This is a genomic window from Heyndrickxia sp. FSL K6-6286 (assembly GCF_038630395.1).
Taxonomy (GTDB): Bacteria; Bacillota; Bacilli; order Bacillales; family Bacillaceae_C; genus Heyndrickxia; species Heyndrickxia oleronia.
Genome location: NZ_CP152029.1, coordinates 3,577,042 through 3,634,712, shown reverse-complemented (window position 1 = coordinate 3,634,712; position 57,671 = coordinate 3,577,042). Strand labels below are relative to the sequence as shown.

General features: G+C 34.5%; 58 protein-coding genes (2 of these 58 only partly in view). 35 read left to right on the top strand and 23 right to left on the bottom strand.

Annotation, left to right across the window (positions count from 1 at the left end):
• The 4 genes in view from opp3C to MHI39_RS18245 are tightly spaced (at most 21 nt apart) and all read left to right on the top strand, a layout consistent with a single transcriptional unit that may run on beyond the window.
• On the top strand, nucleotides 1-680 hold the 3' portion of the coding sequence (gene opp3C / locus MHI39_RS18260; RefSeq protein ID WP_342539883.1) for an oligopeptide ABC transporter permease. Its footprint begins 394 nt before the window's first position; only the last 680 of its 1,074 coding nucleotides appear in the window; its start codon lies beyond the left edge, outside the window; the stop codon is at nucleotides 678-680.
• Between the two features lie 14 nt (nucleotides 681-694).
• Nucleotides 695-1,714 carry an ABC transporter ATP-binding protein gene (locus tag MHI39_RS18255; RefSeq protein ID WP_058005043.1) on the top strand — a complete coding sequence of 340 codons (1,020 nt, stop codon included), beginning with the start codon at nucleotides 695-697 and terminating at the stop codon, nucleotides 1,712-1,714.
• Nucleotides 1,711-2,688, top strand: coding sequence for an oligopeptide/dipeptide ABC transporter ATP-binding protein (locus tag MHI39_RS18250; RefSeq protein ID WP_071977266.1), 978 nt, complete (start codon nucleotides 1,711-1,713; stop codon nucleotides 2,686-2,688). Before MHI39_RS18255 ends, MHI39_RS18250 begins: the two co-directional genes overlap by 4 nt.
• 21 nt (nucleotides 2,689-2,709) lie before the next feature.
• Nucleotides 2,710-3,501, top strand: coding sequence for a serine hydrolase (locus MHI39_RS18245; RefSeq protein ID WP_251346481.1), 792 nt, complete (start codon nucleotides 2,710-2,712; stop codon nucleotides 3,499-3,501).
• A 23-nt stretch (nucleotides 3,502-3,524) separates the two neighbouring features.
• On the opposite strand, the gene MHI39_RS18240 is transcribed toward MHI39_RS18245, so the two are convergent.
• Entirely contained in the window at nucleotides 3,525-4,901 is a 1,377-nt protein-coding gene (locus MHI39_RS18240) for an aldehyde dehydrogenase (RefSeq protein WP_071977265.1), read from the bottom strand.
• A gap of 415 nt (nucleotides 4,902-5,316) precedes the next feature.
• Entirely contained in the window at nucleotides 5,317-6,765 is a 1,449-nt protein-coding gene (locus MHI39_RS18235) for a SulP family inorganic anion transporter (RefSeq protein WP_180212783.1), read from the bottom strand.
• A gap of 271 nt (nucleotides 6,766-7,036) precedes the next feature.
• Between MHI39_RS18235 and MHI39_RS18230 the strand changes: the two genes are divergently transcribed.
• The 3 genes from MHI39_RS18230 to MHI39_RS18220 all read left to right on the top strand — a co-directional run bounded on the left by MHI39_RS18230 (nucleotide 7,037) and on the right by MHI39_RS18220 (nucleotide 8,260).
• A complete protein-coding gene (locus MHI39_RS18230) occupies nucleotides 7,037-7,672 on the top strand; it encodes an SGNH/GDSL hydrolase family protein (protein WP_180212784.1) in 636 nt (211 codons plus the stop codon).
• A gap of 107 nt (nucleotides 7,673-7,779) precedes the next feature.
• Nucleotides 7,780-7,854 carry a YjcZ family sporulation protein gene (locus MHI39_RS18225; protein WP_161809547.1) on the top strand — a complete coding sequence of 25 codons (75 nt, stop codon included), beginning with the start codon at nucleotides 7,780-7,782 and terminating at the stop codon, nucleotides 7,852-7,854.
• 148 nt (nucleotides 7,855-8,002) lie between these two features.
• Nucleotides 8,003-8,260, top strand: a complete 258-nt coding sequence (locus MHI39_RS18220; RefSeq protein WP_071977261.1) for a hypothetical protein — start codon at nucleotides 8,003-8,005, stop codon at nucleotides 8,258-8,260.
• Nucleotides 8,261-8,353: 93 nt separating this feature from the next.
• On the opposite strand, the gene MHI39_RS18215 is transcribed toward MHI39_RS18220, so the two are convergent.
• Nucleotides 8,354-9,463, bottom strand: a complete 1,110-nt coding sequence (locus tag MHI39_RS18215; RefSeq protein WP_071977260.1) for a histidine kinase N-terminal domain-containing protein — start codon at nucleotides 9,461-9,463, stop codon at nucleotides 8,354-8,356.
• Nucleotides 9,464-9,758: 295 nt separating this feature from the next.
• Between MHI39_RS18215 and MHI39_RS18210 the strand changes: the two genes are divergently transcribed.
• The 3 genes from MHI39_RS18210 (at nucleotide 9,759) to fumC (ending at nucleotide 15,042) form a co-directional block, all read left to right on the top strand.
• The gene (locus tag MHI39_RS18210; RefSeq protein WP_342539882.1) at nucleotides 9,759-11,867 is read left to right on the top strand and encodes a PBP1A family penicillin-binding protein; all 2,109 of its coding nucleotides are present in this window, start codon (nucleotides 9,759-9,761) and stop codon (nucleotides 11,865-11,867) included.
• Nucleotides 11,868-12,109: 242 nt separating this feature from the next.
• Nucleotides 12,110-13,384: an MFS transporter gene (locus MHI39_RS18205; protein WP_342539881.1), complete on the top strand. Its 1,275-nt coding sequence runs from the start codon at nucleotides 12,110-12,112 to the stop codon at nucleotides 13,382-13,384.
• Between the two features lie 284 nt (nucleotides 13,385-13,668).
• On the top strand, nucleotides 13,669-15,042 hold the full coding sequence (fumC, locus tag MHI39_RS18200; protein ID WP_342539880.1) for a class II fumarate hydratase: 1,374 nt from the start codon (nucleotides 13,669-13,671) through the stop codon (nucleotides 15,040-15,042).
• Between the two features lie 110 nt (nucleotides 15,043-15,152).
• On the opposite strand, the gene MHI39_RS18195 is transcribed toward fumC, so the two are convergent.
• Complete coding sequence (locus tag MHI39_RS18195) at nucleotides 15,153-15,362, bottom strand: alpha/beta-type small acid-soluble spore protein (RefSeq protein ID WP_058006840.1); 210 nt, start codon at nucleotides 15,360-15,362, stop codon at nucleotides 15,153-15,155.
• A gap of 433 nt (nucleotides 15,363-15,795) precedes the next feature.
• On the opposite strand from MHI39_RS18195, the gene MHI39_RS18190 reads away from it, so the two are divergent.
• Nucleotides 15,796-16,041, top strand: a complete 246-nt coding sequence (locus tag MHI39_RS18190) for a hypothetical protein (RefSeq protein WP_278891561.1) — start codon at nucleotides 15,796-15,798, stop codon at nucleotides 16,039-16,041.
• Nucleotides 16,042-16,191: 150 nt separating this feature from the next.
• On the opposite strand, the gene ugpC is transcribed toward MHI39_RS18190, so the two are convergent.
• From ugpC to MHI39_RS18150, 8 genes are all read right to left on the bottom strand, one after another.
• Complete coding sequence (gene ugpC / locus MHI39_RS18185; protein WP_058006839.1) at nucleotides 16,192-17,292, bottom strand: sn-glycerol-3-phosphate ABC transporter ATP-binding protein UgpC; 1,101 nt, start codon at nucleotides 17,290-17,292, stop codon at nucleotides 16,192-16,194.
• A gap of 109 nt (nucleotides 17,293-17,401) precedes the next feature.
• On the bottom strand, nucleotides 17,402-18,310 hold the full coding sequence (locus MHI39_RS18180; protein ID WP_278891528.1) for a helix-turn-helix domain-containing protein: 909 nt from the start codon (nucleotides 18,308-18,310) through the stop codon (nucleotides 17,402-17,404).
• A 97-nt stretch (nucleotides 18,311-18,407) separates the two neighbouring features.
• Nucleotides 18,408-18,599: a hypothetical protein gene (locus tag MHI39_RS18175; protein ID WP_278891530.1), complete on the bottom strand. Its 192-nt coding sequence runs from the start codon at nucleotides 18,597-18,599 to the stop codon at nucleotides 18,408-18,410.
• A gap of 96 nt (nucleotides 18,600-18,695) precedes the next feature.
• Nucleotides 18,696-18,914, bottom strand: coding sequence for a DUF5342 family protein (locus MHI39_RS18170; RefSeq protein WP_058006836.1), 219 nt, complete (start codon nucleotides 18,912-18,914; stop codon nucleotides 18,696-18,698).
• 44 nt (nucleotides 18,915-18,958) lie between these two features.
• Nucleotides 18,959-20,155 carry a YheC/YheD family protein gene (locus MHI39_RS18165; RefSeq protein WP_278891532.1) on the bottom strand — a complete coding sequence of 399 codons (1,197 nt, stop codon included), beginning with the start codon at nucleotides 20,153-20,155 and terminating at the stop codon, nucleotides 18,959-18,961.
• Entirely contained in the window at nucleotides 20,152-21,501 is a 1,350-nt protein-coding gene (locus tag MHI39_RS18160) for a YheC/YheD family protein (RefSeq protein ID WP_342539879.1), read from the bottom strand. Before MHI39_RS18160 ends, MHI39_RS18165 begins: the two co-directional genes overlap by 4 nt.
• Before the next feature lie 57 nt (nucleotides 21,502-21,558).
• Nucleotides 21,559-22,641: a YheC/YheD family protein gene (locus MHI39_RS18155; RefSeq protein WP_342539878.1), complete on the bottom strand. Its 1,083-nt coding sequence runs from the start codon at nucleotides 22,639-22,641 to the stop codon at nucleotides 21,559-21,561.
• Nucleotides 22,604-23,992: a YheC/YheD family protein gene (locus tag MHI39_RS18150; RefSeq protein ID WP_342539877.1), complete on the bottom strand. Its 1,389-nt coding sequence runs from the start codon at nucleotides 23,990-23,992 to the stop codon at nucleotides 22,604-22,606. Before MHI39_RS18150 ends, MHI39_RS18155 begins: the two co-directional genes overlap by 38 nt.
• Nucleotides 23,993-24,172: 180 nt before the next feature.
• Here MHI39_RS18150 and MHI39_RS18145 point away from each other — a divergent pair, with 180 nt between their 5' ends.
• Complete coding sequence (locus MHI39_RS18145) at nucleotides 24,173-24,526, top strand: YlbF family regulator (protein WP_058006830.1); 354 nt, start codon at nucleotides 24,173-24,175, stop codon at nucleotides 24,524-24,526.
• A 675-nt stretch (nucleotides 24,527-25,201) separates the two neighbouring features.
• Nucleotides 25,202-26,068, top strand: coding sequence for a Cof-type HAD-IIB family hydrolase (locus MHI39_RS18140; RefSeq protein WP_058004725.1), 867 nt, complete (start codon nucleotides 25,202-25,204; stop codon nucleotides 26,066-26,068).
• A gap of 264 nt (nucleotides 26,069-26,332) precedes the next feature.
• Here MHI39_RS18140 and MHI39_RS18135 read toward each other — a convergent pair whose 3' ends face one another.
• Nucleotides 26,333-26,767 (bottom strand): Rrf2 family transcriptional regulator, encoded by a 435-nt coding sequence (locus MHI39_RS18135; RefSeq protein ID WP_278891537.1) that lies wholly within the window; start codon nucleotides 26,765-26,767, stop codon nucleotides 26,333-26,335.
• Between the two features lie 182 nt (nucleotides 26,768-26,949).
• On the opposite strand from MHI39_RS18135, the gene MHI39_RS18130 reads away from it, so the two are divergent.
• Nucleotides 26,950-27,588 carry an NAD(P)-dependent oxidoreductase gene (locus MHI39_RS18130; protein ID WP_280618256.1) on the top strand — a complete coding sequence of 213 codons (639 nt, stop codon included), beginning with the start codon at nucleotides 26,950-26,952 and terminating at the stop codon, nucleotides 27,586-27,588.
• A 321-nt stretch (nucleotides 27,589-27,909) separates the two neighbouring features.
• A complete protein-coding gene (locus MHI39_RS18125) occupies nucleotides 27,910-28,695 on the top strand; it encodes an enoyl-CoA hydratase (RefSeq protein WP_342539876.1) in 786 nt (261 codons plus the stop codon).
• A 141-nt stretch (nucleotides 28,696-28,836) separates the two neighbouring features.
• On the opposite strand, the gene MHI39_RS18120 is transcribed toward MHI39_RS18125, so the two are convergent.
• Both MHI39_RS18120 and MHI39_RS18115 read right to left on the bottom strand, forming a co-directional pair.
• A complete protein-coding gene (locus MHI39_RS18120) occupies nucleotides 28,837-29,022 on the bottom strand; it encodes a YhzD family protein (RefSeq protein WP_212942506.1) in 186 nt (61 codons plus the stop codon).
• Between the two features lie 103 nt (nucleotides 29,023-29,125).
• The gene (locus MHI39_RS18115) at nucleotides 29,126-29,842 is read right to left on the bottom strand and encodes a TerC family protein (protein ID WP_058004730.1); all 717 of its coding nucleotides are present in this window, start codon (nucleotides 29,840-29,842) and stop codon (nucleotides 29,126-29,128) included.
• 208 nt (nucleotides 29,843-30,050) lie between these two features.
• On the opposite strand from MHI39_RS18115, the gene MHI39_RS18110 reads away from it, so the two are divergent.
• From MHI39_RS18110 to MHI39_RS18080, 7 genes are all read left to right on the top strand, one after another.
• Nucleotides 30,051-30,950 (top strand): ABC transporter ATP-binding protein, encoded by a 900-nt coding sequence (locus tag MHI39_RS18110; protein ID WP_212942503.1) that lies wholly within the window; start codon nucleotides 30,051-30,053, stop codon nucleotides 30,948-30,950.
• Nucleotides 30,943-32,196, top strand: coding sequence for an ABC transporter permease (locus MHI39_RS18105; RefSeq protein ID WP_212942501.1), 1,254 nt, complete (start codon nucleotides 30,943-30,945; stop codon nucleotides 32,194-32,196). Before MHI39_RS18110 ends, MHI39_RS18105 begins: the two co-directional genes overlap by 8 nt.
• Nucleotides 32,197-32,333: 137 nt before the next feature.
• Complete coding sequence (locus MHI39_RS18100) at nucleotides 32,334-33,563, top strand: metallophosphoesterase (RefSeq protein WP_341043327.1); 1,230 nt, start codon at nucleotides 32,334-32,336, stop codon at nucleotides 33,561-33,563.
• Between the two features lie 14 nt (nucleotides 33,564-33,577).
• Nucleotides 33,578-36,529, top strand: coding sequence for an AAA family ATPase (locus MHI39_RS18095; RefSeq protein WP_341043325.1), 2,952 nt, complete (start codon nucleotides 33,578-33,580; stop codon nucleotides 36,527-36,529).
• 110 nt (nucleotides 36,530-36,639) lie between these two features.
• Entirely contained in the window at nucleotides 36,640-37,584 is a 945-nt protein-coding gene (yhaM, locus tag MHI39_RS18090; protein ID WP_071976813.1) for a 3'-5' exoribonuclease YhaM, read from the top strand.
• Between the two features lie 120 nt (nucleotides 37,585-37,704).
• Nucleotides 37,705-37,890 carry a sporulation YhaL family protein gene (locus tag MHI39_RS18085; protein ID WP_058004736.1) on the top strand — a complete coding sequence of 62 codons (186 nt, stop codon included), beginning with the start codon at nucleotides 37,705-37,707 and terminating at the stop codon, nucleotides 37,888-37,890.
• Nucleotides 37,891-37,962: 72 nt separating this feature from the next.
• A protein-coding gene (locus MHI39_RS18080; protein ID WP_259547056.1) for an IS3 family transposase occupies nucleotides 37,963-39,311 on the top strand; the annotation gives its coding sequence in 2 pieces (ribosomal slippage) (nucleotides 37,963-38,407 and nucleotides 38,407-39,311; 1,350 coding nt in all).
• Nucleotides 39,312-39,363: 52 nt separating this feature from the next.
• On the opposite strand, the gene MHI39_RS18075 is transcribed toward MHI39_RS18080, so the two are convergent.
• Nucleotides 39,364-40,251 carry a peptidylprolyl isomerase gene (locus MHI39_RS18075; protein ID WP_058004737.1) on the bottom strand — a complete coding sequence of 296 codons (888 nt, stop codon included), beginning with the start codon at nucleotides 40,249-40,251 and terminating at the stop codon, nucleotides 39,364-39,366.
• A gap of 252 nt (nucleotides 40,252-40,503) precedes the next feature.
• Here MHI39_RS18075 and MHI39_RS18070 point away from each other — a divergent pair, with 252 nt between their 5' ends.
• Together MHI39_RS18070 and MHI39_RS18065 are read left to right on the top strand one after the other, a co-directional pair.
• Complete coding sequence (locus MHI39_RS18070; protein ID WP_058004738.1) at nucleotides 40,504-40,590, top strand: YjcZ family sporulation protein; 87 nt, start codon at nucleotides 40,504-40,506, stop codon at nucleotides 40,588-40,590.
• Nucleotides 40,591-40,722: 132 nt separating this feature from the next.
• On the top strand, nucleotides 40,723-40,812 hold the full coding sequence (locus MHI39_RS18065; protein ID WP_078110109.1) for a YjcZ family sporulation protein: 90 nt from the start codon (nucleotides 40,723-40,725) through the stop codon (nucleotides 40,810-40,812).
• Between the two features lie 209 nt (nucleotides 40,813-41,021).
• Here MHI39_RS18065 and MHI39_RS18060 read toward each other — a convergent pair whose 3' ends face one another.
• Complete coding sequence (locus tag MHI39_RS18060) at nucleotides 41,022-41,201, bottom strand: hypothetical protein (RefSeq protein WP_212942493.1); 180 nt, start codon at nucleotides 41,199-41,201, stop codon at nucleotides 41,022-41,024.
• Between the two features lie 321 nt (nucleotides 41,202-41,522).
• Here MHI39_RS18060 and MHI39_RS18055 point away from each other — a divergent pair, with 321 nt between their 5' ends.
• Nucleotides 41,523-41,855 carry a DUF1878 family protein gene (locus MHI39_RS18055; protein ID WP_058004740.1) on the top strand — a complete coding sequence of 111 codons (333 nt, stop codon included), beginning with the start codon at nucleotides 41,523-41,525 and terminating at the stop codon, nucleotides 41,853-41,855.
• A 28-nt stretch (nucleotides 41,856-41,883) separates the two neighbouring features.
• On the opposite strand, the gene MHI39_RS18050 is transcribed toward MHI39_RS18055, so the two are convergent.
• The 3 genes from MHI39_RS18050 to MHI39_RS18040 form a co-directional block, all read right to left on the bottom strand.
• The gene (locus tag MHI39_RS18050; RefSeq protein ID WP_058004741.1) at nucleotides 41,884-42,468 is read right to left on the bottom strand and encodes an HTH-type transcriptional regulator Hpr; all 585 of its coding nucleotides are present in this window, start codon (nucleotides 42,466-42,468) and stop codon (nucleotides 41,884-41,886) included.
• Nucleotides 42,469-42,579: 111 nt separating this feature from the next.
• Entirely contained in the window at nucleotides 42,580-42,942 is a 363-nt protein-coding gene (locus MHI39_RS18045) for a YtxH domain-containing protein (RefSeq protein ID WP_058004742.1), read from the bottom strand.
• Between the two features lie 519 nt (nucleotides 42,943-43,461).
• Nucleotides 43,462-43,884 (bottom strand): HIT family protein, encoded by a 423-nt coding sequence (locus MHI39_RS18040; protein ID WP_251338154.1) that lies wholly within the window; start codon nucleotides 43,882-43,884, stop codon nucleotides 43,462-43,464.
• A gap of 525 nt (nucleotides 43,885-44,409) precedes the next feature.
• Between MHI39_RS18040 and MHI39_RS18035 the strand changes: the two genes are divergently transcribed.
• The 3 genes from MHI39_RS18035 (at nucleotide 44,410) to MHI39_RS18025 (ending at nucleotide 47,270) form a co-directional block, all read left to right on the top strand.
• Nucleotides 44,410-45,156, top strand: a complete 747-nt coding sequence (locus MHI39_RS18035; protein WP_058004745.1) for an ABC transporter ATP-binding protein — start codon at nucleotides 44,410-44,412, stop codon at nucleotides 45,154-45,156.
• A complete protein-coding gene (locus MHI39_RS18030; RefSeq protein WP_278891552.1) occupies nucleotides 45,143-46,375 on the top strand; it encodes an ABC transporter permease in 1,233 nt (410 codons plus the stop codon). Before MHI39_RS18035 ends, MHI39_RS18030 begins: the two co-directional genes overlap by 14 nt.
• Before the next feature lie 148 nt (nucleotides 46,376-46,523).
• Nucleotides 46,524-47,270 (top strand): EcsC family protein, encoded by a 747-nt coding sequence (locus MHI39_RS18025; protein ID WP_278891553.1) that lies wholly within the window; start codon nucleotides 46,524-46,526, stop codon nucleotides 47,268-47,270.
• A gap of 12 nt (nucleotides 47,271-47,282) precedes the next feature.
• Here the strand turns inward: MHI39_RS18025 and MHI39_RS18020 are convergent, their stop codons facing one another.
• Both MHI39_RS18020 and MHI39_RS18015 read right to left on the bottom strand, forming a co-directional pair.
• The gene (locus tag MHI39_RS18020; protein WP_342539875.1) at nucleotides 47,283-48,488 is read right to left on the bottom strand and encodes a M20 family metallopeptidase; all 1,206 of its coding nucleotides are present in this window, start codon (nucleotides 48,486-48,488) and stop codon (nucleotides 47,283-47,285) included.
• Between the two features lie 184 nt (nucleotides 48,489-48,672).
• A complete protein-coding gene (locus MHI39_RS18015; protein ID WP_278891555.1) occupies nucleotides 48,673-50,067 on the bottom strand; it encodes a hypothetical protein in 1,395 nt (464 codons plus the stop codon).
• A 225-nt stretch (nucleotides 50,068-50,292) separates the two neighbouring features.
• On the opposite strand from MHI39_RS18015, the gene liaF reads away from it, so the two are divergent.
• From liaF to MHI39_RS18000, 3 genes are read left to right on the top strand one after another with little or no spacing between them, the layout of a single operon-like run.
• Nucleotides 50,293-51,078: a cell wall-active antibiotics response protein LiaF gene (gene liaF / locus MHI39_RS18010; protein ID WP_342539874.1), complete on the top strand. Its 786-nt coding sequence runs from the start codon at nucleotides 50,293-50,295 to the stop codon at nucleotides 51,076-51,078.
• An 18-nt stretch (nucleotides 51,079-51,096) separates the two neighbouring features.
• On the top strand, nucleotides 51,097-52,122 hold the full coding sequence (locus MHI39_RS18005) for a sensor histidine kinase (protein WP_342541460.1): 1,026 nt from the start codon (nucleotides 51,097-51,099) through the stop codon (nucleotides 52,120-52,122).
• A 33-nt stretch (nucleotides 52,123-52,155) separates the two neighbouring features.
• Nucleotides 52,156-52,797: a response regulator transcription factor gene (locus MHI39_RS18000; RefSeq protein ID WP_058004752.1), complete on the top strand. Its 642-nt coding sequence runs from the start codon at nucleotides 52,156-52,158 to the stop codon at nucleotides 52,795-52,797.
• Nucleotides 52,798-52,809: 12 nt separating this feature from the next.
• Here the strand turns inward: MHI39_RS18000 and MHI39_RS17995 are convergent, their stop codons facing one another.
• Nucleotides 52,810-53,334 (bottom strand): antibiotic biosynthesis monooxygenase, encoded by a 525-nt coding sequence (locus MHI39_RS17995; protein ID WP_278891557.1) that lies wholly within the window; start codon nucleotides 53,332-53,334, stop codon nucleotides 52,810-52,812.
• A 403-nt stretch (nucleotides 53,335-53,737) separates the two neighbouring features.
• Here MHI39_RS17995 and hemE point away from each other — a divergent pair, with 403 nt between their 5' ends.
• The 4 genes from hemE to MHI39_RS17975 form a co-directional block, all read left to right on the top strand.
• A complete protein-coding gene (gene hemE, locus MHI39_RS17990; protein WP_058004754.1) occupies nucleotides 53,738-54,784 on the top strand; it encodes a uroporphyrinogen decarboxylase in 1,047 nt (348 codons plus the stop codon).
• Between the two features lie 16 nt (nucleotides 54,785-54,800).
• On the top strand, nucleotides 54,801-55,727 hold the full coding sequence (gene hemH / locus MHI39_RS17985; protein WP_216384537.1) for a ferrochelatase: 927 nt from the start codon (nucleotides 54,801-54,803) through the stop codon (nucleotides 55,725-55,727).
• 193 nt (nucleotides 55,728-55,920) lie between these two features.
• On the top strand, nucleotides 55,921-57,321 hold the full coding sequence (gene hemY / locus MHI39_RS17980; protein ID WP_071976831.1) for a protoporphyrinogen oxidase: 1,401 nt from the start codon (nucleotides 55,921-55,923) through the stop codon (nucleotides 57,319-57,321).
• Nucleotides 57,322-57,631: 310 nt separating this feature from the next.
• Nucleotides 57,632-57,671, top strand: partial view of a TetR/AcrR family transcriptional regulator gene (locus MHI39_RS17975; protein WP_342539873.1) — the 5' end (the start) only. Its footprint extends 536 nt past the window's final position; 40 of the gene's 576 nt are visible here — the first part of the coding sequence; it begins with the start codon at nucleotides 57,632-57,634; its stop codon lies beyond the right edge, outside the window.

Sequence of the window (57,671 nt, the reverse complement as noted above, 5' to 3'; positions counted from 1 at the left end):
TAACCACCAATTACTGGTTTGGTACAGATGAATTCGGAAGAGATATTTGGACGAGAGTGTGGAAAGGAACACAAATCTCTCTTTTCATCGCCTTAGTTGCTGCCCTGCTTGATTTATGTATTGGTGTACTTTATGGAGGTATTTCCGCATTTTATGGAGGAAAAGTAGATAATGTCATGCAGAGGATTATTGAGGTTTTGGTAGGAATTCCAAACTTGATTATTATCATTTTATTTATTTTGATACTTGAACCAGGGATTACCTCAATTATTCTTGCGATGGTTATTACTGGGTGGGTTGGAATGGCTAGGGTCGTACGAGGACAAATTCTCCAACTTAAAAGTCAAGAATTTGTATTAGCCTCCAGAACCCTCGGGGCTTCAAATAGAAGATTAATAGGGAAGCATTTATTGCCAAATGTCATGGGGCCAATTATCGTCACATTAATGTTTACTATCCCAACGGCAATCTTTTTTGAAGCTTTCTTAAGTTTCATTGGGTTAGGACTTCAGGCACCATTGGCCTCATTAGGTGTATTAATAGACGATGGCTATAAAGCAATGCGTTTCTTCACCTATAAGCTCATTTTCCCATCTATTGTCATCAGTGCTGTTATGATTTGTTTTAATCTTCTAGGGGATGGCTTAAGAGATGCGCTTGATCCAAAGATGAGAAAATAAAGGAGTGATTTATCATGGTGGAAGAAATCCTATCTGTTGAAAATTTACACGTATCGTTTCGAAATCAAAGTGGTGAAGTAAATGCTGTAAGAGGAGTGAATTTTTCATTAAAAAAAGGTGAAACATTGGCAATAGTTGGTGAATCAGGCTCTGGAAAGTCTGTAACGGCGAAATCAATAATGAAACTTCTTCCTAAACATAATACTTATATTCCTGAAGGAAAAATTTATTACGATAATCAAGATTTACTCGCGTTACCGGTTAGACAAATTCAAAAAATCCGCGGTTCGGAAATTTCAATGGTATTTCAGGATCCGATGACCTCATTAAATCCAACGATGAAGATTGGAAAACAAATCATAGAGGGATTAAAGAAACATCAAGGATTAACCAATCGAGTGGCAAGACAAAAAGCTCTTGATATGTTGAAATTAGTTGGAATACCCAATCCAGAGGAACGACTAGATGCCTTTCCTCATCAGTTTTCAGGTGGAATGAGACAGCGTGTGGTAATTGCTATGGCTCTAGCGTGTAATCCCAAAATATTAATTGCGGATGAACCAACAACAGCATTAGACGTGACAATTCAGGCTCAAATTCTTGATTTAATGAAAAACCTTCAAGAAAAAACAGGTACCGCGATTATTATGATTACTCATGACTTAGGAGTGGTAGCTAATATGGCAGATCGTGTTGCTGTCATGTATGCTGGCGAAATTGTTGAAATGGGAACAGTAGATGAAATATTTTATAAGCCTAAGCACCCTTATACACTAGGATTATTGCAATCCATGCCAAAGCTTCACTCTAGTCGGAAGGTCCCTTTAATTCCAATACCTGGGTCACCACCAAATCTAGCGAAAAAACAACAAGGATGTCCCTTTGCATCGAGATGTCCTTATACGATGAAAGTATGTCATTATTTTGCACCAGAGAAACTCCAAATGACAGATGAGCATTCGGTTTCTTGCTGGCTTCATGATCAAAGGACACCAGTGGAAAATAAGCCTGTTGCGATTGGGGGAACAAGATGATGAATTATCGGGAGCCCTTAGTAGAAGTAGAAAATTTAACAAAATATTTTAAGGTTGGTAAAAAGCAAAAATTACGTGCAGTTGATGGCATTAGTTTTACGATTCATAAAGGTGAAACATTAGGGCTTGTCGGAGAGTCTGGTTGTGGAAAATCTACTGTTGGTAGAACATTGCTTCAACTATATCAACCTACATCAGGGGTAGTGAAGTTCGCAGGTAAAATACTGGAAAGTCAACAATCAAAAGCTGGAGAAAAGCAATATCACCAAGACGTTCAAATGATTTTTCAAGATCCTTATTCCTCATTAAATCCACGGATGACTGTATTAGAGATTATTTCCGAGGGATTATTGATCCATCAACCAAATATGAATAAAGAGGATCGCCGGACTAGGGTCACTGAATTATTAGAATTAGTAGGGTTAGACCGTAATCATGCGAATCGATATCCACATGAATTCAGTGGTGGTCAAAGGCAAAGGATTGGGATTGCACGAGCTTTAGCAGTTGAGCCAAAATTTATTGTTGCAGATGAACCAATAGCTGCTCTAGACGTTTCAATTCAAGCTCAAATTGTGAACTTATTAAAACAATTACAAGATGAAAGAGACTTGACCTATTTGTTTATCGCACATGATCTTTCGATGGTAAAGCATATTAGCGATCGAATTGCTGTCATGTATTTAGGTCAAATGATGGAACTAGCGGAAAGTGAAGAATTGTATGAGGAACCATTGCATCCATATACCGCGGCTCTTCTTTCGGCTATTCCATTACCTGATCCTGTGCTAGAAAGAAAACGGGAAAGGATTATATTAAAGGGAGATGTTCCAAATCCGATCAATCCACCGAGTGGTTGTCCTTTTCGAACACGCTGTCCTCAGGCAATGGGGGTATGTGCTGAGAAGACTCCTATTTGGCAGGAAGTAAAACCCAATCATTTTGTAGCTTGTCATTTATATAATGAACAATAGCCCCATGGAGGAGATGAACGATTGAATTCGAGTGAATGTTTCATTCAATCCGTTGAGGAAATCATTAATAGCACTCAGGCGAGAATTAGTATTGCGGTAGAAATCGATGAACAAAGAATCATTGAAAAAGACAGTGATAGAGAATATTTATCTGCCAGTTTAATTAAAATACCAATCATGATGGAGGCATATCGACAAAGTGAATTAGGGACGATTTGTTTAACAGATTTAATTGAAATAAAAGATTTTCAAAAAGTAGGTGGGTCAGGTGTTCTTCATTCTCTTACAGATGGTACTCAACTAAGCATAAAGGATTTAATAACCTTAATGATTATTGTATCTGACAATACGGCAACCAATATAATGATTGAATTACTGGGAAAAGATAATATTAATCAGTTTTGTAGGGATATTGGGGCCCATCATACTAAAGTAGAAAGAAAATTAATGGATGAGCAGGCGAAAGCCAAAGGTTATGAAAATATTACAACTGCATCTGACATGATTTGTCTATTAAAAGAATTAGATCAAAATGAAATTTTATCTAAAAATAGCACACTTGACATACTAAAATGTCTTTCAGCACAACAATTTCGTCATAAATTACCCGGTTTAATGGATCAGGACCTTATGAAAATAGCAAATAAAACAGGGGAAATGGAAGGAATCGAACATGATGTTGCCATCATTCATTACGGTGGAAAAAAAGCTTATATAGCTGTATTAATTGACCAGCTTGAACAGAATTTTTTAGGACAAGTTTCTATTACAAAAATAGGTGAATCCGTTTATGAATATCTTTTAAATCAATAATAATGAAGTAGTGCATTTCTGTACTACTTCATTATTTTCCTTACTAACTCTAGCCCCATTTTTACATTAGGATATCGTAGGGGGATGTCGAATCGTGTCGTTTGCTTCAGTACACTTTTTTCATGGGAAAATTCATCAAAGCTTTTTTTTCCATGGTATGCACCTGTTCCGCTTGCACCGACACCACCGAACGGAAGATGTGGGGTAGCAATTTGATATACGGTATCATTAATGCAACTACTTCCAAACGAAATTTCCTCAATAATTTTCTTACTAATCCTATTATTTTCAGTAAATAAATATAAAGCAAGTGGTTTAGGTCTCTCTGAAACTTGTTGAATCATTTCGTCAATGTCATGATAGGTGATGATGGGGAGAATGGGTCCAAAGATCTCTTCCTCCATTGTAGGGTCATTCCATTGGATGTTTTCGATCAATGTCGGTTCAATTTTTAGAGAATTCTCTCCCCATTTTCCCCCCATTCGAATCTTTCCTTTTGAGCGATTTACCATTTGAGTTAAACGGTTAAAATGATTGCTGTTTACAATTTTTGTGTAATTTGGATTATCTAGTATTTCATTTCCATATAGTTCGGTCATTGCTTTTTTCATTTCCTCGATAAATAAATCTTTGATGGATTCATGTATGAGTAAATAATCAGGTGCTACACATGTTTGTCCGGCATTTAAAAGCTTTCCCCATACAATTCGTTTAGCTGCTAATGGAAGCTTAGCATCATGGTGGACGATACAAGGGCTTTTTCCGCCTAGTTCTAGTGTAACAGGGGTTAAATGTTTAGCAGCTGCCTCCATTACCTTTTTTCCTACATGAATACTGCCTGTAAAGAATATATAATCCACATCCTCGTTGAGCAATAATTGGCTCGTATGGGCATCGCCTTCAATAACAGCGATATATTCTTGTGGAAAGTACTTACTTATTAGTTTATTTATTAAACTTGAGGTGGCAGGTGTTAATTCAGACGGCTTTAAAATTGCACAATTTCCGGCAGCAATTGCTCCAATAAGAGGTGCCAGTGCTAGATTGATAGGATAATTCCAAGGAGCAATAATTAGGGCTACACCATAGGGCTCTTTATAGACAAATCCTTTTGAACCAATATGTGTAAAGCTGGATTTAACCCGTGTAGGTTTAGTCCATTTTCGAATATTTTTTAATGTGAAAGTTATTTCAGAAAGAACAAAACCAATTTCTGTTGTATAGGATTCAAATTCAGACTTATTTAAATCCGTTTTTAAAGCTTCCATAATATCCTTCTCATTTTCTATAATCATTGATTTTAGTTTTCTTAATTGTTGAATTCTAAAATCAATATTTTTGGTTTGTCCATCCTTATGAAATTGCTTCTGCATTTGTATAATTGAATGGATTGGATTCATTTCATCACCAACCTCTCTTTCATAAATTAGTATCTCTTTCTATTCTATTCCCTCTACAATATAATAATCAAAGTTGTTTTTGTATAGTTTATTGTTTTGTAAAAGTCCAACTATTTGCTTTTAGATGAAATAAGGGATTCAGTGGTCTTAGCCATAGTTATTTGTTAAAACTTTATTTAAAGTAACAATGTTAGAGAAAAGCGTCTAATCAAAATAAAAAAAGAAACAGCTTCCTTGCTGTTTCTTATCAAATCTTTATATGAAAGGCTGTTGCTTTTTGTATAAGTACGACTCCTAATACAGGCTACAGATGTTCTCATGATATTTGCAGCTAAATAAAGGAGGGAAGGTCTTCAAATCACAACATGGGTGTGTGAAATGTGCCATTTAAAAACATGCTTGTATGAGGTTACCCTTATTTATTATGCACGGCTAATTTATCCATTAGAGCCGAACTTGGTTGATTTAGGCCAACAATTTTCACGTGTTTATTTTTCTCACGATATTTTAAGACAATTTTATCAATTGCACCGACTGCAGAATCATCCCATATATGAGTGTTTGTTAGATTAATAATGATTGATTCATAGGAATCATTATAATCAAAATTAGAAACAAATTCTGTGACAGAAGCGAAGAATAATTGTCCAGTTACGTAATATGTTTTAGTATTCGTCATTTGATTTACATTCGTTTCTACTTGAATTTTAGAGATTTTCGCTGCGAAAAATACTGCGCTCAAAATGACTCCACAAATCACACCAATAGAAAGATTATCTGTTGCGACGACAGTGATAACAGTTACTAACATAACAACAGTATCACTTTTAGGCATAATGTGTAATTTTTTTAATGAATTCCAATCAAATGTTCCAATCGATACCATAATCATTACTGCAACTAATGCAGCCATAGGAATTTGAACGAGTAATTTATTAAGGATCACAATTAAGATCATAAGGAAAATCCCAGCAACAAAAGTAGAAAGTCGGCCACGTCCACCAGATTTTACATTGATACCTGATTGACCAATCATGGCACATCCTGCCATCCCACCAAAAAAGCCTGATACAATATTAGCGATTCCTTGTCCTCTTGCCTCTTTATTCTTGTTACTATCCGTGTCCGTCATATCATCGACTATTTGAGCAGTTAACAAGGATTCCAATAATCCAACTAAAGCAATAGCTAATGAGGTTGGAAAGATAATTCTTAATGTCTCAAAATTGAAAGGGATATTCGGGATTAGGAACGTTGGCAATGTCTGTGTTAATTCTCCCATATCACCGACCGTTCTCACATTAACTCCAAAGGAAATGGAGATGATTGTAATGACAATTATCGCTACAAGTGGTGAAGGAATCGTTTTTGTCACCTTAGGAAATAAGTAAATGATTGCTAGTCCTCCAGCAACCATTGCATACATCACCCATGACTCACCTTTAAAATGGGTGATTTGCGCACTAAATATTAATATAGCTAAAGCATTAACAAACCCTATCATTACTGATCGGGGGATAAATTTCATTAACCGACCTATTTTACATACTCCTAGGATAATTTGAATGATACCAGTTAAAATCGTTGCCGCTAAAAGATACTGAAGTCCATGATCCCGAACTAATCCTCCCATCAATAGGGCAGTTGCTCCTGTAGCTGCGGATATCATTGCCGGTCTACCACCAACAAACGCAATAACCACAGCAATACAAAAAGATGCATACAAGCCGATCATAGGGTCAACACCTGCAATAATGGAAAATCCGATTGCTTCTGGAATAAGTGCGAGTCCTACAACAATCCCAGATAATATATCTCCACGAATGTTTCCAAACCATTCGTTTTTTATTGTGGATAAATTCAAATATTACACCTCGTTTTATAGATTCATAGTTGATACGCCTTCTAAATTATTTGACTTTCAACTCTCATGAAAGTCGTATCCGTTTTTAACTAAAAGATTATAACATGATTCATGGAGTAATGAAAGCTACCTTTATTATTCAATGATTGGTGGAGATAGGTATATAAGTAAAAGCATGACAAACGCCTATTTTCCATTAGGTTGGTACCTTGAATTAAAAGATGAATACATATAAATAAGGATTATTTAAAATATGGGGGAGAAGAAGGATATGAAATATCTCGCAATTGGTGACGGATTATGTGCGGGAAAAGGTACCTCTTTATTTACACCTAGTTTTGTGTACCAACACGCGCGGATGTCTGAGGAAGTACTTTCCGAAAGAATTCCTGTTATGACACGAGCTCATTCAAGTTATCGTTCAAATGACATTCTAGAATTATTAGATGATGAAAATAATATTCGTGAAATAAAAGAAAGTCAAATTATTGTACTATCAGCCGGACATAATGATTTTTTGGATGCATTTGAACGAGATGAGAATGAAAAAGGTGAAGATTTCTATCAAGCATACAGGAAAAGCAAAAGTAATTTAGATGATATTATTAATAAAATTTGCAAAGTGAAGAAGGAAGAGAACGATAAATACATGTTAGCGATTATTGGACCACATAATTCATTTGAACATCATGACCAAGCGGAAAAATGGATAAATAAATATAACAATTATATTCAATGTCGCGCCCATTCACCTTGCGTATATTCTGTTAATCTAGATCACCATTTTAAGGATCAAATTGAAACCTGGTGCACTAGAGATCGACATTATCCCAATTATTTAGGGCATGTGGAGATTGCTAAAAAACTTCATGAATATGGATATGAACATTTAAAGAGAGAAGCTTAATACGCAAATTATCGTTCACTACCTTATAAGGAGGTGAGAAGTCTATGTGGAACGCATGTGGTTGCGGATACCCAGCAGGTGGGTATGGCTACGGTGGCGGCTATGGGATTGGTCGCGGATTTGCCTTAATCGTAGTGTTATTCATCCTTCTTATTATTGTTGGGGCAGCTTTTATTTGTTAAATGATGCATAAGAATCGAGATGGGAATATGCCCATCTCTTTTTGTTTGAGGCTAAATTTCAAACGGATGCCCTGCATCATTGTCCCACTCCAATTATGAGAAATAACCATAAACTGTTGTGTAAGCATAATTGGAGGTGATCAATGTTATGCCGGCTTCATACTATGATATGTGTCGAAGAGGTGTGGGTAAAGCAGTAGAAATTCGTACGCATGATGGGAGAATCCATAGAGGGATCATTCATCGTGTAGATAATAGAATGGTGTATTTACGTCCACTTCCCCAAAGAAACTATGGTGGATATGGTTATCCGTGGGGATGGGGATGGGGCTGGGGTGGCTTCGGCTTTGGAGTTGCCTTAGGTGCTATTGCAGGTTTGGCTTTTCTTCCATTTTTCTTTTGGTAATCAATCAAAAAAGGCTCCTTACGTTGTAGGGAGTCTTTTCATTTGAAAATTATAAAAAGTAAAATATAATTATTCATTTGATACATTCTTTACCTACTTTAAAGGGAGAATAATGGTGAACACAGTCCATTCATCATTTGATTGACAAGTCAATGTTCCCCCATGTTTTTCAATGGTATTTTTCGAAACATATAAACCTAAGCCTGTACCAGTTTCTTTTGTTGTCACAAAGGGTTCGAAAATATTATCGACGAGACCTTCTGAAATTCTTGGTCCATTATTTGCTATGTCTAAAATGACTGATTGGGTAGTTTGATCTAATTCAATTTGAATAATAGGATTTTTAATATTCTTGAGAACATCGACAGCATTAAAAATAATATTGATTAGCACCTGTCTAATTGCATCTTTAAAACCATGAATGGTTAATTCATGTAAAAAATTTTTTTGAATTTCAACATTTACTTCAAGTATTCTTGGATAAAGGAAGGATAAGACCTCGTCAATTAGTTCGTTTAAGGAAAATGAAGTTTTTTCTAATTCAATGATTTCTTTTTTGGATAGCATTAGGAACTGTGAAATACTAAATTTAAGCTGTTCCAATTCATTTGCAATAATATCTAAATAGGGTAGAGTTGGATGTTCAGAACGTAATAATTGAACAAATCCATGAATAGATGTTAATGGATTACGAAATTCATGGACAAAGCTGGATGTCATTTGTCCTAATAATGTTAAACGTTCGTGATGTGTCGAGGTTATGTATTGGTTTTTTTCTTCGATAATTTGATCTTTAATATCTGTATAATGTGTAACAGCATAAAATAGAAATTTATCAAATACGTGACATATTCGGTCAAGAAAAGGAGGGAAATCACCTATATCTGAAAAATGTTGTAATAAATCCTTACATAATATCGTTTTACCAATATTGATTTTATATACAAATTCCCCCATGCCGATTTGTTCGATCATCCGATCTCTTGCAATTTTTTTGGCAAATGGCTCGATTAGGAGGTTCATTTCTTCATATGTTAAGATGATTGACTTATATAGAAGATCATACATTACGTCTCCATATAGAAATATAAAATCATTAATTGAATCTTTTCCAGTGATAATGGTTTGTTTTTCCCAAGACATTAGGAAAGGTTCTTTATTTTTCTCCAAAAATGATACAATATCATTTCTAAGCGGTATCATTGTTTCACCTCGATTTCATATAGGAATGAAGCTTGTTGTAAAATGATCCTTCACTTAAAATATATCAAAATATTTCAAAAATACCAAGATAATTTATTTCTTTTATTTCCATTTCATTGGGACTCCTGTTTGTGTATAGTTAACTTTTTGTCCTATTGTTTGATACAAATCTTACATGGCAATCAAAGGGAGCCTTTGATAATATATACATGGACGAAATTGAATAAATGAGTATAATTATTTAAAACATGCATAAAAGGTGTCTAGCACCAAAACAATGAAAGCAGGGAGTTTAATGGAAAGGTTACAGCGTTTACGTCAGGCTGTACGAAGATTTTGGAAGAAAACTCATATGAATCAAATCATCATATTAGCAGGGGCTGTTTTTCTATTAGCATTTCTAGGCTTCTTCTGGTATTTTGCTGCAACAGCAAATGTTGAATCGTTGAAAAAGGGCTTGGCACAATCAACGGTTATTTACGATAAAGATGGAGATATGGCTAGTAAAATATCTGCTAACCGAACAGAGGGTGTATCAATTGATAAAATGCCCGATCATTTAAAGAACGCGATTGTTGCAATTGAAGATCATCGATTTTATCAGCATAATGGTTTCGATGTGAAAGGGATGAGCAGTGCTTTCTTTAAAAATATTGTAGCTGGTAGGATTACAGCAGGTGGAAGTACGATTACGCAGCAGCTGACCAAGAACGCTTTACTATCTCCAGAGAGAACATACAAACGTAAGGTGGAAGAATTGTTTTTAGCTGTTGAAATTGAGAAAAAGTATACGAAAGATGAAATACTAGAAATGTATTTAAACCAAGTATTTTTTGGACATAGTGCTTGGGGAGTGCAAAATGCATCAAGAACTTATTTCGGTAAGGATGTTGAAGAGATTGATTTAAGTGAAGCTGCGACACTTGCTGGAATAGTAAATGCTCCGTCCGCTCTTGATCCATACAACCATATGGATCGAGCAATTAAACGACGAAACACTGTTTTAGGAGCTATGAAAAAGTATGGCATGATTTCTGATAAAGAATATGAAAACGCCAAGAAAGAGCAGCTAGTCTTGGAGGATCGAGGTCGCGATCCAATCAAAGGCAAATATCCTTATTATGTCGATGCTGTGCTTGATGAAGCCATTAAAACCTTTGGATTAACACAGGATGAAATCATGACAAGAGGATATCGTATATACACAGAAATGGATCAGAATATCCAATCCTCTCTAGAAAAAATATATGATAATGATCGGAATTTCCCTCAAGGAATGGGTGGCGAGCTTGTTCAAAGTGGTTCAATATTAATGGACCCAAAAACAGGGGGAATACGAGGTTTAGTTGGAGGAAGAGGGGAAAAAGTATTCCGTGGATTTAATCGCGCAACACACTTAAAACGATCCCCTGGTTCGACGATAAAACCATTGGTGGTTTATACTCCAGCATTGGAAGAAGGGTATAAACCTGATTCACTATTAAAAGATGAGAAAATGACATTTGGTAAGAATTATTCACCTGATAATTATAACGGACAATACCAAGGTGAAGTCACAATGTATAAAGCAATAGAGGACTCGATAAATATTCCTGCTGTTTGGCTATTGAATGAGATTGGTATTGATAAAGGGATAGATGCAGTAGAACGATTTGGTATTCCTTTGCAGAAAAATGATCGAAACTTAAGCATTGCACTTGGTGGACTTTCAACCGGTGTGTCACCGCAACAAATGGCGGAGGCTTATTCTGCATTTGCAAATGATGGAAAAAGGCTAGATAGTCATATTATCACTAAGATTGTTGGTCCAACTGGAAAAACGATTGTCGAAAGAAAGCAAAAAGAAACGAAAGTAACTAGTAAAAAAGTTGCCAAGGATATGACTTCAATGCTTTTAAATGTTGTCGAATCCGGAACGGGAAAAGGTGTGAATGTACCTGGCTATCAAATTGCTGGTAAGACAGGCTCTACCCAATTGAACAACCAAAATAGAAATGGTACAGCTGATCAGTGGTTTGTTGGATATACACCTAATCTAGTAGGTGCGGTATGGATGGGATATGATCGTACAGATGAAAATCATTACTTATCCGGATTAAGTTCACAAGGAGTGGTTCCAGTATTCCAAACGATTATGCAAGGAACGTTAAAGTACACGGAGCCAACAAAATTTGATGTGGATTCAATAAATACTCAAATTCAAAAGCAATATGAAAAAGACCATCCATTTAAAACGAAAGCAAAAGAATTTAATAAAAAACTAAAAGATAGTACTGAAAAGTTAAGAGATAAAGCGGAAAAAGGCCAAAAAAAGATGAAGGAAAAATTTAAAGAAGGAAAGGACAACTGGAAGGACCTTGAAGATAGGGTGAAAGAGAAAATTAAAGGTATGCAAGGCGATTAATTTTTAACCTGGATAAACATAAGGGACTGAACTCACGCAAAATACTGTATCTAAAGTTAGTTGAACTAGGATATTGTATTGGGAGATTAGTCCCTTTTCTATTTAGAGTACTGCTTTGATATCCTTCCATAGGTAAAGGGAAAATCAGACTTGGGACCGATAGAAAAACCAACATAAGATCCTGCCGAGAGCAAATATACACCTATATAATAAAGAAAATTAATCGAAAACGAGGGAAAAAAATGAAGAAAATAATTGAGATTTTTAAAAATCCTGTTTTTGTTAAATTATTCTTTGCTAATTTTACTTCACAAATGGGGAGTATTATCGGGATTACTGCATTTACCTTTTATCTTCTAGATCGATTCTCTGAGCAGCCAGCGTATGCTTCCATTGCAGAAATGATGTATTCCCTGCCTACTTTAGCAGTGTTTTTTCTTGTTGGTGTGTTAGCAGATAGAATGGATAGGCAAAAAATTGCTTATCATTGCGATACAATTAGTGCATCATTGTCAATCGTTCTCCTAGGTGCCATCTATATTGGATGGATGCCACTTATATTTGCAATATTATTCCTAAGAAGTGCAGTATCGAAATTTTTCTTTCCAGCCGAAAGTGGAATTTTACAGGGAGTGCTTTCCAAGGATGATTATGCTACATCTGCGGGGCTAAATCAGATGGTATCAAGTTTATTTATGTTATTCGGAGGGGCATTAGGAATTCTTGCATATCGGTTCACTGGTGTTTATGGTGCTGTTATTATCGATTCTCTTTCATTTGTCGTTAGTGGACTGTTAATGCGTGCTTGCAAGATACCTGAAGAGGTACGCCTTCCAAATGGAAATCATAAATGGAAGGATCTAAATATTGGCTTTGTATTCAATGATTTCAAAGTGGGAGCAGGATACATTCTTAAAAATAAATTATTGCGTTCGTTAATTGTCGGTTTTTTCTTATTTGGTGTAGTGAATGGCGGCTTTTCCGTCATGCCGATATTTATATTAAAATATAAACTCGCCCCACAAAGTTATGAAGAATTTTCAGTCATTCTCGGAGTGATTTTTGGAAGTGGTGTATTAATAGGAAGTGTGCTTTCTTCAATAATTATCCAAAAGATAAAGTTCTATCAGGCAATGATAACTGGATTATTAGTAACGGGATCATTTGTTGTACTATCAGGTTATGCTAGTAACATAACGATATTCTTTGTCTTAATTTTTATTTCAGCATTGACCCTACCGTTAGTCAATATTGCTATTGGTGGCTGGATGCCAAGTATTGTTGACAAAAAATATATGGGACGTGTCCAGGGGTGGATTAGTCCGTTAATGATGCTTTCTCAAACAATCACACTGGGATTCATCAGTGCATCCTTCCCGAAAATTCTATCTATTGAGGCGCTGTATTGTATAGTTGGAGGGGCTTTAATTATTGTTGCCATCTATTACATGATGGTATTACCGAAGCTTTCTAAACATAAAGTAGAGGGAGTAAATCAAACATCAGTTGCTCATTAAATCATCCAATATTAATAGAAGTACGTTAGCGATTCATTTAGAATCGCTTTTTTTACTTATGGAGTTTGCAGCTCTTTTCGCAGTGAAATGAAAGATGTAGCGGTTTTCAACTGATAGTTGTTAGTTAAACCTTTCCTTAAATAGTAATCATGCTTGAGAAAGGAGCCTATTAAGAAAGGTCGATAGACTGAGAAATTACATAAAAATTTTGTGATTATGAAATTTTTATAAGGATATGGGTATATAAGTAAAGAAGAAAGAAAAACAGATAGGAGTGAATACATATGGAATATCGGATAGAAAAAGATACCTTAGGGGAAATGAAAGTACCTGCTGATAAATATTGGGGAGCACAGACACAAAGAAGTAAGGAAAATTTTAAAATTGGTACCGAGAGAATGCCATTACAAGTGATTAGAGCGTTTGCTCAATTGAAAAAGGCTGCAGCCACTGTAAACCATGATTTGGGAATACTATCGGGTACTAAGAAAAAAGGAATTATAGCTGCATGTGATGAAGTCATAAATGGAGTATTCGATGATCATTTTCCACTTGTTGTTTGGCAAACCGGGAGTGGTACACAATCAAACATGAATATTAATGAGGTTTTAGCAAGAAGGGCAAATGAATTATTAACGACAGATGAGACGATTCACCCTAATGACGATATCAATATGTCTCAAAGCTCAAATGATACATTTCCAACTGCCATGCATATTGCTGCCTATCATGAAATTCAAAACTTGTTAATTCCGGCAATTAAACAATTAAAAGAAACGTTCGGCCAAAAGGAACAAGATTTTATGGAGATCATTAAAATTGGCCGAACACATTTACAGGATGCCACACCATTAACATTAGGACAAGAAATCAGTGGTTGGAGAGCAATGCTTGAAAAAAGTGAATACATGATAAAAGAAAGTAGTAAGCACTTATTAAATTTAGCGATCGGTGGAACAGCTGTCGGAACAGGGATTAATGCGGACCCTAGCTTTGGGGATAAAGTCGCAAAAGAATTACATGCTCAAACTGGATTTGAGTTCAAATCTTCCGATAATAAATTCCACGCTTTAACTAGTCATGATGAAATCGTCTATGTCCATGGTGCTTTAAAAGCCCTTGCTGCAGATTTAATGAAAATTGCCAATGATGTCAGGTGGCTGGCTAGTGGTCCAAGAAGTGGGATTGGGGAAATTAGAATACCTGCCAATGAACCTGGTAGTTCAATTATGCCTGGAAAGGTAAATCCAACCCAAAGTGAAGCTTTAACGATGGTTGCTGCTCAGGTATTTGGTAATGATACGACAATTGGATTTGCAGCAAGTCAGGGTAATTTTGAACTAAATGTTTTTAAACCTGTCATTATTTACAATTTTCTTCAATCCGTTCGACTATTAGCAGATGGCATGGTTTCATTTAATCATAATTGCGCGAAAGGGATCGAACCAAATCAAGAAGTCATTACCAAGAATGTTCATCAGTCATTAATGCTTGTCACCGCATTAAATCCACATATCGGTTATGAAAAGGCAGCTGAAATTGCAAAGCTTGCTTTTAAGGAAGGTTCCACCTTAAAGGAAGCGGCCATTAAAACGGGGTATGTAACAGAAAAACAATACGATGAATGGATCGATCCCCGGAAAATGGTGAATGTATAATTAGTTAGAAAGTAAGAAATAGGTAGTTCCTTATATCTGAAAAATACGAAAGGAGACACTACAGAGTGTCTCCTTTCTAGCCATTATATTCAGTTGAAATGTAAATACTATTATTGTTGAGAGAAGCCTCCGCCAAGTTGTTGTTCAGCCATTTGAACTAAGCGTTTTGTAATTTCTCCTCCTACAGATCCATTAGCGCGAGAAGTTGTGTCTGCACCAAGATTTACACCAAATTCTTGTGCAATTTCATACTTCATTTGATCAATTGCTTGTTGCGCTCCAGGAGCTACTAATTGATTAGAATTATTGTTGTTTGCCATGATTCTGTCATCTCCTCGTTGAATTTTTTTTGGTTGGGTTAGCTGGACTTGCACCAGCACACAATCAACATTGAACTGCTAACTGTGAACCATCTAGTGGAGTAACCCATTGATATTAAAGGTGTTTCTTGCTCTGTACTAAGTATTATGTTTTTTTTTTTATAAAATATACAAGTTTAATTTCAGGAATTTTTTCCCTTACTCATATTTTTGATGATCCATAAAGATCAGTAAGGATTGTAGAATTTTATTCTGATTTTTACTAATGAAAGCAAAGCAGATATAGCATTTTAAAGTTTGTTTTTCAGAACGTTAGTATGTTAGGTAATAATGTTTAAGAAAAGAGTCCTTTTAAAACAGCAAAAAAAGAATAGTGTACATGTTTTTATGGGAAACATAATTGAAGACAGTTTCGCATAGGGATGTGATTGGATTGAAATGGTGTGCCTTATGTAATGGTATGGGTGAAGCAATACTAGCTTGTCCAAATTGTGATAATAGCATGTTTGATCAAGGAAGAATTTATGATTTCTATGATGACTATAGTCCTTATATGGATATTGATGTAATTAAGCTTGCTGATGGAGATCCAGTAAGCACACAGAAAGATGAATGTGTTCATTTATTTAAATGCCCTAATTGTGGATTTGATGTTCAGAAGAAAATTACGATTACTTAAAATGAGCAATAAAAAAAGCAATCGATCGATTGCTTTTTTATTGGTAAGTTTTTAGTTGATCTCGCTTGATTCATCTCCAAAGCCTTGGTTTATCCTATTAGCTCTGTGAAAGTTGGAGTTTGAGCAAGGTGTTTATTCATTAAATTTAAATTATCCAATTCTTTCTTCAGATTCTGGATTAAAGAAATGTCCTTTATTCATATCAAAGGCAAGCTCAAGTTCATCCCCCGGACGGATATCAGAGCGAGAGTCTACTCTGGAAATAAATTCTTGATCACCAAGTTTGGAGTAAAGCATCGTCTCTGCTCCTGTTAGTTCAGAAACATCTATTTTTGTTGAAAATTTTGTGTCGGATGAAGCATTAATAAATAATGGTTCATCATGAATATCCTCAGGGCGAATACCAAAGATGATCTCTTTATTAATAAAACCGTTTTCTCTTAATATTTTCATTTTTCCTTCTGGAACAGCAAACTTTAATTGTTCATTAATAACGAAGTGACCATCAGTTAATTTGCCTTTGAAAAAGTTCATGGCAGGGGATCCGATAAAACCTGCTACGAAGACATTACGTGGATGATCATATACTTCTTTAGGTGTGCCAACTTGTTGGATCACTCCATCCTTCATCACAACGATGCGTGTTGCCATTGTCATAGCTTCTGTCTGGTCATGTGTGACATAGATGGTTGTTGGTTGTAAACGTTGATGAAGTTTGGCAATTTCAGCACGCATTTGAACACGTAATTTTGCATCTAAATTCGATAGTGGTTCATCCATTAAGAACACTTTAGGATCACGAACAATTGCACGACCTAATGCAACACGTTGTCTTTGTCCACCAGATAAAGCTTTTGGTTTACGCTTTAAATATTCTTCAAGTCCTAAGATTTTTGCAGCATCTTTCACACGCTTGTCAATCTCAGCTTTAGGAACTTTTCTTAATTTAAGACCAAAAGCCATATTATCATATACGGTCATATGGGGATATAGTGCGTAGTTTTGGAAAACCATGGCGATGTCACGGTCTTTTGGAGGAACATCATTCACTCGCTTACCATCAATGTAGAAATCACCTTTAGAGATTTCCTCAAGTCCAGCAATCATACGTAAAGTAGTCGATTTTCCACAACCGGAAGGGCCAACAAATACGATGAATTCCTTATCTTGAATATGAAGATTAAAGTCTGTTACTGCAGTCACCTTATTATCATAAATTTTGTAAACATGATCCAATACAATTTCTGCCATTGGTTATGCCTCCTTTAAATTCTCTTATTATTCATAATAAAGAAAGCCCTTTCAGACGACTATGGACATCCTGCACAAAAAAAATTCAAATTATTAGGCAAACTGCAAATTAATCAAAATATTCAAAGTCTAAACAAGCTAAATATACAATAACGGAGGTTGCAAATGATTTTAAGTCAAATCCCGTTTTTTCGGTAAATTTATCGATTCGATATTGCAGACTATTTCGGTGTAAAAAGAGCTGTTTTGCTGTTAAACTAGCATTTGTTTGATTTTCTAAATAAAGCTTAATTAGTCTTCTTAGTTCAGGATCATCCTGAAAAATGTCATAGATAGTTGAGAAACCTATCCTTCTAGTTTGACTAGGTATATTTTTTAAAAGATATAATGGAAAGACTTTTTCAAGAGTAAATACTCGATCTTTTCCCATTTCTTTTTTAGCAAAAGAATATAAAATTTGTTCAAATTGAAATAAAGATTTTAGTTCATTTGTGAGTGCTTTAAATTGACCGATAAAAAAATGGATCTTAAAATAAAAATCACTTTCCAAAGCATGAATCGACGTATAAAGTTCATCAAGTGTAAGGAAATAATTATGTTTTTTTTCAATAATGGCCCCATTATTTTGAGAGGTAAAGATAATAGTGATTTCATGGGGAAATAAGGCTTTGATCGCTTCCATCCAGTCTTCAGATTCAAAATCAGCTTTGTACTGTGTAATTGAAAATTGGATAATCCGATATTCAGAATTTGGTTCGTTAACGGGGTAGTCATTCCCCGTACCATATAAATATTCAAACCATTTTTTAGATGATTCATTCGTATTCAATTTCTGTATTTCATGATATTTAGGGAAAAGTGTTTTTAATAATTCCTTTTCAGCCTCCGATAATTCGGATAATGGGATTCCTATATATTGGTTATCAATCTCAACATAAAACCATATCAGTTTAGAATTGTTTGATGGTTTAGATGATATATGAGCATTGGGATATCGTTCATAGAGTTTATTGATCATCACTTTGTCCTTCTTTTTCATTTGATATATTTATTTTATTAGAATCAAAAGATTCTTTCAAAGAAAAAGAAGGTGATCGATAGTGATCACCTTCTATTTATTCTATTTCTTTTGGAGGATCTTCCGGGAAAAAGTCAACGGCTTCTTCAATATTTGTTGAGTCTGCACGCATATGGACAGAGCCTCCTGACATTCCTTCATTGACCATACGATCAACATCTAAATAAACTTGGTCTTTTCCTTCATAATGTGTATCTGGTAAAAATTCTGATTCCCTCTTTCTAGCCATGTGATCTCCTCCTAAAAATAAAAATGAAAAAATCATCATTCTTTTTAGTTTGAGCAGGCATGTGGTGGAAACATACATTCAATTTAATGGTAATGATTAACGGTTATCATAGACATGATAGAGCATTAATTCGTGGATTTGTCCTTTAATTTCTTCTTCAACACCTTCATCGAAAGTATATCGCTGTTGCCATTCAATTCGACCATCTGGATGGTAGATTCCCTCCATTTTTTCTTTATTAAAATAGAACGAAATATTCCAGCCAGGCAATTGTTCGTGCTTATATAGTGATTGAAATTGAAAATGCTGAATCATAGAAATTCCCCCGAATTTATAGTGTTTTCTCTATTATAGCTTAATTAAATTGAGGGTTCAGGGGAAAATATAGATTTTTCATAAAAGAGTTGAACTAATGCCTGTATTCTAGCTTCTTCAATTTCGGTTTCATCAAAACTCATAGGTTTTGCATTTACCTCAAATATCCATAGCTTTCCGCTGTCATCACGCCCAAGATCAATAGTGAATTCCAGGAAATCTCCAAATTCATTTGAAAGTGACTTTCCACATTCTTGAAGTATCCAATGAAAAACTTTTTCAAGTGATGCTTTACGAACCTGTTTATAAGGGATAATCGATCCACCTTTTGAAACATGTGTCGTAATTTGATTAATATTAGCTGTTCTTATTCCTACCCCAGTTAATTGATACTCTTTATTCGAATAATGGGAAAGTATTCGATAATCATATTTCTTATTTTCAATTTTGGCACTTTCGATATCTCTTTGTGCAATAAATGGATATTTTTGTAATGTGCTTTCCACATGGTCCCATAGATCTTGAAAAGAAGCAAACTGCTTTTTGGTTTCAGCTTTCTGATAAAAAAAGCTTCCATTTCCCTCTTTCTTCACTAAAAATATCCCATTTCCTTGTGAACGAATGGTTGGTTTTATATACGCTTTAGGATGCAGTGTTAAAAAATTTTGAAATTCCTCCTGCCCTTTTATTAAGCTAGTTTCGGGGAGTAAAGGTCGGAGATATGCATTTTTTTTAAACAATTGATACATGGAGAACTTATCGATAAAGGAAGGATTGAAAAAGAAACACTGTTGATTCATTGCTTCTAGTTTATGCTTTAAAAATTGCTCAGTCTTTTCTTCCGATCTAAGTGTTATTCGATTATAGATGATATTAGGAAAGGGAAATGTCGCTTGAACCCATTTCTTTTCCTCTATCACATAAAATGATCCATTGATGAAATTTTCCGCAATATCATCTAAAGTATAAACAAAAGAAAGTCCTCCAGCCGACTGTAGCTTTTTTTGTAAATTAACATATAAATCTTTATTTCCTGCAACATGGCCATTTTTAGTCTTACTGGTTAATACACCTATTAACGGGCCAACTCGTTGATTGGTTTTCAGTAATTTAAATTTGTACGTGAATTCATTTTTTTCGTTAGAAAGAGGGAGGAGCTCATCCTGTGCTCCCCAGAAAAATGGTGACTGTTCTTCATCATGGACAAAAGCATTTCTTTTTTTGTCAAAAAAAATATTCATATGGAAAGGTCCTCATGTATATGTTTTTTCGTTAAGAAAATGGCATAGCTAAGCGTGAGCTTTCTTGTCAATACATCGGAATCCTTTAGACCAGGATGTGAAAATATGGACCGACCAGGCTTGGAATTCGCTTCAAAAAGCCATACATTTCCATTGGTATCAATACCGAAATCAAAGCCGATCTCCCCAATAATTCCATCTAAATGCTTCTCAATTGCCACTGCTAAATCCATTGCTGCATGTTCTAATTTAGTTTTGTATTTTTTTTGATCTTCTTCTTTTGGGAAAATTTCTGTAAGTGTTTTTACTTCGCCGCCAGTCTTTACATGGGTGGTTGGACTTCCACTTCCCGCAATTTTTGCAGCAATTGCACTAATTTTCCAGGAACCATTCTCATCCTTATTGGCATGAACGCGAAAATCAACTGGACGTCGATGGTCGCGAATTAATTGAATCCCTTGTTGCACGAGCATCCTATCCAAGTTTTTGTTTGCAAATACATGATTAATTAGTGATTCTAAGGAAGAGAATTTTAATAAATGATTAACGGTATCATGGTATCTGCAATAGTAATGATTGGTTTTTCGATCATAAATAACCTGATGAACACCAAGCCCTAAGCTTCCATTAATAGGTTTAATATACACCTGCCCATATTTTGAGAGCATTCGTTCAACTTGATGGAAGGATGTAAATGGACTCGTTTCAGGTAAATACAAGAGTGCTTTCCGATCATTAAATAATCGTTCATATACATCTAATTTATTGAAAAATCCCGGATTATACCAAGGAATAAAAAAGTCCTTTTCAAGTCTTTCCTTTACTTTTTGTGTTGTCTTCAACTTTTCACTTCGTCTGTTTGGAAGACGATCATAGATGACATTAGGGAATGGAACGATCAATTGTATCCATTTCCCATTATGATAAAAATGTCCTTCAATCGATTGATTCTCCCAATTAATATGCTGTTCACCAAAGAGAAATGGAACAACACCAACAGATGAATGAAGAGATAATAGCTTTGAAAATAAGTTTGAGCGTCCCCCAATCGGCTTAACAGGAAAATTAGTAAAGCCCGATGTAAATATACCTACTAAAGGACCAAATATGAGGGAAGAATCTGATTGAAATATAGTTATTGAAGAGAGAAAAGTTGGGATCGTTAGTTGTTTGGCTAAACCAGTACTAATCGATAATGTATTCCGTCCATTAGGTTGTTTTTTGCCGGTAATTTCAGCCTTTTTTGAACCGAAAACCACTGCATTTGGTTCTATTGAAATGTTATTTGGATAATAATAAACTAGTTCTTCCTCTTCAAAAAATTCGATTTTATAGCGTTTAGGCATCTAAGGCACCTCGCTTAAATTTAATGGGTTCTTTTCGCAGTATTAGAAATAAGGATTTTAATTAGATATGGCATGATTGATTTGTGAGTGTAAAAAAGAACAATAGGAAAGAGGAGCTGAGTAAAGTGTATCTAAATTATTTGGCTCCGTTAATTGGATGATTTTTCTGCCAGGCTTTGAATTCATATCTAATATCCAAAGTGATTGATCATTGGCGATAATAATATCTATCCCTAGTTCAAAAAGAGGATGAAATTTTTCTTCTAGTTTAGCTGGTAAATGCTTTAATATATCATTAAGCTCCTGTTCGATGTATGAATGATTAAGCTTTGAATTCATCTCTTTCCATTTATGAAAGGGGAGTATATTGGCTCCTGCACTTAAATTTGTTAAGATCCCATTCTGTTTTCCACACCGAATGGCTCTTCCTATCTCATTCCATTTACCTTCTTCATCCTTTTGGATTAGTATTCTAAGATCAAATGGCTCTTTCATTTTATTGAGATTATTGATTCGTGGTTGCATGATAAAAATCTGCTTCGTCAATAAAGTTTCTAACCATGTGTCGAAGCTATCGTTACTTTCAAATAGCTTTTCTATCACTCTATTTTTCTTTGTTGTACGTACGTTAATGGATTTACCGATTTTTTTAAACGAATAAACAGCAAAACCATGAGCACCGTTAATAGGTTTTAATATAATTTCTTTGTGCATGTTTAATTCAGCTAACACTTGTTCAGCATTTGCAACTTTTTTTGTTAACGGTAAATAGGGAGAAATAGAGGGCTCTTTTTTTAATTCCTCATACAATTTCCACTTATTTGGTAGGCCATATCCTAAAAAGTTTATATTAGGTTGTGATTTTAACCAGGATACAACTGCTTGTGCTTCAGTCGATTTACGGTCCTCACCATAAAAACACCTATCATATAAATAATTAGGTATGGGGAAATTCTTTTCTTTCCATTTATTTTCCAAAGAATCAAATTGATAGCCTTTAATCATTAATGTTGAAGGATCAATAGAAAGTGGGGAAAATAAGTATAAGACGATGTTATATTTGTGAGCTTTTTTTGCCATTTCATTAAAATAAAGATGACTTTCAGATGGTGTCATCGTTAAAATTCCTAGATTGGTCATTCAAGTGACTCCTTTCTATCCATAATGCCTTGCAGTATTGAAATATCGCCTTTGTTGATGGGCGAAATCGTGGATTATTGCCATCCCTTAGCTTGGATGGTTTGGAATTTACTTCGATAAGCCAAGGCTTTCCATCCATATCTACACCTATATCTACACCAAGTTCTCCTATTAAACCGTTTGCCTCATTGCTAAGTGTGTTTACAGATTCAAGGGCTAACTCTCTCATTAAGTGAAGGATTTGTTCTGTTTTTTTAGGATTAAAGATAGATAACAATATACTTTCAGGACGGCTGATGAATCCACCTTGAGCAATATTTGATACAAAATGGTTTTCGGCAGATAACCGGGCAACCGTAGAGGTAACGGTCCATTGATGCTGGGAATTTTTATGACAGAGAATACGGAAGTCAATTTTTTGATTATTTATTTTGATAAAAGGGATGGTTTGTTGGATAATAAAATCTCTTTTTCCAATCCATTTTTTTAATAATTCACTAGCATCTTTTAGTGTTAAAAATGAATGCTGTAATTGATCAGAAAAGGATGTTTGTTCAATATAAAACTGGCCATCTTTAATAAAAAAGTGAATAATAAAACGACCTTGGCTTCCCATATTAGGCTTTATATAGACATCTGAGTGTGTGGATATCCATTTAAATAACATTGCTTCAGAAAAAATAACGGTATCTGGAAGGAAGGTTTGAAGATTTTTTTTCTTTCTTAAAATGTCGAATACGTGCCTTTTGGAAAGAAAGCTATCATTGAATAAAAGAATATGATTATCCTTCCATAATTGTTTTAGATTTTGAAAACCTAGCTTGTTTTCGATTAATCTGTTATGAATTCTATTGTAGATGATATTACACTTAGGCACTTCTCCCTCTACCCATTGCTCGCCATCAAAATGAAATCCACTTTGTGGAAATCTGGTTAAATTTGAAACATAAACCAAGCCTCCGTTTTGTTGGCTATATTCATGTAATTCTTGACAAAATGATCGAATTGTTGGAAATAGATTTTCCAGATTTGGTTTCTTTTTAATTTCAGTAATAATTGCGATAACTGGTCCTAATAGTAAAATTTGTTGATGACCTGTTGCTTGAAGTTTTAGAGGAAGAAATGGAATCTTTGCCTTTTGAACACATGCTTGATTGAAAAGAATCGTTTCTTTACTGTTCATGAGGTTTGATTTTTTTCGGTTTGCTATTATGGTTTCATTTCCAAGTTGGATTGTAATTTTATCCTTAAGAGGTATATTTAAGTTTGCTAGTAATTCATCTGAAATTTCAATGCTTGGATGTTCGTCAGTTAAAGATAATAATGGATGAATCATTACTTGATACATCATAAACAGACCCCGTTTACAAATGATTATCAATCATACAATTAGACTTTGAAGTTATCATATGAGAGAAATGCCCAGATGGTTCATATTACATTTTATATGTATCAAATTCGCATTGACTGCCATACTTTGGTATAGTGCAACTATAGTTTCTTTTTTTATGAATTCCAAGGAGGTATATTAATGGCAACAAATCTTTATGATTATGCATATGAATTAGAAAAGGCATTACGAAATGGTGCGGAATATAGACATTTAAAAGCAATGTATGAAGCTGTATTACAAGATGCTTCTGCTAAAAATTTATTTGATGGATTTAGGGAAATTCAGATGAGTTTACAAGAAAAACAAATGACAGGCCAAGATATTTCTGAAGAAGAGGTACAAAAAGCGCAAACTGTAGCTGCCCAAGTACAACAAAGTCCAAAAATTGTTCAGCTGATGGAAGCTGAGCAACGAATGAGCATGGCAATCAACGAATTAAATAAAATTATTATGAAACCTTTAGATGAACTATACGGTTCAATGCAGCGTTAATGTAGTTAAATAAAAACATAATCACTCACACGTGACAAGAAAGGAATTGGGTAATCCCAATTCTTTTTTTATTTACCGCCGATTCAGGGTAACCAAAGAGAGCGAAAGAACCCCGAAAAGGATTAAAACGCTGATTCTGGGTAACCAAGAGAGCGAAAGAACCCCGAAAAGGATTAAAACGCTGATTCTGGGTAATCAAAGAGAGCGAATGAATCCCCAAAAGTAGAAAACCGCCGATCCAGGGTAACCAAAGAGAGCGAATGAGTCCCCAAAAGTAGAAAACCGTCAATCCAGAGTAACCAAAGGGAACAAATGAAACCCCAAAAGTACAAAACTGCCGATCCAAGGTAACCAAAGAGAATAAATAAATCCCCAAAATAAGAGATCAACTCTTTTCACAGTAAATAAAGGTAAAGGGCCTTCACCTCCATTTTATTTACCTGAAAGTTATTATAAGAACTGAAGCGCGCTGATAGTAGGGTCTGTACAAAAGCAAATATATGTTACTAAAAAAATAAAGGAAGATCTTAAATTCAATTCTATTGCTATATATACGGCGCATCCCTTTTCTTTAAGCTTTTGTTCTATCTGATTTGTCCCATTCATAAAACTATAGAAAGGATAAAATGCATATTGAATCATTCTGGTTAGTCATCCGCTAAAGGGGGAACATCTATGATTTACAAAATGCTTGCTTTAAATATTGATGGTACCTTGTTGCAAGACAATGGTCGTTTAAATAAAGCAACAAAGGAAGCAATCGAATTAGCTATTGGAAAAGGGATCAAGGTAACTTTAGTAACTTCAAGAAATTTTTCGTCTGCTACTAGAATAGCTCGGGAATTGCATCTTGACACATGCCTTGTCACGCATCAAGGTTCGTTTGTAGCACGAGATAGGGATAAACCGATTTTGGTGAAGAGAATTAATGAAAATGTTACTCATGATTTAGTGCGTTTTTTAGAGGCTTTTAATTGTCAAATAAAATTAGTTCATGAACGATACACGATTGCAAATAAACAAAGAACCCCATCTAATCTTATGGGTAAATTTGTTATTCAACCAGTCAATCGTTTTTCTTATTCTGAAACATTTGTTGATTCCTTATTAGATAAACTTATTGAAACTCCGGTCTCACCACCTAAAATAGAAGTCCGGTTTATGAATGACATTGATATGATTGATGCCAAAAAAGCTATTCAAGAAATGTTTCATGAGGTGGATTGTATTGAAAATGATGAACACATATTAGAAATTGTCCCTAATGGAACTTCAAAACTGAAGGGAGTTTTGTATCTTTGCGATCGCCTCAATATTCAAAGAGATGAAGTCGTGATGATCGGATCAGGTAAAGATGACCTTCCACTTATTGAGTGGTCAGGTCTTGGGGTTGCGATGGGAAATGCATCTCCTCAATTGAAGCGGGCCGCTGATTGGATAACTCGTTCGAACAATGAGAATGGAGTATCCTATATGGTTAAAGAACATTTTCGCAAGCAGCAACCAATCGACTTTTTGAAAAAAATGAATGTAATAAAATAGTAAGAGAAGGTACTTGCAAGGCTTCAGCTCCATTCTCAATGAAATGAAGCGGGTTGGCGGTTTTTAACCCTAAATTTATTAGTTAAAACTTTATTTAAAATAGTAACTATGATTGAGTTTTCATCCGAAACTGGCAGTTAAACATTTTGATATGCTTCATCAGTTAAAGGTCTATTTTCTTAATTAACGGTGCGATTCAATATGAGAATCGTGCCTTTTCGATATATTGGCCACTATGAGAAAGAAGGAAGGTTAATTACTTTTTCACTTTTGCTTCTCCTTTTCAAGGATGTCCGTTACTACATCTCCTATTGATACACTTCCGAGTGCTTTTTCTAAAGCTGTTTGTGCTAATGTAAATAACGGCCCAATTGTGCTTTGAATATTTCGTCCGACAGGACAATCAGGATTTGGATTGTCATGAATACTAAACAATTCATCCTCTTTCACAACATTAACGGCTTGGTACACATCAAGCAAAGTTATAGTTGATAAGTCTCTCGCTAAAGAAGCACCAGCAATACCAGGTTGTACTTTTACTAAGCCCGCCTTTTTTAACATTCCCATAATTTTTCTTATTACCGCTGGATTCGTATTTACACTTCCAGCCAAAAATTCTGAAGTACTGACTCCATCTTTATTTATTTCAATTAAAGCTAGAATATGAATTCCTACGGAAAACCGACTACTAATAGACAAGTATTTCACCTTCCTTTAAAGCTCTATCTACATATTATACCTGTAATGAGCTCAGTTACAAGTGTATTAAGATGTTGAAATGCGAATATAAAACCCTTTTAAAAGTTGACAAAGGTTCATATTGTAACTAAAATGGTTACATGTAATCATTTTAGTTACAATTGAAAATAGGAGGACTTACAATGAATATAGGAATTATTGGTGCAAATGGTAAAGCTGGAAATCTAATATTAAAAGAGGCTGTAAATCGTGGTCATCAAGTAACAGCGATAATAAGAGATGCATCTAAACTAAAAGAAAAGGTTGATGCAGTCATTGAAAAAAGTATATTTGACCTTACATCAGATGATATTAAACCATTTGATGTGGTGGTTAATGCTTTCGGTGCCCCCCTTGGAGAAGAGCAAGCACACGTGGATGCTGGACGTGTTCTAATGGAAGCACTAAAAGGAATAAGCACTAGAGCAATCATTGTCGGTGGAGCAGGAAGTTTATTTGTAGATGAGAACAAAACCATTAGAGTAATGGACACACCTGATTTTCCTGATATCTTTATACCAACAGCGAAGGGGCAAGGACGTAACTTACAAGATTTACAGGAATCCTCGAATATTACGTGGACTTTTATTAGCCCTTCAGCAATGTTTGATTCAGAAGGAAAAAGAACCGGTTTTTATCAAGCTGGAAAAGATCATCTTCTTGTTAATTCGAAGGGTGAAAGCTATATCAGCTATGCTGACTATGCAATAGCTGTAGTGGATGAGATAGAAAATCCTCAACATATAAATGAACGATTTACTGTTGTGGGTGAAGCAGAATAAATTTCCTAATTATAGAACAAACAAAATACCGTTAGTTCAAAGCTAATGGTATTTTGTTATGTGGATGTCTAAAAAACTAAGTCTTTTTCTAGTTTATTTCTATTGTAACAGCGAAACCCTTAATAAAGAATTCAGTGATTCTTATGGAGTTTGCACTCTTTTCTAAATGAAATGAAAAGTGTAGTGGTCTACAGCAATAGTTATCAGGTGAAACTTTAATTAGTTAAAATTGAGAAAAGTGCCTTTTATTTTAGTTGTGAATGAATCATCATTCAGTTATTCTTAAAGATAGGAATAACTTTTATTCACGGAGGGGTAGAAATGGGATCATTAACTTACCAAACTATTGATGCAAATATTCAAGGAAATACGGCCTTTATCCAATTTAATCGGCCGACCTCATTAAACGCATTAAATACGGTTATGATTAAAGAACTAGTGGATTGCCTTAATGAAATGACATTAAATGAAGCCATCAAAATTGTTGTGTTGCAGGGGAAGGGAAAGGCATTTTCATCTGGGGGAGATATAAAAGAAATGTTCCAGCTCCAGGGCGAGGAAGAATTTTTCTTAGTAATGGATGATATTAATCAACTCATTACGACTTTGTATACTATGCCAAAACTAACGATTGCCGGGATTGAGGGAGCTGCGGCAGGGCTAGGTTTGAGTATTGCATTAGCAACAGATTATATTATTTCAGATTCAACGAGTAAGCTTGCTATGAATTTTATTGGAATTGGATTAGTTCCCGATGGTGGGGGACATTTTTTGCTTAAACGTAGGATGGGAGAACAGAAGGCAAAGAAGTTTATTTGGCAGGGAAAGGTATTGACAGCAGAGGTGGCATTGAAGGCTGAAATCATTGATGAAATAGCAAACGATGTAAATATGGCTATTGAAGACAAACTTCATCAATGGAAAACCAAGCCTCTTGAAGCGATGCTTCAAACTAAAAAAATCTATAACGAGCTACAATTACAGGAACTTATAAAAACGTTGGAATTAGAAAAACATTCACAATGGAAAATGAGGCACACGAAGGATCATTTTGAAGGAATACAAGCTTTTATAGAAAAGCGAAATCCGAAATTCATCGGTGAATGATGTTAAATTAAGCTCTTTTCTTAGTAAGAGGAATGGGGAGCCATCTTCATCCGGATATATAAATTAAAACTTTACAATATTTGAGAAAAGAGCCCAGAGAAAAACCCAAGAGGTTGTCTTTGCAACAACCTCTTGGGTTTATTAACGATGAAATAATATGAGTTTTCCATTTGGTGATGTACAGCGATGTGTTTTCTCTAACGCATTATTTTCACTTAGAAGCTGTTCCCCTTTTACCTTTGCTTCATGATCATTGGCTGCTTCAATGCTTTCATCTAAAATCTTTTCCCCATTTGCTTCAAAAGCAGTTAATTTGTAAATAGCCATGATTTAATTCCCCCATCCAATTTATTGGTTGTTTTGCTTGCTTATATAAAAGCCATAATGCTGGCTTTTTCACCTAATAAAGAATTCAATGGTTCTTATCAAGTTAATGTACGTGTTGGATATCCCTTTTTGCAGCTATTTTTCGATTAGCAGTATATCCAGCGACTAAAACGAGAATTGTAATGATTCCTGCTATAATATATGTGATTGGTCCATGAGAAATATTTAAAAGGTGAAGGAGCTTTTCTTCCTTCATTAACATTTCTCCTGCTGTCCAAGCAAGAATACCTGAACCTATATAAGCGATCCAAGCATATTTATTCATTGCTTTTACAATCATTTTCGAGCCGAAAATCATGACAGGAATACTAATCATGACCCCGATAGCTATTAATCCAATATGATTATCAGCTGCACCAGCTAGTGCAACCACATTATCTAAACTCATGACTGCATCAGCCAAGATAATGGTTCCAATTGCTTTTAATACTCCGCTTTGTGATTTTACATGAACATCTTCTTCATCCCCTACAAGAACCTTGAAGGCGATCCAAATAAGAAGAAGTCCTCCAATAATTTCTACGAATGGGATTTTTAATAGCTGTACAATGACGATCGCAAAAATAATACGTAATATTACTGCTCCACCAGTACCCCATACAATCGCTTTATTTTGTTGTTCTTTTGGTAGATTTCGCGTAGCCATGGCAATAACTACGGCATTATCCCCGGATAATACAATATCTATTGCAATAATTTTGAGTAACACTAGTAAAGAACTAGTTGAAAGTGCTAGTCCAATTGGAAAAATATTTTCCATTCTTTTTCCCATCTCCTGGTTTATATAAAGTCTCTTTTCATCCATCTACCATATTAATCTATTATTATATTAACATATATTTTTTATAGATAGACTAGAAAATGTTTGGATAAATAACTAGAAAAGTAAATGGAGTAGAATTTAATGGAACCTTTTAAGACTTTTTACGTATAAAAGATAAGTGGTTAGAAAAAGGAGGAAAACTAAGTTGACATTAAATTTAGATCAAGTAACAAAGAAATTTGGACAATTTGTTGCAGTTGATCATCTTTCTCTCGTTATTCCAGAAAAGGAAATGTTTGGTTTTTTAGGTGCGAATGGTGCAGGAAAAACAACAACCTTTCGAATGATTTTGGGGATTATGGACGCAACAGAAGGAGATATTACGTGGAACGGTAAAAAAATTGATTATTCCACTAGCCCCTTTATTGGTTATTTGCCTGAAGAAAGAGGACTATATCCAAAACTAAAGGTAAGAGACCAATTAATTTATCTTGCCCGCCTAAGAGGAATGGACAAAAATGAAGCTCTGAAAGAATTAAACTATTGGTTAGATCGGTTTAATGTTCCAGAATACATAGATAAAAAAGTAGAGGAATTATCTAAAGGAAATCAACAAAAAATCCAATTTATTGCCTCAGTTCTCCATAAACCTCAATTACTTATACTGGATGAGCCATTCAGTGGGTTGGATCCTGTAAATGTGGAAACATTAAAGTCTGCTGTTACCGATTTGAGGGATAATGGAGCAACCATCGTTTTTTCCAGCCATCGGATGGAGCATGTTGAAGAGCTATGTGAAAATCTTTGTATTATGCATCATGGAAAGCCAGTTGTTCACGGAAGTTTACGTGAAATAAAGAAATCATTTGGAAAGAAAAATGTCACGATTCATGCCGATTTTGATCTTATGTTTTTACAAGATATTCCCGGTGTTTTAAAAACGAAAAAAACTGCACAGGGAATGCATTTACAAATATCAAGTGAAGATACGGCGCAAACAATCTTGAATCAAATTAATGGAAAAGGCTTTGTGAGGAAATTTGAATTAGAGGAACCATCGTTAAATGATATTTTCATTGAAAAGGTAGGTGCTTCCTATGAATAAGTTTGGTGTCATGTTAGGTCATTCCTATGTTTCAAAATTAAAATCTAAATCATTTATTATTACATCAATTATTATGCTTATTGGTGTGTTAATTTTAGGAAATATGAACAGAATCATTGATTTATTCTCCGGTGGTGATTCAAAAGAAAAAATTGTCGTTCTCGATCAAACAGATTCAGTATTTCAATCTTTTCAAAAACAATTACAAGTAACAAATAAAGATATCGAACTTATTAAAGAAAGCAAAAGTGAGGCAGAGTTACAAAAAGCTGTGAATGCTGGTGAGTATGATGGATTAATCACGATATCAATGGATCAATCTAATTTGCCAGAGGCAACGTATAAAGCCCCTACACTTACAAATACTGAATTATCCAGTCAATTATCACAGGCCTTGCAAGCTGTGAAATCAGATATGGCTGCATCCCAATTAGATTTAACAGCTGATAAGCTGGCACTTCTAAATAGCCCAATTGTGTTTAAAGAAGTCAGTCTCGAAAATAATGCAAAATCTTCTGAAGAACTTGCCCAAGCTCGTGGACTCGTTTATATTCTTCTTTTCGTGATCTATTTTTCAGTCATTTTTTATGCAAGCAGTGTTGGGATGGAAGTAGCAACAGAAAAAGCATCTCGTGTAATGGAAATTCTTATTTCGAGTGCATCTCCTACACAACAAATGTTTGCCAAGATTATTGGGGCTGCCCTGCTTGGAATTACCCAAATGGCTGTCTTGCTTTTAGTCGCATATTTTACAATTAAACAGAACTTAAGTGAGTTAAAAGGCGGTTTCTTCGAGGTTTTTGGTTTTTCTGATATTAAAGTTTCAACAATCATCTACGCTATTGTATTTTTCCTATTAGGATATTTATTATATGCAACATTAGCAGCATTTTTAGGATCTCTTGTTAGTCGTATTGAAGACGCACAGCAAATGATGTTGCCAATGACCTTTTTAATTATGATTGGTTTCTTTATTGCTATGTCTGGATTAAACAATCCATCAGCGGGATTTGTTACAGTTACTTCCTATATCCCTTTCTTTACACCAATGCTTATGTTTTTGCGTGTAGGGATGTTAGACTTACCAATGTGGGTTGGCTTATCCGGGGTTGCTGTTCTGATCGTGTCGATAATTATTATGGCATCTATTGGAGCTCGAATCTATCGCGGTGGGGTTCTTATGTATGGAAAGTCTAATTCATTAAAAAATATAAAAAAAGCACTTCAGTTATCAAAAAATAAATAAAGAATTTGAATGGGCTATCCTCCTTTCTTGTTGGATAGCCCATTTTTACGTTTGTTTTTACAGCAATCCCCTTTAAAATCTTATAAAATCGTTTATAATTATCCTAAGAACATATATTCGTTTAGGAGGATGGTGAAATGAGCCAACTTCAATTTATCCATACAGCAGATCTCCATTTAGATAGTCCATTCATCGGATTACAATACTTACCCAAAACGATTCTTAATCGAATTCAGGAAAGTACGTTTGCATCTTTCATTAAAATTGTCGATAATGCAATATCTTTGAAGGTGGATTTCGTTTTAATAGCAGGTGACCTCTATGATGGAGAGGATCGAAGTATAAAAGCTCAAGCAAGACTTAGAAAGCAAATGATAAGGCTCGAGCAGGCGGGAATAGAAGTATTTATCCTTCATGGTAATCATGATCATCTAGGTGGAAATTGGACAACGATTGACATGCCAAGTAATGTTCATGTTTTTTCATCTAGTGTAGAGATGAAATCGTTTATTACTAAAAAAGGGCAAAGAGTCCATATATATGGATTCAGTTATCCGGAAAGACATGTAACAGAGAAAAGAATCAATGAATATAAAAAAATTGAACCTGCCGATTTTCATATCGGAATGCTTCACGGAAATGTTGACGGTGGGAGCTCAGATCATCAACCCTATGCACCTTTTACAATTGGTGAGTTACTTGAGAAGAAAATGGATTATTGGGCATTAGGGCATATTCATAAGCAGCAATTTCTCCACCAAGATCATCATCCTTATATTGTGTACCCAGGTAATATTCAAGGGCGGAATCGGAAGGAGAAAGGATCGAAAGGTTGTATAGTAGTAAATCTATCATCCCATGAAACCACTTTAAGTCATATAGAAACAGCAGATATTCTTTGGAGTGACATAAGTATTGATGCTTCAAAGATTCGAACGTTCTCTGATTTATATCTTTTATGCAGAAAAGAAATGAATCATCAACGTTCTTCATCACAGGGTGTACTTCTCGAAATGACCATTAAAAATATTGAAATGCTTGAGAAAGAAGCAATTGAAAAAATAAAGAATGGTGAATTATTGGAAGCTCTTCAAGATGGAGAGGAGTATGAGGAATCCTTTGTCTGGACAATTAGTGTAAATTGTCATGTAAAAGATCAACTAGTAATTGAACCAACCTTTAAAAATGAACTGGAACAAACTCTTGCAGAATTAACTCAAGAAGAATCATTTGAAAAGGCTTTAGAAGACTTGTATGGAAATCCATATAGCAGTCGCTATTTAGAAAAGATGACAGAACATGAAAAGAAAAATCTATTGCAAGAAGCCGAACAATTGGTTTTTGAATTGGTCCATTCCAATTCATAGAGGAGGAAATTCGCGTGAACATTAAGCAAATACATATATATGGTTTTGGAAAATTAACTGATTTTCGGTTGTCTCTTTCAAGTTCTCTTCAAGTTTTATATGGTGAAAATGAAGCAGGAAAGTCAACTTTAATGGCCTTTATTCATGCTATTTTATTTGGATTCCCTACAAAGCAGCAGTCAGAGCTTCGCTATGAACCGAAACGTGGTTCAAAATATGGTGGAAATCTACTATTGGAAACAGAGGATTACGGTGAGATATTGGTTGAAAGGGTTGGAGGGAAAGCAACTGGTAATGTAGTCGTAACATTATCTGATGGAACAACAAAAGGGGAAGAGTTTCTTAAGCAACTCCTTAAGAATATGGATAAATCGATGTTTAAGGGGATTTTTTCCTTTAATATTCATGGTCTTCAAGGAGTTAACCAATTAAAAGGAGAAGATATTGGTCATTATCTCCTCGCAGCAGGGACCATTGGAACAGATATTATTGTCAAGACGGAACAACAGTTGCAAAAAGAACTGGATCAATTATTTAAACCAAGTGGTCGAAAACCAGTACTCAATATGATGCTGCAAACAATAAAACATCAAGAGAAAGATCTGAAAAAAAGCATGCAGCATAATGAAACATATGAAAATTTGCAAAAAGAACTTCATACTTTGCTAGAGGAAATAGAGCATATGCAGGGTGAAGGAAAGAAATTCGAAAAACAGCTTCGAAAGCTAGAACGATTAAAACAGGATTGGCCATTCATCCAAGAAAGAAAGCAATTATTAAAAAGAATAGAAGAAATAAAGCAAAAACATTTTCCCATTGACGGGATTCATCGGATGGATAAATTGGATGAGCAACTCCGTATCACCAATAGCCAATTACAAGCACTTAAAGTTAAAAAAGCTGAATATGAAAAGGAGCTTCAGTTATTAGCTCCAAATCAATTAATTGTCCAAAATGAGTCGAGAATTCAATTGATTTTGGAAAAATGGCCACAAGTACTTCAATGGCAAGAAGAATTGATCAAACGAAAAGAAGAGCAAAGGAAATGGAATGAACAAATCTCCCTTTTAAGTAGGAATGTGTATTACCAAGAAGAAGATTTGAAACAACTTCCTTCCGTCGATCTCAGTATCGACATGAAAGATAAAATTAGAACAACAGTAAAAGATAATTATTATTTAAAATCCAAAAAGGATGAACTTGAACAGCATCTAGAAATAGAAAAAAATAAACAAACGGAATTGGAAATGCAATGTGATCGGATTGAATCCGAGCTTTTAAGTGAAGAAGAGTTTAGACGATTATCCGATCAACAACAAACATATAATCAGTTACAGAATGAATATCAACAAATTCAGGATCAATTAAAGTTAATCAGATTCTCAAAAGATCAAGGAAAAAAAGAAAGCAACTTGGCAACGATGCTATTTTATCTTTTATTTAGTGGTTTTTTTCTTTGGAGTCTTACAACCATGCATTACTTATCGATGGCAGGAGCGCTAATAGGGCTGATCGTCTTAAGTTATACTGCTTGGACAAATAAAAATAGGAAAAAACACAACCATGATAGCAGCGAACGACAGCTGTTAAAAAAAGCAGAAAAGATATTGGATGAAATGAACCAATTAGCAGATAGAAGGCCTAAATATGAAGAACAACAAAACCTTCGAAGTCAGTGGAAAGAACTTATTCTTCAAATAGAAAATCAACAATTTAGATTTACAGAAAAAATGGAAGCTTTGTCTGAATGGAATAAAAAGTGGAAAGATAATGAGCATCAATTAAATGGAATTAGACACCAGCTTCGGTTACATGATCGATTTTCCTCAGAGCAATTGCCAGATGCTTTTGATATCCTTTCCGAACTTGCAAAGATGATTCATAATCAAGCAAATAATGAAGCTCAGCTTAATTTGCTAATTCAAAAAGTTTCTAAATGGGAAAATGAGTTAAATGACTTAGTGCAAGCGCTTGGATTAGAGAATATAGCAAATGATGAAAAAATTATTCACTTAAAAAGTTTATTGAAAAACGAACAAGACCATCGTTTGTTGCATCGTGAAATGAAAAATAAAATGGATGAAATAGAACATGAATATATAAAATGGCTAAATGAATCAACCTCTTTAAAGGATGCACTAAATCAACTTTTGACTGATGCAGGAGCTGAGCATCAGGAAGAATTTAGAAAGAAAGGTAAGGAACACGAAGAGTATTTGGCATTAAAAAACAGCCTTCAAATGCTTAGTAAGCAAATAAACGAAGAAAGCTTAAAGGCTACCTCTGCATTCGAATCCTTTGATGTGATTGAAAATGAATTACTTCAGAATCAGGATCGGGTCGACACAATTATAAATCGGTTAGAAGTATTACGTAAACGACTGGCAGAAGTCAATTATGAAATTAATCTCCTAGAAGATGGGGGAGTCTACACCGAGAAATTACATGAATTTTATCATCTGAAGTCATTGTTTAATATGAAGGCGAAACAATGGGCAAAGCTTACATTAGCTAAACAAATGATTGCTAAAACGATGGAGCGGATGAAAAATGAACGGTTTCCGAAGGTATTAGAAACGGCTGAATACTATATCAATCAATTAACAGATGGACAATATATTCATTTCCACTTCAAAGAATCAGGTCAATTAAAGATTGAGAGGGCCGACCATATCATGTTTGATCCTGAGGAGCTTAGCCAAGCCACTACTGAGCAAGTATATATATCTTTACGATTAGCTTTAGTTCAGGTTTTACAAGATGAATATCCATTCCCAATGATTATTGATGATGGATTTGTTAATTTCGATAGGGATCGTACGAAAAGAATCATTCAAATTCTATTAGAAATGAGTAAGTCAACTCAAGTTCTCTTTTTTACTTGCCATGAACATATATTGGATTTATTTTCTGAGAATCAAATTTTCGTATTAAATGAGAAAGAGACATATTCCATGGTAAAATAAAAACAATGAAAGACTTCCAATGGAATGAAGCTTGGTAGCATATAAAAATTCAATTCTGCATTTATTAGATGAGATGATTTGATGCAGTAAGGAGAAATTGGGGGATTTAAATGACAAAAGGACTCATGAACTTTGATGTGGGTGAACAAATTGAGCTTTATTTATTAATTAAAAATAGCACAAAAGGGATTGCTAGTAATGGAAAACCTTTTTTATCTTTAAATCTTCAAGATCAAACAGGGGATATTGAAGCAAAGCTTTGGGATGTATCCGATTCAGATGCGCAAACATATAAATCTGAAACCATTGTAAAGGTTGCAGGCGATATTCAAAATTATCGTGGAAGACTACAGTTAAGAATTCGGCAAATTCGACCAGCCGGGGATCATGATGGGGTGCAAATCTCTGATTTTCTCGAATCTGCCCCAGCTAGTCAAGATGAGATGACAAGCAAGATTACTCAATATATTTTTGAAATGAATAACCCGAATATACAAAGAATAACAAGACATCTATTAAAAAAGTATAATAGTGATTTTCTTGTTTATCCTGCTGCCACGAAAAATCATCATGAGTTTGTTTCTGGATTAGCCTATCATGTAGTATCTATGCTTGATTTGGCAAAAGCAATTACAACCCTTTATCCATCCTTAGATCGAGATTTATTGTACGCGGGAATTCTTTTACACGATCTTGGTAAAGTAAAAGAGCTCTCAGGACCCATTTCAACCACCTATACGGTCGAAGGGAATTTATTGGGACATATTACGATTATGGTCAATGAAATTGCAAAAGCAGCAGAGGAACTAGGCATACAAGGTGAGGAAGTAATGGTATTACAACACCTTGTCCTAAGTCATCATGGAAAGCCAGAATGGGGAAGTGCAAAACCACCGATGATTAAAGAGGCTGAAATTCTTCATTATATTGATAATTTAGATGCGAAGATGAATATGTTAGATCGAACCCTTCGTCATGTAAAACCAGGTGAGTTTAGCGAGCGTGTTTTTGCTTTAGATAATCGTTCCTTCTATAAACCTACTTTTCATAAATAATGAATAAATAGATACACCTTTAACAAAACAATCGATAGTTATTTCATCTCCTTTGGTTCTTTTTTATTTTTTTCAAGCATACCTTGTAGAAAAGGACAATCTTTGAAAGGGGATTAGCACATGTCACTGCCAATATGGATTTATTTTGTTATCGCTGGAATCGCTGTTAGTGCTTTTATGGCAATTAAAACTTCAAGAGAAGATCGTCAACTTGAGCAAGAATGGATTGAAAAAGAAGGGGAAGAATATATAGAACGGATGGAAGAAGAGAAAGAGAGAAGAAAGCAAGTCAAAGAAGCAGGATAAAAAAGAACAAGGTGATTCTGAACTGCCCCCCAATTGTTAGACACAACTAACAATTGGAGGTGCAGTTTTTTTATGACGAAATATTCACTGGAAATTAAATTAAATGCTATTCAAGACTACCTTAAAGGTGTGGAATCTTTCAAAGATACAGCAAAACGCCATAATGTCAGTACAACGATGTTAAAAAAATGGGTAGCGAAGTATCGACAACATGGATTGGAAGCTTTTCGGGAAACATATACAAATTATTCGGTTGAGTTTAAAATGGACGTAATTCATTATATAAATGAAATGGGAGCGTCCATTAATGAAACCACCACAGTCTTTAACATTCCTGACTCTGGCACTGTGTGGAATTGGAAACGTTTATTTGAAACACAAGGGATAGACGCTCTACAACCGAAAAAGAAGGGGCGTCCATCCATGAAAAAGGAATCAAAGAAAACTCAACCAGTAGAAGGATCACCAGAAGCACTACTCGCTGAAATTGAACGTTTACGTATGGAGAACGCCTATTTAAAAAAGTTGAATGCCTTAGTTCAAGAAAAGGAAAGATTACAGTACAAGACAAAGCGAAAGTAATTTATGAACTAAGGCAGGAATTTAAAGTGAAAGATTTAGTAAAAGTGGCTGAAATTCCTCGCAGTACGTATTATTACTGGGTAAACCAAATGAATAAACCAGATAAATATAAAGAAGTGAAAGAAGTGATCCAACAGATTTTTGATGAACACCAAGGTCGATATGGCTATCGTCGTATCACCTTAGAATTGCGTAATCGTGGTATAAAACTAAACCATAAAACGGTGCACCGCTTAATGAATGAGATGGGGTTAAAATGTCTTATCCGCATGAAAAAGTATCGTTCATACCGTGGAAAAGTAGGAAAAATCGCCCCAAATATTTTAGAACGTGATTTTCAAGCAACAAAGCCAAATGAGAAGTGGGTAACCGATGTAACGGAATTTCATTTACATGGGGAAAAGCTATATTTGTCACCAGTCCTTGACCTTTATAACGGAGAAATTATTGCATATAATGTTGAAAAACGCCCAGTTTACGCACTTGTTTCAAAGATGTTGGACAAGGCTTTTAAGAGATTAGAAGATTGCGATACCCCTATTCTTCACTCTGATCAGGGCTGGCATTATCAGATGAAGAAGTATCAACATGCATTAAAAGAACATAGAATTACACAAAGCATGTCTCGTAAAGGGAATTGTTTAGATAACGCGGTGATAGAGAATTTTTTCGGCTTATTAAAGAGTGAACTGCTTTATCTTAAAGAATTTAACAGTATGGCGCATTTCAAAGAAGAATTAGAGAAGTATATTCACTATTACAATCACAAACGAATTAAGGCAAAATTAAAAGGCATGAGTCCGATTCAATACCGTACTCATGCCAAGGAAGCTGCTTAAAATTCGTGTCTAACTTTTTGGGTTCAGATCATTCCACCTTGTTCTTTTTTTATTATTTTTTAGATGTAGAATCAGAAGTATCAGCGTTTAATACATTATCAAATGCTTTTTTCAGATCTTTATCTTTAATATCTAATTTTGCATTTTTGATTTCTTTTTTCATTACTTCTTGAACTTTTGTTTGATCTACCTTAGATTGTTTAATTTTTTCTTTAATTTCTTTTTTCATTTTATCGTCTAGAGGTGCTTTATCCTTCTTACCAGTTAGCTTAATAATATGATAACCGAATTGAGTTTGAACAGGCTCACTTACTTCACCTACTTTTAATTTGTAGGCAGCCTCTGTGAATGTTGCATCCATTTTATCGGTATTAAACCAACCAAGGTCTCCACCATTATCTTTCGTTCCATCAGTACCATATTTCTTCGCTAAATCTTCAAATTTTTCACCTTTATTAAGCTTGTCCTTCACTTCTTTTGCTGTTTTTTCATCAGCTACTAGAATGTGGCTGGCTTTAATATCAGGCTTAATATTATTGTCATAGTACTCTTTAATATCTTTGTCTGTTATTTTTAAATCTTTTGTAGCTGCTTTCTCTTGTAAAAGGCCAACTTTTATCGTATTACGGAAATCTTCTTCACTTCCATAACCGTATTGCTGAAGTGCCATTTCAAATTGGTCACCAAGCTGATCCTTTGCATCTTTCACTTGCTTATCTACTTCTTTATCAGACACTTTATATTTATCAGAAAGAACTTTATCAAAAACAAGTTGTTGTAGAACTTGATCACCAACTTTATCTTTCATTGCTTCGTAAAGTTCATCTTTCGTTACATTTCCTGCTTTAGTTTTTACTACTACTTCATCGCCACTGTTGCCACATGCAGCTAGTCCTATAACACCTGCTGCTAATGAAAGGGATAATACCCATTTTTTCATCAATAAACAACTCCCTGTCTAATCTAATTAAATCCGCCAAATAAAACCTACAAAACATACTATACCATAATTTTTATCAGAAAAGAAACATAAAACGGAAGCTTATGGAATTTTTATGGATTTCTCATCAAATTTTAACTTTTTATTTCTCTGATTAAAGGAAAAAATAACTGTATTTTTGGGCTTTTGATTTAGTCAAAGTAGTTATATGTACATAGGATATATAGAAATAGAAAAGGAGGTATCGGAATTATGGGCTTTGCTTATGGTGGCGGATTCGCCTTAATCGTTGTATTGTTCATTCTTTTAGTCATAGTAGGTGCAGCTTTTATCTGTTAAGGCTTGCTGGGTATTTTTCAAAAACATGTAAATGTAGGGTTCTAACATAAACTTAAATTTTAGTTATATGCCTTAACATCAAAGATGGAAATGAATAAAATATACTATTTAAATGATAGGGAGGTGACCTTAATGGGTGGTGCAGCATATGGCAGCGGCTTTGCGTTACTCGTTGTATTGTTTATTTTGTTAATTATCATTGGTGCATCTTGGATCTATTAATAGATCCAGCTAGTTGGTCTTGTATAAGTAGAAAAAAATCAGGTTCCTTGAGGACCTGATTTTTTGTCGTGGTTTAAAAAGCAGATGGCTAGTATAATCATGAGGAGACCCAAGATCTTTGTTTTAGGCTCTTTTTCTCACTGAATGAAGTTAGTTAAAACTGTAAAGAGCTTGTTTTATAACATATGAATCAAATGCTATGCTTTTTCTTATGTAAAAAGAATTTCAACATATGAAGAAACAAGCAAAATTGTAACGAGAATATTAATAGTCGTAAAGACTTTTGGTTGTCTATCCTCAGGGATCTCTTTTTGTATACAAAGTGCATTCGTCATATTATTTATAAGGTATACGATTACAATCCCAAACAAAATAAATATGGAGATCATAAAATCCCTCCCTGTATTTCCAGTTTCGCTTATGCTTAAAGATACCAAATTTTAATATAAAAAGATAGATATTTTCGTATTCTATTGGAATGAGAGGTTTGGAATTATAGTTAAAAATAGGTAAAATATAAATCAACAAAGATGATTTGAAATTAATTTAAACGAATTTCGAATCTTACAATGATCATTTAATGTTCATTTCTATAGTCTAAAGATAATGATATAGAGAAGCCAATATTGTATTATACTATGTATATGCAATGGATTATAGAAGTGGTAGGCTTCCTTTTAAAGATAATTAAATGTAAATGAGGTAAACATATGGAATCCATCGAACAAAGACTTGATCGAATAGAGTTTTATCAAAAATTATTAATGGAAATGATTAATGATCATCATTATGAATTTTACCGATTAATTATTGAAAAAAAACTTCAAAAAAAAGAAGTTGAAGCCTTCCATAAACTTTGTCAAAAGCTTAGTAAAGAGAGTGAAGAGCAAAAGGAAGATCATTTTGTTTTCTTCGCGCCACTTTATAAAAAGTTTATAGAAGAGCTCAATCCCAAATTAGATCCAAAAGAAGTGATACAAGCTTGTATAAAACAAAAGCTATATCCGGAGCTTATGGAAATTCTTCTCCGTAATATTGTATAAATGGATCTTCAATAATAGTATCGGAAAGTTAAAAATTGCTTAGTCTTTCCTTTTCTTCTGTAGGAAGTTTTTTCACACTTCCATTTTCCTCATAGAATTCTGTTTCAATATTATGAAATGACTTTTCGAAAATTTCCATAAAATGATCACCATACATATTACGTATGATTGTCATTAATTCAATAAATTCAGGGAATTTTCCGTATATGTTTCTAAGTGGCAACGCACCATTTAGCACGGTATTATTGCTAGGATCGAATGCCTCCATTGAATCTAATAAAAGGGATTCGCCTTTTGAAGTTAATTGTATATATGTGTTCCGTTTATCGTTTTCTTTTTTGGAGAATTCTAATAATCCTCTTTCCTCTAATTTTTTCGAAAAATTAAACGCTGTTGAGACATGCATAACACCAAATTTTGCTACATCTGAAATTGATGCTCCTTTTAAATGATAGGCAATCCAGAGAATATGATGTTCATTAATGTTTAAATCATAAGGTTTTATCCATTGTTGCCAATCTTTTTCAATCATTTTCCAAATTGCTTTGCTAATTTGTGCAACTCTTTGACTAAAAAGCATGGCTTCCATTACAGAATATGGTTTATCTCCCATTTTTTCACCCACTTATATATATATCTTATTATCATTATGCCAATAAAGTAAAAATTAATAAAGATATAAATTTACAAAATTTTTAGAATATCAATAAATAGGAAAAGTTTTTTATGACTTTTCCTTTTTTATCTGTGATTCTAATTGTTCGATCGTATCTCTTAATGATTGAACCTCACTATAAATATTTTCTTTATTAGTTTCTATATTATTTTGCCATTCAGAAATCGATGATTTCACATCAGTTATTAACTGTACGGCCATTTCTTTGCCTTCTGTGGTTAATACATGAATAGATTTTTTTAACTCATTGGCATTTTTGGTCATGTCCTTGACTGTTGCAATCCATTCATCCTTAGAATTTGTTAGTTGTTGTCTAAGTTCTTTTCCAGAGGAAGGAGCAGATAATAAAGCTGTGATTGACCCAGCTACTCCCCCGACAATTAATCCAAACAATAATGATTTTTTATCCATAACTCTCACCTCATTAAGAATATTTATAGTAAAAAGTGATTATTAAGAATTTTTAGCATACCTCTATACTATTTTTCTACAATAATTTGCAAAATCCTGCAAGTTTATATAAATTATATGATAAATTTTTAGAAAAATCACGTTAATTCCTATATTTATGGTCAAAAAATAAAATAATCTATACATTATACTATATATTTATGCATAGTTTTTAGGTAGGAAGTATTTTAAAAATATAATTTATTCTAAAGAGGTGTGATGAATGAGTGGGATCTTATTTTGCCTCTTTCTTATTAGTGGATGTTTTTTTTTAGGCATGATTCTAGCTTTTCTTAAATTTCAACGTCCAGGCGTTTATCCGCCAAAAAGGATTTTAAAACAAAGAATGATCGTTTTGGGAAGCGGAGGACTCATTTCCATGCTATTAAGTTTGTTTTTATTGATGGTAATTCGGTAACATAGAATATAAGCATGAAAATGATAAAAAATCCTGCAGATTTGCAGGACTTCTCTTTCTTTTTATTGAATATTTTTTGAAATAGCCATTGCCATCTTAGTATAATCTTCTTGAGTGTATTCACTTTGATTATTTTTCCATACAGCACCAAATCCATCGCCTTTACCATATCTCGGGATTAGATGTAAATGGAAGTGGAAAACAGTTTGTCCTGCCTGTTCACCATTATTGTTTACCAAATTCATACCAATAGGATTGAATTCCTTTTTCAATGCATTGGCGATTTTGGGAACCACTTCAAAAAGGTGAGAAGCAATGTCTGGAGTTAATTCAAAAATATTTTCCTTATGTATTTTTGGGATAATTAATGTATGTCCTTTAGTGACTTGACTAATATCGATAAAAGCCATTACGTGTTCATCTTCATAGATCTTTGCTGATGGAATTTCACCATTGACAATTTTGCAAAAAATACAATCACTCATGTTTGTTCCACCTTTCTAAGGATTTAAATTTCTTATTTTAAGTATAACGTATGATGGCTAGAATTGGAATGAAGGTTTATCCTACAAATAAAAGGGACAGGATATTCGAATGAAATCCTGTCCCAAATGAAGGGGAACTTAAAGGGTTTTAAAAAACCATTGGTCTGTCTTTGATAAACACCTCATTTATTATTGAGTTGCTATTCAAATGAATGGAGTAAATGACCTTTGTTCAACGCGATCATCCCCTTATTGTTTTAACATTATTATTAACGTCTAAAACAGTAAGTGATCTTCGACAAACACCTCATTTTTGATGTGAATGTTATTTCGTTGTTGCCATACCCATTTGACCATCTTTATCGCTTTTAAAACGGTTTCGGCCTTTAATAACCACCCCGATTTTATTTGCGTTTGTTAACCCCTTCGCTTAATATCATGTACAATATAGAAGAAAGTATACTGATAAAGATTAATTTTTTAAAAAAATAATTGTAGAGATATAAAAGAAAGGACGTCTAAATCATGTCGCTATTAAAAGTAGAAAATCTTACAGGAGGTTATACTAAAAAGCCTGTTTTAAATGATGTTTCCTTTACGATTGAAGAAAAGCAGATGATCGGATTGATTGGCTTAAATGGTGCTGGGAAAAGTACAACGATTAAGCATATTATCGGTTTGATGGAACCTAAAAAAGGAAATATCCAAATCAATGATCGTAATCTTCAAAAGGATCCAGATGAATATCGGAAGCAATTTGCCTATATACCTGAGTCACCAATATTGTATGACGAATTGACGCTAGATGAACATTTAAAATTAACAGCTATGGCCTATGGAATTAATGATGAAACGTATCATTCTCGAATTCAACCTTTATTAAAAGAATTCCGCTTAGATAAGAAATTGGGTTGGTTCCCTGCTCATTTTTCAAAAGGGATGAAGCAAAAGGTAATGATTATGTCTGCCTTTTTAGTGGAGCCTGAGCTTTATATTATTGATGAACCGTTTGTTGGCTTGGATCCACTGGGAATCCAATCTTTATTAGATTTGATGAACAAAATGAAAGATAGTGGTGCGGGAATATTAATCTCAACCCATATTCTTGCAACGGCGGAACGCTATTGTGATGGCTTTGTGATATTGCACAATGGACAAGTTAGAGCGAAAGGGACATTACAAGAACTACAGAATGAATTCAATATGCCAAATGCAACTTTAGATGATATTTATATTCAATTAACAAAGGAAGAGACAAATGAAACAGATTGAGAATTTGTGGAAGGAACGTGTTCAATTACATACAGTTGAATTAAGAAAATATCTTAAATATATTTTTAATGATCATCTACTATTTGTTGCAATTTTTGCTCTTGGAGCAGGCGCATTTTATTATAATGGCTGGGTAAAAACTTTAGATGAAAGTTTTCCTGTCGCTTGGGTGATGGGAATTATTTTGGGTCTATTTCTCACAATGAGCCCGATATACACATTTTTAAAAGAAGCAGATAAGGTTTATTTATTACCAATCGAAATGAAATTGAAATTTTATTTCCGCAAAGCCATACATGTAAGCTTTATGCTACAGTCATATATTTTATTAATGATTTTGGCAGCTTGTATGCCAATGTATGCTAAAGTAACTGGAAATGGGTTCAAATCCTTTTTTTTAATCCTTTTGATCCTTCTCATAGTAAAGCTTTGGAATCTTTATTTGCAGTGGGATGTCTTGAAAATTCAAGATTATAGAATATCTTATATTGATTGGCTTGTCCGATTTGTAGTGAATTGCAGCTTTATTTATTTTATTATCGAGCGTTCAGCACCATGGATTTATGGTCTTTATATTCTTTTCTTTTTAGGCTTGTATTTTATTTACCATCAAGCTACAAAAGAAAAAACATTAAAGTGGGATACTTTAATTAATAAAGAAGAAAAACGGATGAGCGCGTTTTATCGCTTTGCAAATTTATTCACAGATGTTCCAAAGTTGAGAGGACAAGTGAAAAGAAGAAAATGGTTAGATCCATTATTGAAATTTGTTCAGTATGATCAAAAGAATACTTATTCTTATCTTTTTATTCGCACATTTATGCGTACGAGTGAATATTTTGGTCTATTTATTCGATTGCTTCTAATTGGGGGATTTCTTCTTTATTTTAGTGATCAATTTTATTTAGTGCTAGGGATATCTATCATCTTCATTTATTTAACAGGATTTCAGCTGATCCCTATGATTCGATTCCACGAATTAAAAATTTGGCAGTTTCTGTATCCTGTCCAAAGATCATTTAAAGAAAAATCATTCATCAAGTTGCTTCATGTTATTTTACTCGTACAATCAGTTATATTTGGAGTCATTGTACTGATTAGTAATAAATGGGAAAATGGTTTAATTGTTTTAATCGTAAATATTGTATTTTCCATAGGATTTGTAAAATGGTTTGTTCCTTCTAGAATTAAAAAAATAAATAAAGGCACGATTTTTTGAAACTTCATTTCTTTTTTTACGTAAGTATGAGTAAAGCTCTATTTTTTCCAAAAGAGCACTGAAATCATTGTAATTATCCTTAGCCTATGTTTCCGAATGGGATCTATGTGAAATGGTCTTCAATAGAAAATAATAAGGAGCATCTTGGATGAATAGTGAACAACGAATGAAGAGTGAAGTTGAGATATGGAAACGGAAAATGATGAAAAAATCTGGAATGATGAACCGTATAACCAAAAAAGCACAAGATAAGATCAATGGTTTAATTCCAGAAAAAGCTCATAAAGTAATCACGGAAAGTATAAAAAAAATGGTGCAAGCTACACTGTTTGGTTCTGAATATTTAACAAAGCCAAAAGAGACGTATAACTTATCACTAGAGGAAAAAGAAACACTGATCAAGGACAGTTTAAATAAGTTCCGAAAAACAGCTGTAGTTGAAGGTGCTGGTACAGGTGCAGGTGGACTATTATTAGGCCTTGCAGATTTTCCTCTTCTTTTATCCATTAAAATGAAGTTTTTATTTGAAGTAGCTTCTATTCATGGCTATGATGTTAAAGCGTATGAAGAACGTTTATTTATCTTATATGTATTTCAGCTTGCATTTTCAAGTGATGAGCATAAAAAGAATGTATTAGAAACGATTAGTCATTGGGATGAGGTCAAGGGTGAATTAGTTGACGTTGATTGGCAAGTTCTCCAACAGGAATATCGGGATTACATCGATTTCGTAAAGATGCTTCAGCTAGTTCCCGGAATCGGAGCCATTGTTGGTGCATATGCAAATTATAATTTACTAGATCAATTAGGCGAAACAGCTATAAATGCTTATAGGATTCGCGCGTTCAATCGAAAGGAAATAACAGAGGAGATCCCACTTGATAGTGATAAGTAGGATCTCCTTTTTTTACATTTTCGCGATACCTTCCATTGCAGAAACAGTATGATATTCGATTGCTGCTGTCCCCAGTGTTTTGGCTGCAATGAGCATTGACTTCTCATTAATATTAAATTTAGGATGATGATGTGGATAAGGAGTTTCAACATTTTCAGGCTTTGCTCCAGTGAAAAAGAAGGTTCCTTTTACATGTTGTAAGTAATAAGCAAAATCTTCTCCTCCCATTTCCGGTGCTGCCAATGCCACTTCGGTAATATCGGTGACCTTCTCAGCACATGTAACAAGGAAATCTGTTTCAGATTCATGATTTACGACAGCTGGATAACCGCGATGGTATTCATAGCTAAACTCACAACCTGCAGCTAAACAGGTCCCCTTAACAATTCGCTCAATCTCCTCTTCAATAAAGTCTCGCACATCTTCATTAAAAGTTCGAACCGTACCGGATAATTTCGCTGAATCTGCAATAACGTTAAAAGCATTTTCGGCTACGAAAGAGGCGACTGTTACAACTGCGGAATGAATAGGATCAACTCGTCGACTAACAATTTGCTGGAGATTCATCACTAGCTGTGAGCCAATAACAATTGCATCTTTCGTTTTATGTGGTTGGGCACCATGACCGCCATAGCCCTGTATGGTGATTTCAAACCGATCTGCGGCTGCCATTATCGGTCCTTTACGATATGAAACCGTCCCATATTCTAATGGTGACCAAAGATGAGTTCCAAAAATAACATCGACACCTTCAAGACAACCATCTTTTATCATAGAAATAGCTCCACCCGGTGCATATTCCTCTGCATGTTGATGAATCATTACGTATTCTCCAGGTAATTCATCCTTCATTTCATTTAATATTCTTGCAAGAACAAGTAAGGTAGCCGTATGTCCATCATGTCCACAGGCATGCATTACTCCTGGTACCTTGGATTGATAAGGTACATTGGTTTCTTCATGGATAGGAAGAGCATCAAAATCCGCACGTATTGCTACTGTTTTACCTGGTAAACTACCTTTTATACGTGCAACGACTCCATTTCCACCTACATTTTCTTTTACCTCTACACCTATTTTTCTATAATAATCTCCAATATATTTTGCAGTTTGAACTTCTTGAAAGGATAACTCTGGATGTTGGTGCAAGTACCGTCTAATAGAAACCATTTCATCATATGCTTCTTCTAGTTTTAAATAAAGGTCTTGGATTGTCATAGATTAATCAGCTCTCCTTTTTTAATAATTTATAATCTTAGAATAATTATAACATTTTTTGAAAGAGAGGGTATTGTTTAGGCACTTGATGAAAATTTTGTTCTTCTTCGATAAAATTTTTCTCAAAATAGATTGATGAGTAGGATATACAGTATAGAGCCTTCGTTGTTTATATTGAACAGGATTATAGTAGGAACATGGCGAGAATGATAGTGACAACGATTCCGATTATTACTGGGATTAAGTTCCTTCTCGCAAGTTCAAATGGATCTACTCCACAAATAGCAGCTGCTGGAATTAATGCCCATGGAATGATGGTACCTCCACCAACCCATATTGCCATAATTTGCCCCAACGATGTTAAGGTTGCTGCTCCGGTTTCTGAACCATGAGAAAATAAATTAGCTACAGATCCAACAAGGGAAAGTCCAGAGAATCCCGAACCATCTAATCCAGTGATAATCCCTACTCCAGATACGGTAACAGCACCAATTTCATTGGTTAATGGAACTAGATTAGCTAGTGCAACCCCCAAGTCATTAACGATACCTTGTGAGGTTTTTGGTAGAAAATTACCAATCATTCCTTGGAAATCATCGCCACCTAAATAAAAAAATGCGGCTATAGGGATGACTGGACCAAATACCTTAAACCCAAATTGCAATCCTTCAATTAAGTATTTAGTAGTTTCCTCTAATGCTTTTTGTTTGTGTCCTGCTAAGGAAATAAGTAAAAGAATAAATATCGCTGTTCCACCAACTAAAGCAGTTGCATCCCCGCCTTGAAGGTTGAAATAGATCATTGCAACGATATCGAGAACAAAAAGAATTGGAATAATGATCGCGAAAGTTTTTTTAGAAAATGAAGATAAGAGTTCTTCATTTTTTTGAACAGAAGACTTTTCATTCATTATGGATTTAGAAGGTTTGAGGGATCCTCTTTTTATATCACGTTTTAATAAGAGAAATGCAGAGATAGTTGTCACTACGCCCATTGTAATGACTAATGGAATGCTCGCATGAATGACATCTGTCAATGGTATTCCGGCCCCATCTGCAGCTAATTTAGGAGCTCCTTGAATAATGTAATCTCCTGATAACGCGACTCCGTGTCCAAATAGATTCATAGCTACCGCAACGCCAATGGCAGGTAAACCTACTCTAAGAGCAACAGGGAGAAGAACAGCACCCATTAGAGCGACAGCTGGAGATGGCCAGAAGAATAATGAGATAACCATCATTAATAGACCGATCGTCCAGTAGGCAAGGGTGGGGGTTTTAATCAACTTAGCAAATGGGGAAATCATCACATCGTTTATGCCTGTTTCAAGTAAGCTTTTACTCATTGATACGATGATTGAAATAATGAGAATGATAGATAAAAGCTGGGTTATAGCATAAATAAAACTATTGAAGACACTGCTTATTGATGTGGTAAGTGATCCAGTAGCAGTTAAAGCAATGAAGAAGATTCCTAGTATACAGATGATGGTTGTATCTCGTTTAAATACCATGAAAAGGATTATAAGGGCAATAAATACGATATAGATCCAATGAATAAGGGTTAAGTCAACAGCCATAATATCATCCTCCTACAATTTAGGCGATCACCTATTTTAATAAAATATGTAACAACGAAAAATGAGTGAAAGATAAAAGGAAAAAAATCAGTCTCAAGACGGAGGAGGAGTCAAGCGGCTGCACCTTTTTATAAAAAGATTAGAAAAGTATAATTTTCATATGAAATGAAGGGAAAATACGTATTTTTCTCGAATTACTACTATGGAAATATAATAAGGCGGGGAATGGACATGTTATTTGCGGTTGTTTTACTTGTTGTAGGAATTGCTCTTCTTTTGATGAATATTGGTGTCATTTCCTTGGAAATAAAAGAGTTTTTTGTCATGTTCTTTCCGATATTATTTATTATTATCGGAATGATGTACTTATTTAAAAGTATTCGTAATCGATCATCAAGTTCCTTTTTTTTAAGCTTGTTTTGGCTGCCATATGGAGTTTTGCTGATTCTAGGCCAGCAAAAAATGATTTCGTTTTCTTATGGTGATTGGTGGAAGCTTTGGCCTATCCTTCTTATATATTTAGCGATGGATAAGCTTTTATTTAAAGGAAGGAAAAGGATGACTGTGAAATATGAATCAGATGACCATAATGTGCGTGTTTATAATATCGATTTGAAGAACATCGAAAAGAACATCGGAAAAAACATCAAAAAAAATTTTTCAACATCAGATGTCCATTTTAATGAGCAGAATTGGCCATTAAAGCCTATGGATATCCATACGACAATTGGCGATTTTTACTTTGATTTTAGTAAGGCGTTTATACCTGAAGAAGAGACAAAGGTGAAAATTAAAAGTAGGATTGGCGATGTGAAAATGTTAATTCCTGAGGAAATTCCTATTAAAATCGAGGCTAAAACAAAAGTAGGGGATATTCGTTTGTTTGATATTGATTCTTCCGAAACCAAGCAGAATATTTATTTCGAATCTCCAAATTATGAGGAAGAAGAGAAAAAAATTGATATTACCATCGAAATTGGGATTGGCTCGATACGGATTGATAGGGTATAGAAAGGAAGGCAAACTTTGATGAAAGTACAAAGTATTCGATTTCGTTTTATCAGGAATTTTCTGATAATGGCTTTGATGGGCGGATTAATTTACTTCGTTTTTCTGCAGTTTTTTTTGTTTAAGTATGGGGATCAAGTATTAAATACAAAAAATATTTTAGTGTTAACATTTTTTTTATTAATCGTATATTTTATATTAAGTATTTATTTTGGTTACCGAAATGGGCGGGTTATTTCTAAAAGATTAGACGAAGTTCTTTCCTTTGTATCTATATTACGGAGCGGGAAATACTCTGCAAGAGCCATAGAAATAGAAAAGGATGAAATAGGATTAATTTTTGAGGAAATGAATCAATTAGCTATGTTTCTTCAAGATCAAGTACGATCATTGCAGAGATTGGCTGATGAGAAAACAGAATTAGCAAACCAAGCTCACCATGCAGCTGTTATTGAAGAACGCCAAAGACTAGCGAGGGATCTCCATGATTCGGTTAGTCAACAGCTGTTCGCATTAGGAATGATATCGTCAGCGGCATTAAGAACCGTACAAAGTGATCCTAACCAAACAAAGAGCATGCTCGAACAGATCGCTAATATCTCGGCAAAAGCCCAAGGAGAAATGCGTGCATTATTATTACATTTAAGACCGATAGATTTAAAAGGCGATACCCTCAATGAGGGGTTAAACAAACTAATTGATGAGCTAAAAGAAAAGACTAACTTGGATATTGAATGTCAACTTGAACATTTTGATACTCCTTCAAAAGCAATCGAAGATCATATCTTTCGAATTGTTCAAGAAGCTCTTTCGAATATACTTCGTCATTCACAAGCAACGAAGGTAAGAATTACATTAGAAACCATTAAAGACCAAATCCACTTATACATAAGTGATAATGGAAAAGGGTTTAAAGTAGAAAGAAATTTAATGACATCCTACGGTTTACAAACAATGAGAGAACGATGTGAAGAACTAGGCGGGGTTTTCCAAATTCGTTCAATGGAAGAAGAAGGGACATATATAAATATAAGGATTCCACTATAGATAATGTCAGGGATAGAAGAAAGGGAGAATACGATGGATAGAGTAAAGGTTATGATTGTTGATGACCATGAAATGGTAAGGCTCGGGATTCGCTCGTATTTATTGACAGAGGAAAAAATAGATCTTGTTGCTGAAGCCGGTTCAGGTAAGGAAGCAGTTCAATTGGCAAAAGAAAATCAACCACATGTCATATTAATGGATTTGTTAATGGAAAATGGAACGGGCATAGATGCCACGAAGGAGATTATGCAATTTCTACCTAATTGTAAAATCATTATCTTGACGAGTTACTATGATGATGAGCAAGTTTTCCCAGCTATAGAAGCAGGAGTTCATAGTTATATATTGAAAACATCGAGGGCAGAGGAGGTAACTGAGGCTATTTATAAGGCGGTTAGGGGAGAATCGGTGATTGAACCAAAGGTAGCGAATAAAATGATGAATCGCTTTAGGCCACAAGAGAAAAAACCGCATGAAGATTTAACAGAAAGAGAAATAGATGTTTTAAAATGTTTAGGAGAAGGAATGACGAATCAAGAAATTAGTGAGTATTTATTTATAGGTGTCAAAACAGTGAAAACACATGTCAGTAATATTTTAGGAAAGCTGGGTGTATCTGATCGAACCCAGGCAGCCATTTATGCTAATAGGCAAAATATTACTTTAGCTAAATAGCAATGCCCCACTTTATTGTGGGGCATTGCTATTTTCTTTTGATGGAATGGTGTATTCCGTTTCATACGCTCCACCATTAAAAAGTTGATTACTGGATAGGGGGTTTTCAGTTGGGAAACTGTCGATAATGGTTTGATAGCCATTCGATCCCTTCCAGTGTTTGAAGTAGGACTCGTCCGTCCATAATGTTAAAAGAATATACGTATCACCTTTTTTCGGCTTTAAAAAGCGATAAGCGATGAAACCAGGGGCGTCCTTTATAGATTGTATTTGTTTTGCAAAATTAAACTCAAATACAGGCTTTCCTTCATCACTTATGGGTATATTAAATAGATTCACCATTCCTTTATTTTCTAGTTCACCACTTTGACTAATGACTTCGTATTTTCTAGGAGAACCAAATACAGATTTTTTTTGCGTTTCATGAATTAAGACCGAAGTTTGTGTATTTTGCATTAATATCATGGTCTCCTGGGGATATTTATTCATGATTTTTTCTAAAAATTCATATGTCCCTGAAGTAATGTAAAAATTCATATAAACCACCTCTTTAATAGAAGATAAGATATTTAAGAATATTCTGCAAGTTTTCAATGAATACTAGCTATATTATATCTATTTATTTGTTGTTATTCGTTGAAAATTATTTTAAATGAATATTTTCTTCTATAATATATGTTCCACAATTAGGCTTTATCTAAACTTTGACGATTTTGAGGCAAGAAAAAGGGAGAATTTATGACATTTCGAGTATCAAACTATACTTTAATGATGAAAAAGTCTATAGTGAAATCAGAATTGCTGGGACAGTGGACCTGACCCTCTTGTCCCGCAAGTAATAGAGAAGACAAATCATAAATTTTTTCTTTTAAAATCTTTTATTATACAATAATTAGGTGAAAAACAAGGGAAAATGAGTTGAAAGGTGGACATAAAATATATGAGTAAAATGACCAATGATACCCTTTTGAGAGCTGCAAGAGGGGAAGAGACTGGCCACGTTCCAGTATGGTTTATGCGCCAAGCCGGGCGATCCCAACCGGAATATCGTGCATTAAAGGAAAAATATTCTCTTTTTGAGATTACTCATCAACCAGAACTATGTGCATATGTTACACGATTACCAGTGGAACAATATGATGTTGATGCAGCCATACTATATAAAGATATTATGTCACCACTTCCGGCAATTGGAGTGGATGTTGAAATTCAATCTGGAATCGGTCCAGTTATAAATAATCCGATTCAATCCTTAGCAGATGTGGAGAAACTTGGGGAAATCACTCCTGAAGAAGATGTTCCATATGTTTTGGATACAATAAAACTACTAACACAAGAGCAGTTAACTGTTCCGTTAATTGGCTTTGCAGGTGCTCCGTTTACTGTCTCTAGCTATATGATCGAAGGAAGACCTTCTAAGGACTATAAAAAAACGAAAGCATTTATGTATTCTGAGCCTAAGGCATGGTTTGCATTAATGGATAAGCTTGCAAATATGACAGTTACATACTTAAAAGCTCAGATTAAAGCAGGAGCAAGTGCCATTCAAATATTTGATTCTTGGGTCGGTGCTTTAAATGTAGAGGACTACCGTTACTATATCAAGCCAGTGATGGAAAAAATCTTCTCTGAACTTAGAAACGAAAATGTTCCTATGATTATGTTCGGTGTTGGAGCTAGTCATTTAGCAAATGAGTGGCATGATTTACCATTAGATGTTGTTGGTTTAGATTGGAGACTTCCGATCCGTGAAGCAAGACAAAAGGGGATAACGAAATCTGTTATGGGAAATCTAGACCCAGCTCTTTTACTTGCACCATGGGATGTCCTTCAAGAAAAAACAAAAGCGATTCTTGATCAAGGAATGGACAAGCCAGGATATATATTTAACTTAGGACATGGGGTATTTCCGCAAGTAGATCCAGATACCTTAAAACGTTTAACATCATTTATTCATGAATACAGTGCAACCAAATTACAAAAATAGAAAAGAGGTTTAACCAATGACAAAGAAGAAAATGGGACTTCTAGTCATGGCATATGGTACGCCATATAAGGAAGAAGATATTGAAAGATATTACACACATATTAGACATGGACGTAAACCATCGGAAGAAATGCTTGAAGATTTACGAAGCCGATATAAAGCAATTGGAGGTATTTCTCCACTAGCGAAAATTACTGAGGAACAAGCATATAAACTCCAAGATCACTTAAATGAAATTCAAAATGATGTGGAATTTAAAGCATATATTGGCTTAAAGCATATTGAACCTTTTATTGAGGATGCAGTTGAGCAAATGCATAAGGATGGTATCGAAGAAGCCATTTCGCTTGTACTTGCTCCACATTATTCAACATTTAGTGTGAAATCCTATAATTCACGTGCTAAAGAAACAGCTGAAAAATTAGGTGGACCAGTGATTAAATCAGTAGAAAGCTGGTATAAAGAACCGAAATTTATTGACTACTGGGTAGAAAAATTAAATGAAACTTATGCAAGTATGAGTGAAGAAGAACGGAATGCATCATGTTTAGTTGTATCTGCACATAGTCTACCAGAGAAAATTTTACAATTTGGAGATCCATATCCAGAGCAATTAAAAGAAACAGCTGATTTAATTGCCAGTAAAACGGGAATTACAGAGTATGCGATTGGATGGCAAAGTGCCGGGAATACTCCAGATCCTTGGCTAGGGCCAGATGTACAAGATTTAACTCGTGATTTATATCAGCAAAAAGGGTATAAGGCATTTGTTTATGTACCAGTAGGTTTTGTAGCGGAACATCTAGAGGTTCTATATGATAATGATTATGAATGCAAAGTAGTAACCGAGGAAGTTGGGGCAAGTTACTATCGCCCACCAATGCCTAATGCACAACCGAAGTTTATTGACGCTCTAGCATCAGTAGTGCTAGAAAAATTATAAATATTTAATAAAGACTGACCCATAGGCGTTTACAAATACCTATGGGTCAGTCTTGTAAAAAGGAAAAGGGAACAACGAAAATTTATACTTATAGATAAATAATATGAAATCAGCATAGCTTTGCTAATTCTGCATGATTCGTCCGGCTAAATTAATAGAGCCATAGAGATAAAGCCAAAGAAGGTGATCCACTGTGGGAAGCGAAAAGCAAAAAGTGGTTATTATCGGTGGTGGGATAACAGGTTTAACATCTGCTTATTACTTACAGGATATAATAAAGAAGGAACACTTGCCATTAGAAATAAAACTAATCGAAGCAAATAGAAGATTAGGGGGGAAAATTCAAACCCTTCGAAGAGATGGATATATGGTAGAAAAAGGCCCTGATTCTTTTTTAGCAAGAAAAACAAGTGCTGTCCAACTAGCAGAAAAAGTTGGCATAAAAAATGAACTAATTCGTAATACTACTAGAAATTCCTTTGTATTAGCTAAAAATAAACTCTTTTCCGTACCAGATGGAGCCGTGTTAGGTATTCCAACAAATATAAAGCCTTTCATATTTAGTGGTTTGTTTTCTGTAATGGGCAAATTACGAGCCTCCGCAGATTTAATTATTCCTCGTTCAAAGGTTCAGACTGATGTATCATTAGGGAGTTTCTTTCGTCGTAGATTTGGTGATGAAATGGTCGAAAATTTAATAGAACCATTATTATCTGGTATATATGCAGGTGATATTGACCAACTAAGCCTTCGGTCTACTTTTCCACAATTTTATGAAGCAGAGAGAAAACATCGCAGTTTAATGATAGGGACTAGAAAGGCATCAATAAATAGCGGAACAGAAGGATTTATTACGTTCAAGAATGGTTTAGAGTCACTAGTAACAGCATTGGAAAATAACCTAGATTCTAGTTCTATCTTAAAAGGTGTGCGTGTGGAAAGGATAGAAAAAGATAGAAATGAATTTTATATTGAATTAAATAATGGTGAACGTTTAAATGCTGTTAGTGTTATTGCTGCACTCCCACATTATTTATTACCTACTATTTTTTCCAAATATGAATTCTTTAGATTTTTAAGTAACATCCCAGCTACTTCGGTCGCTACTGTTTCTATGGCATTTTCTGAGCAGGCTGTTAAAAAACCGATTAATGGATCGGGCTTTGTAGTTTCAAGAAATAGCGACTACTCAATTAATGCATGTACATTAACCCATAAGAAGTGGCCTCATACTGCACCGAAAGGGAAGGTGTTGTTACGGAGTCACATAGGTAGGGTGGGAGATGAAACAGTTGTTGGTCTATCCGATACCGAAATTGAGCAAGTAGTATATGAAGATCTACAAAGATTATTAGAAATTACTGAAAAACCGGATTTTACGATTATTTCTAGATGGAATAAGGCTATGCCACAGTATACGATTGGCCATAAAGACAGAGTGGACCAATTGAATGAAAAAATATCTAGAAATCTATCTGGTTTGTTTATTGCAGGTAGCTCATTTAATGGGATAGGCATACCAGATTGTATTGATCAAGGCGAAAGAGCTGCAGGGGATGTTATACGTTATTTAAGATCTTTTTGTGAAAATTAGGCTCTTTTCTTAAACATTATTGCGATTTAGGTAAAGTTCTAACTAATAAATATAGGTTGGAGACCGTCCCCTCCCTTCAATCCAGCAGAGAAAAGAGCTACAAATTTCATAAAGAACCTTTGAATCTTTTTAAGGTGTAAAAGCAAGTAATAGGACTTTTATACATGCAACAAGCTATAAAAAACAGCTAAAAATAAAAAATGATAAAAAATTCTTGTTCAGAATTATGCTTTATGATATATTGGTTCTTGTAAACTTTTTGACTGTTTTCCTCATTTGGTCATTTATGAGGAACTAGAGGTGAAAATCATTGGCGATTGACCGTAAACAATTAATCATTGATGCAGCTA

Bases quoted from the DNA above. Each gene is read 5' to 3' on its own strand.
- MHI39_RS18255 (WP_058005043.1), top strand. From the start codon at position 695: ATGGTGGAAGAAATCCTATCTGTTGAAAATTTACACGTATCGTTTCGA.
- MHI39_RS18250 (WP_071977266.1), top strand. From the start codon at position 1,711: ATGATGAATTATCGGGAGCCCTTAGTAGAAGTAGAAAATTTAACAAAA.
- MHI39_RS18240 (WP_071977265.1), bottom strand. From the start codon at position 4,901: ATGAATCCAATCCATTCAATTATACAAATGCAGAAGCAATTTCATAAG.
- MHI39_RS18230 (WP_180212784.1), top strand. From the start codon at position 7,037: ATGAAATATCTCGCAATTGGTGACGGATTATGTGCGGGAAAAGGTACC.
- MHI39_RS18220 (WP_071977261.1), top strand. From the start codon at position 8,003: ATGCCGGCTTCATACTATGATATGTGTCGAAGAGGTGTGGGTAAAGCA.
- MHI39_RS18215 (WP_071977260.1), bottom strand. From the start codon at position 9,463: ATGATACCGCTTAGAAATGATATTGTATCATTTTTGGAGAAAAATAAA.
- MHI39_RS18210 (WP_342539882.1), top strand. From the start codon at position 9,759: ATGGAAAGGTTACAGCGTTTACGTCAGGCTGTACGAAGATTTTGGAAG.
- MHI39_RS18205 (WP_342539881.1), top strand. From the start codon at position 12,110: ATGAAGAAAATAATTGAGATTTTTAAAAATCCTGTTTTTGTTAAATTA.
- fumC (WP_342539880.1), top strand. From the start codon at position 13,669: ATGGAATATCGGATAGAAAAAGATACCTTAGGGGAAATGAAAGTACCT.
- MHI39_RS18195 (WP_058006840.1), bottom strand. From the start codon at position 15,362: ATGGCAAACAACAATAATTCTAATCAATTAGTAGCTCCTGGAGCGCAA.
- ugpC (WP_058006839.1), bottom strand. From the start codon at position 17,292: ATGGCAGAAATTGTATTGGATCATGTTTACAAAATTTATGATAATAAG.
- MHI39_RS18180 (WP_278891528.1), bottom strand. From the start codon at position 18,310: ATGATCAATAAACTCTATGAACGATATCCCAATGCTCATATATCATCT.
- MHI39_RS18175 (WP_278891530.1), bottom strand. From the start codon at position 18,599: ATGGCTAGAAAGAGGGAATCAGAATTTTTACCAGATACACATTATGAA.
- MHI39_RS18170 (WP_058006836.1), bottom strand. From the start codon at position 18,914: ATGATTCAGCATTTTCAATTTCAATCACTATATAAGCACGAACAATTG.
- MHI39_RS18165 (WP_278891532.1), bottom strand. From the start codon at position 20,155: ATGAATATTTTTTTTGACAAAAAAAGAAATGCTTTTGTCCATGATGAA.
- MHI39_RS18160 (WP_342539879.1), bottom strand. From the start codon at position 21,501: ATGCCTAAACGCTATAAAATCGAATTTTTTGAAGAGGAAGAACTAGTT.
- MHI39_RS18155 (WP_342539878.1), bottom strand. From the start codon at position 22,641: ATGACCAATCTAGGAATTTTAACGATGACACCATCTGAAAGTCATCTT.
- MHI39_RS18150 (WP_342539877.1), bottom strand. From the start codon at position 23,992: ATGATGTATCAAGTAATGATTCATCCATTATTATCTTTAACTGACGAA.
- MHI39_RS18145 (WP_058006830.1), top strand. From the start codon at position 24,173: ATGGCAACAAATCTTTATGATTATGCATATGAATTAGAAAAGGCATTA.
- MHI39_RS18140 (WP_058004725.1), top strand. From the start codon at position 25,202: ATGATTTACAAAATGCTTGCTTTAAATATTGATGGTACCTTGTTGCAA.
- MHI39_RS18130 (WP_280618256.1), top strand. From the start codon at position 26,950: ATGAATATAGGAATTATTGGTGCAAATGGTAAAGCTGGAAATCTAATA.
- MHI39_RS18125 (WP_342539876.1), top strand. From the start codon at position 27,910: ATGGGATCATTAACTTACCAAACTATTGATGCAAATATTCAAGGAAAT.
- MHI39_RS18120 (WP_212942506.1), bottom strand. From the start codon at position 29,022: ATGGCTATTTACAAATTAACTGCTTTTGAAGCAAATGGGGAAAAGATT.
- MHI39_RS18115 (WP_058004730.1), bottom strand. From the start codon at position 29,842: ATGGAAAATATTTTTCCAATTGGACTAGCACTTTCAACTAGTTCTTTA.
- MHI39_RS18105 (WP_212942501.1), top strand. From the start codon at position 30,943: ATGAATAAGTTTGGTGTCATGTTAGGTCATTCCTATGTTTCAAAATTA.
- MHI39_RS18100 (WP_341043327.1), top strand. From the start codon at position 32,334: ATGAGCCAACTTCAATTTATCCATACAGCAGATCTCCATTTAGATAGT.
- yhaM (WP_071976813.1), top strand. From the start codon at position 36,640: ATGACAAAAGGACTCATGAACTTTGATGTGGGTGAACAAATTGAGCTT.
- MHI39_RS18085 (WP_058004736.1), top strand. From the start codon at position 37,705: ATGTCACTGCCAATATGGATTTATTTTGTTATCGCTGGAATCGCTGTT.
- MHI39_RS18075 (WP_058004737.1), bottom strand. From the start codon at position 40,251: ATGAAAAAATGGGTATTATCCCTTTCATTAGCAGCAGGTGTTATAGGA.
- MHI39_RS18070 (WP_058004738.1), top strand. From the start codon at position 40,504: ATGGGCTTTGCTTATGGTGGCGGATTCGCCTTAATCGTTGTATTGTTC.
- MHI39_RS18065 (WP_078110109.1), top strand. From the start codon at position 40,723: ATGGGTGGTGCAGCATATGGCAGCGGCTTTGCGTTACTCGTTGTATTG.
- MHI39_RS18060 (WP_212942493.1), bottom strand. From the start codon at position 41,201: ATGATCTCCATATTTATTTTGTTTGGGATTGTAATCGTATACCTTATA.
- MHI39_RS18055 (WP_058004740.1), top strand. From the start codon at position 41,523: ATGGAATCCATCGAACAAAGACTTGATCGAATAGAGTTTTATCAAAAA.
- MHI39_RS18050 (WP_058004741.1), bottom strand. From the start codon at position 42,468: ATGGGAGATAAACCATATTCTGTAATGGAAGCCATGCTTTTTAGTCAA.
- MHI39_RS18045 (WP_058004742.1), bottom strand. From the start codon at position 42,942: ATGGATAAAAAATCATTATTGTTTGGATTAATTGTCGGGGGAGTAGCT.
- MHI39_RS18040 (WP_251338154.1), bottom strand. From the start codon at position 43,884: ATGAGTGATTGTATTTTTTGCAAAATTGTCAATGGTGAAATTCCATCA.
- MHI39_RS18035 (WP_058004745.1), top strand. From the start codon at position 44,410: ATGTCGCTATTAAAAGTAGAAAATCTTACAGGAGGTTATACTAAAAAG.
- MHI39_RS18030 (WP_278891552.1), top strand. From the start codon at position 45,143: ATGAAACAGATTGAGAATTTGTGGAAGGAACGTGTTCAATTACATACA.
- MHI39_RS18025 (WP_278891553.1), top strand. From the start codon at position 46,524: ATGAATAGTGAACAACGAATGAAGAGTGAAGTTGAGATATGGAAACGG.
- MHI39_RS18020 (WP_342539875.1), bottom strand. From the start codon at position 48,488: ATGACAATCCAAGACCTTTATTTAAAACTAGAAGAAGCATATGATGAA.
- MHI39_RS18015 (WP_278891555.1), bottom strand. From the start codon at position 50,067: ATGGCTGTTGACTTAACCCTTATTCATTGGATCTATATCGTATTTATT.
- liaF (WP_342539874.1), top strand. From the start codon at position 50,293: ATGGACATGTTATTTGCGGTTGTTTTACTTGTTGTAGGAATTGCTCTT.
- MHI39_RS18005 (WP_342541460.1), top strand. From the start codon at position 51,097: ATGAAAGTACAAAGTATTCGATTTCGTTTTATCAGGAATTTTCTGATA.
- MHI39_RS18000 (WP_058004752.1), top strand. From the start codon at position 52,156: ATGGATAGAGTAAAGGTTATGATTGTTGATGACCATGAAATGGTAAGG.
- MHI39_RS17995 (WP_278891557.1), bottom strand. From the start codon at position 53,334: ATGAATTTTTACATTACTTCAGGGACATATGAATTTTTAGAAAAAATC.
- hemE (WP_058004754.1), top strand. From the start codon at position 53,738: ATGAGTAAAATGACCAATGATACCCTTTTGAGAGCTGCAAGAGGGGAA.
- hemH (WP_216384537.1), top strand. From the start codon at position 54,801: ATGACAAAGAAGAAAATGGGACTTCTAGTCATGGCATATGGTACGCCA.